Origin of the sequence: Butyrivibrio sp. XPD2006, from assembly GCF_000420865.1 — a bacterium.
Taxonomy (GTDB): Bacteria; Bacillota; Clostridia; order Lachnospirales; family Lachnospiraceae; genus Butyrivibrio.
In genome coordinates, this window is record NZ_ATVT01000014.1 from 57,672 (window position 1) to 110,968 (window position 53,297).

51 protein-coding genes (1 of these 51 only partly in view) are annotated in these 53,297 nt (G+C 41.7%); 28 read left to right on the forward strand and 23 right to left on the reverse strand.

The features are described 5' to 3' along the window. The 11 genes from G590_RS0114510 to G590_RS19770 all read right to left on the reverse strand — a co-directional run. A protein-coding gene (locus tag G590_RS0114510; RefSeq protein WP_022766381.1) for a glutamine synthetase family protein crosses the window boundary here: on the reverse strand, positions 1-132 show its 5' portion. It extends 1,044 nt beyond the left edge of the window; only the first 132 of its 1,176 coding nucleotides appear in the window; it begins with the start codon at positions 130-132; the stop codon falls past the left edge of the window. A gap of 9 nt (positions 133-141) precedes the next feature. Beyond that, on the reverse strand, positions 142-1,356 hold the full coding sequence (locus G590_RS0114515) for an LL-diaminopimelate aminotransferase (RefSeq protein WP_022766382.1): 1,215 nt from the start codon (positions 1,354-1,356) through the stop codon (positions 142-144). Between the two features lie 16 nt (positions 1,357-1,372). Further along, positions 1,373-2,863, reverse strand: a complete 1,491-nt coding sequence (locus tag G590_RS0114520; RefSeq protein WP_022766383.1) for a glutamate synthase subunit beta — start codon at positions 2,861-2,863, stop codon at positions 1,373-1,375. Between the two features lie 31 nt (positions 2,864-2,894). Continuing rightward, positions 2,895-7,394, reverse strand: a complete 4,500-nt coding sequence (gltB, locus tag G590_RS0114525; RefSeq protein ID WP_022766384.1) for a glutamate synthase large subunit — start codon at positions 7,392-7,394, stop codon at positions 2,895-2,897. A gap of 35 nt (positions 7,395-7,429) precedes the next feature. Beyond that, positions 7,430-9,538 carry a glutamine synthetase III family protein gene (locus G590_RS0114530; protein WP_022766385.1) on the reverse strand — a complete coding sequence of 703 codons (2,109 nt, stop codon included), beginning with the start codon at positions 9,536-9,538 and terminating at the stop codon, positions 7,430-7,432. Positions 9,539-9,558: 20 nt separating this feature from the next. Then, positions 9,559-11,142, reverse strand: coding sequence for an asparagine synthase B (gene asnB, locus G590_RS0114535; RefSeq protein WP_022766386.1), 1,584 nt, complete (start codon positions 11,140-11,142; stop codon positions 9,559-9,561). Positions 11,143-11,180: 38 nt separating this feature from the next. Then, complete coding sequence (locus tag G590_RS0114540; protein WP_022766387.1) at positions 11,181-12,950, reverse strand: ammonium transporter; 1,770 nt, start codon at positions 12,948-12,950, stop codon at positions 11,181-11,183. A gap of 161 nt (positions 12,951-13,111) precedes the next feature. Beyond that, entirely contained in the window at positions 13,112-13,681 is a 570-nt protein-coding gene (locus tag G590_RS0114545) for an anthranilate synthase component II (RefSeq protein WP_022766388.1), read from the reverse strand. Then, positions 13,678-15,147, reverse strand: a complete 1,470-nt coding sequence (gene trpE, locus G590_RS0114550) for an anthranilate synthase component I (protein ID WP_022766389.1) — start codon at positions 15,145-15,147, stop codon at positions 13,678-13,680. Before trpE ends, G590_RS0114545 begins: the two co-directional genes overlap by 4 nt. 129 nt (positions 15,148-15,276) lie before the next feature. Continuing rightward, complete coding sequence (locus G590_RS21695) at positions 15,277-15,927, reverse strand: hypothetical protein (protein ID WP_022766390.1); 651 nt, start codon at positions 15,925-15,927, stop codon at positions 15,277-15,279. An 86-nt stretch (positions 15,928-16,013) separates the two neighbouring features. Beyond that, positions 16,014-16,781: a PHP domain-containing protein gene (locus G590_RS19770; protein WP_022766391.1), complete on the reverse strand. Its 768-nt coding sequence runs from the start codon at positions 16,779-16,781 to the stop codon at positions 16,014-16,016. Between the two features lie 124 nt (positions 16,782-16,905). On the opposite strand from G590_RS19770, the gene G590_RS21410 reads away from it, so the two are divergent. Both G590_RS21410 and G590_RS0114570 read left to right on the forward strand, forming a co-directional pair. Beyond that, positions 16,906-17,076: a hypothetical protein gene (locus tag G590_RS21410; protein ID WP_022766392.1), complete on the forward strand. Its 171-nt coding sequence runs from the start codon at positions 16,906-16,908 to the stop codon at positions 17,074-17,076. Positions 17,077-17,270: 194 nt separating this feature from the next. Continuing rightward, entirely contained in the window at positions 17,271-17,888 is a 618-nt protein-coding gene (locus tag G590_RS0114570; protein ID WP_022766393.1) for a YgjV family protein, read from the forward strand. 7 nt (positions 17,889-17,895) lie between these two features. On the opposite strand, the gene G590_RS0114575 is transcribed toward G590_RS0114570, so the two are convergent. After that, positions 17,896-18,135 (reverse strand): hypothetical protein, encoded by a 240-nt coding sequence (locus G590_RS0114575; protein WP_022766394.1) that lies wholly within the window; start codon positions 18,133-18,135, stop codon positions 17,896-17,898. Between the two features lie 145 nt (positions 18,136-18,280). Between G590_RS0114575 and pta the strand changes: the two genes are divergently transcribed. Further along, positions 18,281-19,264: a phosphate acetyltransferase gene (pta, locus tag G590_RS0114580; protein ID WP_022766395.1), complete on the forward strand. Its 984-nt coding sequence runs from the start codon at positions 18,281-18,283 to the stop codon at positions 19,262-19,264. Between the two features lie 58 nt (positions 19,265-19,322). Here pta and G590_RS0114585 read toward each other — a convergent pair whose 3' ends face one another. After that, positions 19,323-20,732: a sensor domain-containing diguanylate cyclase gene (locus G590_RS0114585; RefSeq protein WP_022766396.1), complete on the reverse strand. Its 1,410-nt coding sequence runs from the start codon at positions 20,730-20,732 to the stop codon at positions 19,323-19,325. Between the two features lie 135 nt (positions 20,733-20,867). Here G590_RS0114585 and G590_RS0114590 point away from each other — a divergent pair, with 135 nt between their 5' ends. Next, the gene (locus tag G590_RS0114590) at positions 20,868-22,112 is read left to right on the forward strand and encodes an extracellular solute-binding protein (RefSeq protein WP_022766397.1); all 1,245 of its coding nucleotides are present in this window, start codon (positions 20,868-20,870) and stop codon (positions 22,110-22,112) included. Here the strand turns inward: G590_RS0114590 and G590_RS0114595 are convergent, their stop codons facing one another. From G590_RS0114595 to G590_RS0114615, 5 genes are all read right to left on the reverse strand, one after another. Beyond that, positions 22,113-22,937 (reverse strand): TrmH family RNA methyltransferase, encoded by an 825-nt coding sequence (locus G590_RS0114595; protein ID WP_022766398.1) that lies wholly within the window; start codon positions 22,935-22,937, stop codon positions 22,113-22,115. Between the two features lie 12 nt (positions 22,938-22,949). After that, positions 22,950-24,146 carry a nickel pincer cofactor biosynthesis protein LarC gene (gene larC / locus G590_RS0114600; protein ID WP_022766399.1) on the reverse strand — a complete coding sequence of 399 codons (1,197 nt, stop codon included), beginning with the start codon at positions 24,144-24,146 and terminating at the stop codon, positions 22,950-22,952. An 18-nt stretch (positions 24,147-24,164) separates the two neighbouring features. Beyond that, positions 24,165-24,512 (reverse strand): hydrogenase maturation nickel metallochaperone HypA/HybF, encoded by a 348-nt coding sequence (locus G590_RS0114605; protein ID WP_022766400.1) that lies wholly within the window; start codon positions 24,510-24,512, stop codon positions 24,165-24,167. Positions 24,513-24,900: 388 nt separating this feature from the next. Then, a complete protein-coding gene (locus G590_RS0114610; RefSeq protein ID WP_022766401.1) occupies positions 24,901-26,202 on the reverse strand; it encodes an ATP-binding protein in 1,302 nt (433 codons plus the stop codon). 48 nt (positions 26,203-26,250) lie between these two features. After that, entirely contained in the window at positions 26,251-27,420 is a 1,170-nt protein-coding gene (locus G590_RS0114615) for a replication initiation protein (protein ID WP_022766402.1), read from the reverse strand. 3,079 nt (positions 27,421-30,499) lie between these two features. Here G590_RS0114615 and G590_RS0114620 point away from each other — a divergent pair. Together G590_RS0114620 and G590_RS0114625 are read left to right on the forward strand one after the other, a co-directional pair. Beyond that, on the forward strand, positions 30,500-31,327 hold the full coding sequence (locus G590_RS0114620) for a ParA family protein (RefSeq protein WP_022766403.1): 828 nt from the start codon (positions 30,500-30,502) through the stop codon (positions 31,325-31,327). Then, positions 31,327-31,887 carry a hypothetical protein gene (locus tag G590_RS0114625; RefSeq protein WP_022766404.1) on the forward strand — a complete coding sequence of 187 codons (561 nt, stop codon included), beginning with the start codon at positions 31,327-31,329 and terminating at the stop codon, positions 31,885-31,887. Before G590_RS0114620 ends, G590_RS0114625 begins: the two co-directional genes overlap by 1 nt. Before the next feature lie 78 nt (positions 31,888-31,965). Here the strand turns inward: G590_RS0114625 and G590_RS0114630 are convergent, their stop codons facing one another. Both G590_RS0114630 and G590_RS0114635 read right to left on the reverse strand, forming a co-directional pair. Beyond that, a complete protein-coding gene (locus tag G590_RS0114630; RefSeq protein ID WP_022766405.1) occupies positions 31,966-32,250 on the reverse strand; it encodes an HU family DNA-binding protein in 285 nt (94 codons plus the stop codon). A gap of 175 nt (positions 32,251-32,425) precedes the next feature. Next, positions 32,426-33,784 (reverse strand): MATE family efflux transporter, encoded by a 1,359-nt coding sequence (locus tag G590_RS0114635; protein ID WP_022766406.1) that lies wholly within the window; start codon positions 33,782-33,784, stop codon positions 32,426-32,428. A 141-nt stretch (positions 33,785-33,925) separates the two neighbouring features. Here G590_RS0114635 and G590_RS0114640 point away from each other — a divergent pair, with 141 nt between their 5' ends. Together G590_RS0114640 and G590_RS0114645 are read left to right on the forward strand one after the other, a co-directional pair. Beyond that, positions 33,926-34,294 carry a response regulator gene (locus G590_RS0114640; protein WP_022766407.1) on the forward strand — a complete coding sequence of 123 codons (369 nt, stop codon included), beginning with the start codon at positions 33,926-33,928 and terminating at the stop codon, positions 34,292-34,294. 18 nt (positions 34,295-34,312) lie between these two features. Further along, complete coding sequence (locus G590_RS0114645) at positions 34,313-34,717, forward strand: acetolactate synthase (RefSeq protein ID WP_022766408.1); 405 nt, start codon at positions 34,313-34,315, stop codon at positions 34,715-34,717. A gap of 81 nt (positions 34,718-34,798) precedes the next feature. Here G590_RS0114645 and G590_RS0114650 read toward each other — a convergent pair whose 3' ends face one another. Then, entirely contained in the window at positions 34,799-35,581 is a 783-nt protein-coding gene (locus G590_RS0114650; protein WP_022766409.1) for a class B sortase, read from the reverse strand. Positions 35,582-35,708: 127 nt separating this feature from the next. Between G590_RS0114650 and G590_RS0114655 the strand changes: the two genes are divergently transcribed. The 4 genes from G590_RS0114655 to G590_RS0114670 are packed head-to-tail and all read left to right on the forward strand — an operon-like array spanning position 35,709 to position 39,297. Next, complete coding sequence (locus G590_RS0114655) at positions 35,709-36,218, forward strand: type 1 glutamine amidotransferase domain-containing protein (protein WP_022766410.1); 510 nt, start codon at positions 35,709-35,711, stop codon at positions 36,216-36,218. Positions 36,219-36,230: 12 nt separating this feature from the next. Continuing rightward, on the forward strand, positions 36,231-37,226 hold the full coding sequence (locus tag G590_RS0114660; RefSeq protein ID WP_022766411.1) for a helix-turn-helix transcriptional regulator: 996 nt from the start codon (positions 36,231-36,233) through the stop codon (positions 37,224-37,226). Between the two features lie 17 nt (positions 37,227-37,243). Further along, the gene (gene malQ / locus G590_RS0114665; RefSeq protein ID WP_255345064.1) at positions 37,244-38,749 is read left to right on the forward strand and encodes a 4-alpha-glucanotransferase; all 1,506 of its coding nucleotides are present in this window, start codon (positions 37,244-37,246) and stop codon (positions 38,747-38,749) included. Positions 38,750-38,775: 26 nt separating this feature from the next. Continuing rightward, positions 38,776-39,297, forward strand: a complete 522-nt coding sequence (locus G590_RS0114670) for a cysteine hydrolase family protein (protein WP_022766413.1) — start codon at positions 38,776-38,778, stop codon at positions 39,295-39,297. Here G590_RS0114670 and G590_RS21415 read toward each other — a convergent pair whose 3' ends face one another. Continuing rightward, entirely contained in the window at positions 39,298-39,471 is a 174-nt protein-coding gene (locus tag G590_RS21415) for a hypothetical protein (RefSeq protein ID WP_022766414.1), read from the reverse strand. 272 nt (positions 39,472-39,743) lie between these two features. Between G590_RS21415 and G590_RS0114680 the strand changes: the two genes are divergently transcribed. From G590_RS0114680 to dtd, 11 genes are all read left to right on the forward strand, one after another. Next, positions 39,744-40,133, forward strand: coding sequence for a DUF4342 domain-containing protein (locus G590_RS0114680; RefSeq protein ID WP_022766415.1), 390 nt, complete (start codon positions 39,744-39,746; stop codon positions 40,131-40,133). A gap of 218 nt (positions 40,134-40,351) precedes the next feature. Then, the gene (gene dinB / locus G590_RS19775) at positions 40,352-41,641 is read left to right on the forward strand and encodes a DNA polymerase IV (protein WP_022766416.1); all 1,290 of its coding nucleotides are present in this window, start codon (positions 40,352-40,354) and stop codon (positions 41,639-41,641) included. A 13-nt stretch (positions 41,642-41,654) separates the two neighbouring features. Then, entirely contained in the window at positions 41,655-41,918 is a 264-nt protein-coding gene (locus G590_RS0114690; RefSeq protein WP_022766417.1) for a hypothetical protein, read from the forward strand. 21 nt (positions 41,919-41,939) lie between these two features. After that, the gene (locus tag G590_RS0114695) at positions 41,940-42,275 is read left to right on the forward strand and encodes a hypothetical protein (RefSeq protein ID WP_026494185.1); all 336 of its coding nucleotides are present in this window, start codon (positions 41,940-41,942) and stop codon (positions 42,273-42,275) included. Between the two features lies 1 nt (position 42,276). Further along, positions 42,277-43,854: a Y-family DNA polymerase gene (locus G590_RS0114700; protein ID WP_022766419.1), complete on the forward strand. Its 1,578-nt coding sequence runs from the start codon at positions 42,277-42,279 to the stop codon at positions 43,852-43,854. Between the two features lie 10 nt (positions 43,855-43,864). Then, a complete protein-coding gene (locus G590_RS0114705; RefSeq protein WP_022766420.1) occupies positions 43,865-44,359 on the forward strand; it encodes a hypothetical protein in 495 nt (164 codons plus the stop codon). Between the two features lie 130 nt (positions 44,360-44,489). After that, a complete protein-coding gene (locus tag G590_RS0114710; protein ID WP_022766421.1) occupies positions 44,490-45,773 on the forward strand; it encodes an O-acetylhomoserine aminocarboxypropyltransferase/cysteine synthase family protein in 1,284 nt (427 codons plus the stop codon). Next, the gene (locus tag G590_RS0114715; RefSeq protein WP_022766422.1) at positions 45,774-46,553 is read left to right on the forward strand and encodes a YdcF family protein; all 780 of its coding nucleotides are present in this window, start codon (positions 45,774-45,776) and stop codon (positions 46,551-46,553) included. It abuts the gene before it with no gap. A gap of 67 nt (positions 46,554-46,620) precedes the next feature. Then, positions 46,621-46,800, forward strand: a complete 180-nt coding sequence (locus G590_RS0114720; protein ID WP_022766423.1) for a hypothetical protein — start codon at positions 46,621-46,623, stop codon at positions 46,798-46,800. Between the two features lie 112 nt (positions 46,801-46,912). Then, positions 46,913-47,149, forward strand: coding sequence for a hypothetical protein (locus tag G590_RS0114725; protein WP_022766424.1), 237 nt, complete (start codon positions 46,913-46,915; stop codon positions 47,147-47,149). 22 nt (positions 47,150-47,171) lie between these two features. Then, positions 47,172-47,606 carry a D-aminoacyl-tRNA deacylase gene (gene dtd / locus G590_RS0114730; RefSeq protein WP_022766425.1) on the forward strand — a complete coding sequence of 145 codons (435 nt, stop codon included), beginning with the start codon at positions 47,172-47,174 and terminating at the stop codon, positions 47,604-47,606. Between the two features lie 80 nt (positions 47,607-47,686). Here dtd and G590_RS0114735 read toward each other — a convergent pair whose 3' ends face one another. After that, positions 47,687-48,124 (reverse strand): hypothetical protein, encoded by a 438-nt coding sequence (locus tag G590_RS0114735; RefSeq protein ID WP_022766426.1) that lies wholly within the window; start codon positions 48,122-48,124, stop codon positions 47,687-47,689. A 137-nt stretch (positions 48,125-48,261) separates the two neighbouring features. Between G590_RS0114735 and G590_RS0114740 the strand changes: the two genes are divergently transcribed. The 5 genes from G590_RS0114740 to G590_RS0114760 all read left to right on the forward strand — a co-directional run bounded on the left by G590_RS0114740 (position 48,262) and on the right by G590_RS0114760 (position 52,947). Then, on the forward strand, positions 48,262-49,221 hold the full coding sequence (locus G590_RS0114740; protein ID WP_022766427.1) for a hypothetical protein: 960 nt from the start codon (positions 48,262-48,264) through the stop codon (positions 49,219-49,221). A gap of 13 nt (positions 49,222-49,234) precedes the next feature. Further along, positions 49,235-49,933 (forward strand): nicotinamide riboside transporter PnuC, encoded by a 699-nt coding sequence (gene pnuC / locus G590_RS0114745; protein ID WP_022766428.1) that lies wholly within the window; start codon positions 49,235-49,237, stop codon positions 49,931-49,933. After that, positions 49,923-50,945: an AAA family ATPase gene (locus G590_RS0114750; RefSeq protein ID WP_022766429.1), complete on the forward strand. Its 1,023-nt coding sequence runs from the start codon at positions 49,923-49,925 to the stop codon at positions 50,943-50,945. Before pnuC ends, G590_RS0114750 begins: the two co-directional genes overlap by 11 nt. Continuing rightward, positions 50,938-51,888, forward strand: a complete 951-nt coding sequence (locus G590_RS19780) for a CPBP family intramembrane glutamic endopeptidase (RefSeq protein ID WP_022766430.1) — start codon at positions 50,938-50,940, stop codon at positions 51,886-51,888. The genes G590_RS0114750 and G590_RS19780 overlap by 8 nt, the downstream gene beginning before the upstream one ends. Before the next feature lie 72 nt (positions 51,889-51,960). Next, positions 51,961-52,947: a DUF3048 domain-containing protein gene (locus G590_RS0114760; protein ID WP_022766431.1), complete on the forward strand. Its 987-nt coding sequence runs from the start codon at positions 51,961-51,963 to the stop codon at positions 52,945-52,947. The last annotated feature ends 350 nt before the right edge of the window (positions 52,948-53,297 follow it).

The following is a 53,297-nucleotide window of genomic DNA, read 5'->3' on the forward strand; positions in this document are numbered from 1 at the left end:
CGCCTTTTTGAGCTCTCCCGGCATAACCGAGATGTTTTTTTGCACACCAAAAGCATCGCAAAATGCAAGTCTGATAAACTTGGCATCTTCCTCCTCAACGTACTTAAGAACCGCTTCAACTGTGTACTGCATGAATCCTCCTTAAAGCTTCTTTATTCTCTCTATTGCCTCTAATGTATTTTCTCTGTTGCCAAAAGCTGTGAGCCTGAAATAATGCTCACCGTGAGGGCCAAAGCCCGATCCGGGAGTTCCGACTACATTTGCTTTGGTAAGGAGATGGTCAAAAAATTCCCAGCTGGTCATTCCGTCAGGCGTGTGAAGCCAGATATATGGTGCGTTTACGCCACCTGACACTTCATATCCGGCCCCTTTGAGGCCATCGTATATGTATCTTGCATTTTCCATATAATATGCAATCTGAGCTTTGATCTGTTTTCTTCCTTCTTCTGAATATACAGCCTCTCCGGCCTTCTGTACAATATACGGCGCTCCGTTGTACTTAGTTCCGTGCCTTCTGGCCCAGAGGCTCCATAAATTTACACCGCCTGCTTCAAGCTCTTTCGGAATAACTGTAAATCCAAGACGAAGGCCTGTGAATCCTGCTGTCTTGGAAAAAGACCTGAACTCTATAGCACAGGTTTTAGCCCCCTCACACTCATAGATACTGTGGGGAACGTCTTCTTCGGAAATATATGCCTCATAAGCTGCATCATAGAGAATAACAGCCTTATTCTTGTTTGCATAGTCAACCCAGGCCTGAAGCTGCTCCTTCTTGATCACTGCTCCCGTTGGGTTATTTGGGAAACACAGGTAAATAAGATCCGGTGTTTCTTTTGGGAATTCCGGGACAAAATCATTCTCAGCCGTGCATGGCATGTAGACAACATCCTTGTAGCTCTGTGCAATCTCATCGTAAATTCCGGTTCTGCCCGCCATGACATTGGAATCCACATAGACCGGATAAACCGGGTCACAGACGGCAACCTTATTATCAAGGCTGAAAATCTCCTGAATATTGGAACAATCACATTTTGCTCCGTCTGATACGAATATCTCATCCGGTGATATATCGCATCCTCTCTGCTTAAAATCCACCTCGGAAATTTTTTCACGAAGAAAGCTGTAACCAAGGTCTGGAGCGTATCCCTTAAAAGTCTCTGCGCTTCCCATCTCATCTACTGCGCTGTGAAGTGCATCTATTATTGCAGGTGCTATGGGCTGAGTAACATCTCCGATTCCAAGTCTGATGATCTTAGCCTCCGGGTTCTTCTCCTGGTACTCTCTTACCTTCTTGCCGATGGTGGAAAAAAGGTAATTTCCGGGCAACTTTAAGTAATTTTCATTTGCTTTAACCATTAATATTTCTCTCCAATCAAAGATTTGTATATCCCATGAGATACTGATCTATCTCTTTTGCACACTCTCTGCCCTCGGAAATAGCCCATACCACCAATGACTGGCCTCTGTGCATATCTCCTGCGGAAAAGACCTTGCTCTCTCCGATACGATAACTCTCTTTTCCGGTAACTACCGTGCCTCGCTGGCTCAGTTCCAGTCCGAAATCGTCTGCCACATAGTTCTCACAGCCGATAAATCCCGCAGCAATAAGAAGAAGGTCGCATTTAAGAGTCTTTTCCGTGCCCTTCACCTCACACAGTTTGCCGTCTTTGAACTTAACCTTTACGGTCTCTACCTGCTTGATATGGCCTCTTTTATCCGTCTTAACGCCCTTTATTGTCGTCTCAAATACTCTTGGATCCTCACCGTAGAGGTAAATTGCTTCTTCATGGCCGTAATCTGTCTTAAGGACCTTGGGCCACTCCGGCCAAGGATTGCTGTCAAGTCGCTCTACAGGCGGCTTAGGCATCATCTCAATCGCTGTAACGCTCTTTGCACCATGCCTTATGACCGTACCTATGCAGTCATTGCCGGTATCGCCCCCACCTACAATAATAACATTCCTGCCCTCTGCATCAATATATCCTTTTTGCGTTTTAAGAGCTGCCACGGATCTGTCATCTGCCTTCAAAAGAGCCTTTGTATTCATTGTAAGGAAATCAACGGCGTTGTAAACACCTTTTATCTTCTGCGGATCGGCGACTGCAAGGGGTCTCGCTTTCTTTGCTCCGCAGCACAGTACCACTGCATCAAATTCGTCCAAAATCTCTTTCGAGTGCATGTCCTCACCGATATTCACACCGGTATGGAATACTACACCTTCCTGCTCCATAAGAGTTTTCCTTCTGAGGACTACACTCTTATCAAGCTTCATGTTAGGAATACCATACATTAAAAGTCCGCCGATCTCGTCTTCCCTCTCAAATACTTCTACGCTGTGGCCTCTGTGATTGAGCTCATCGGCAACAGCAAGTCCCGAAGGTCCGCTGCCCACAACAGCAACCTTCTTACCGCTTCTGATCTGAGGAATAACCGGTGTTATGTATCCCTTTTCAAAGGCATTCTCAATCAGATAGAGTTCATTGTCATGAACAGTTACAGAATCTCCGTTCTGCCCACACATGCAGGCCTTTTCGCAAAGAGCCGGGCATACCCTTCCGGTAAATTCCGGAAAATTGCTGGTCTTATGAAGTCTTGCAAAAGCATGCTTGTCATGTCCTCTGTAAATCTCATCATTCCATTCGGGGATCAGGTTGTGAAGAGGACATCCCGTCACCATGCCACCAAGATTCATGGCAGACTGGCAAAATGGAACTCCGCAGTTCATACATCTTGATGCCTGCTTGCGTCTCTCTTCCGAATCCAGCGGAATGTGGAACTCCTCAAAATTCTCTATTCTGTCTTTTGGCGGAACATCCCTGTTATTTGTCCTGTTATATTCAAGAAATCCTGTTTCTTTTCCCATTTTAGTATCTCTCCATTCTTAATAACATGTGTTATGCCAATTCTTTGAAAGCCTCTAATACGGCTGTGTCGTGGTCAATTCCCTGTTCCTCAAACTTACTGATTGCCGACAGCATCTTGTGATAGTCATTAGGTACTATCTTCTTGAAATCAGGAATATATTTCTCAAAGTTTTCCAGGATCTCTTTTCCGAACTGTGAACCTGTTTCCTTTACATAGTCCTCAAGGATTCCCTGAAGCTCAGCGATGTCATACTTCTCGGTGAGTTCCGTAAGACTTGCCATATCCTTGTTCATTCGAAGATATAGAGTGTGCTCCCTGTCCAGAACATAGGCGATTCCGCCGCTCATACCCGCCGCGAAATTTTTGCCGGTCATTCCAAGAATGACTGCTCTGCCACCTGTCATATACTCAAGGCCATGATCTCCGCAGCCTTCTGATACGGCAAGCGCTCCGGAATTTCTTACGCAGAATCTCTCACCTGCAATTCCGCAGACATAGGCTTTTCCTGCTGTTGCGCCATAGAGGGCAACATTACCTATAATGATATTCTCGTGAGCTTTGTAAGTAGCCTCCTTGGGCGGTGCTACGATCACCTTGCCTCCCGATAATCCCTTACCAAATCCATCATTTGCATCACCGGACAAACGGAGAGTTACACCCTTCGGAAGAAATGCTCCAAATGACTGTCCGCCGCCACCTGTTGCCTCAACCACGATGGAATCGTCCGGAAGTGTATCCGTAAAGTCATTAGTAACCCTACTGCCAAGAAGTGTTCCAAAGCTTCTGTCCGTGCTGGACACATCAACTTTTACACACATCTTTGAAGCAGGTTTTTTCTTAAACTTCTCATAGGCCGGTAAAAGAGCTTTATGATCCAGTGTCTTTTCCAGTTCAAAATCATATGCATCCTTTGGATCAAAGTGATTCTTGTTGTTTTTTGCAAAGCTTGTGTCCAGGATCCTTGAAAGATCTGCAGCATCCTTGCAACGGGCATTTGGAATGGTCCTCATCTTGAGACAGTCGGTTCTTCCCACCATCTCTTCAACAGTCCTGAAACCAAGCTCACTCATGATCTCACGGAGCTGTCTTGCCACAAAGAGCATGAAATTCATGACATGCTCGGGCTTACCTTTAAATCTCTTTCTGAGCTCCTCGTTTTGAGTTGCGATTCCCACAGGACAAGTGTCTTTTGAACATACACGCATCATCATGCAGCCCATGCATACAAGTGGCGCTGTGGCAAATCCGAATTCCTCGGCTCCCAGAAGCGCCGCGATCGCAACATCGCGACCTGTCATAAGCTTTCCGTCGGTCTCAAGGACTACACGGCTCCTTAGACCGTTCTGCAAAAGTGACTGATGTGCCTCACTTACTCCAAGCTCCCAGGGAAGTCCTGCATGATGAACCGAAGATGAAGGCGCTGCACCTGTTCCTCCGTCATATCCGGAGATCAGGATTACCTGAGCTCCTGCCTTGGCTACACCTGAAGCAATGGTACCGACTCCCGCCTCAGAAACGAGCTTTACAGATATCCTTGCCCTGTCATTGGCGTTCTTCAGGTCATAGATGAGCTGTGCCAGATCTTCTATAGAGTAGATATCATGGTGCGGAGGTGGTGATATAAGTGCTACACCGGGGGTTGAAAAACGTGTGCTTGCAACCCACGGATAAACCTTTTTACCCGGAAGATGTCCGCCTTCGCCCGGCTTTGCGCCCTGTGCCATCTTGATCTGTATCTCTTTTGCACTCTGAAGATATCTGCTGGTGACACCGAATCTGCCCGAAGCAACCTGCTTAACTGCGCTGTTACGTTCTGTTCCGAATCTTGCAATATCCTCTCCGCCTTCACCTGTGTTACTCTTTCCGCCAAGCCTGTTCATAGCAGTAGCCAGAGTCTCATGAGCTTCCTTGGAAAGTGATCCGTAGGACATTGCTCCCGTCTGGAAGCGCTTTACGATCTCCTCTACAGGCTCTACTTCGCTTAAAGGCACCTTTTCACCGGCTGGTACAAAGGATAAAAGAGCTCTCAGGGTATGTGGTCTGTCATCGTCATCAACAAGCTCCGTATACTCCTTAAATCTCTCGTAATCCCCTTCTCTTACAGCTCTCTGAAGAGTAACAATTGTTTTTGGATTGTACATGTGGTCTTCCATCTCTTTTCCACTGCGAAGACCGTGGAAACCGAAGGAATCAAGGCTTGAGTCAGTAGAAAGACCAAGCGGATCAAAAGCCTTATTGTGGCGAAGCTCAACGTCCTCTCCGATCTCATTTATGCCGATGCCGCCAACTCTGCTGGTGGTTCCTGTGAAATACTTGTCCACAAACTCTTTGGACAGTCCGATAGCCTCAAAGATCTTAGCAGACTGATAAGACTGGAGGGTTGAGATACCCATCTTGGCTGCGATCTTAACAACTCCTCCGAGAAGAGCCTTGTTATAATCAGCAATTGCTGTGTGATAGTCTTTATCAAGAATTCCGATATCTATAAGCTCAGCGATACACTCGTGCGCAAGATACGGCTGGATCGCACGTGCGCCAAAGCCAAGAAGTGTAGCAATCTGATGTACATCCCTTGGCTCTCCCGACTCAAGGATAAGAGATACTGCCGTGCGCTGCTTGGTCCTTACCAGGTGCTGTTCAACACTGGATACAGCCAGAAGCGAAGGGATAGGCATGTGGTTTTCGTCAACTCCTCTGTCTGAGAGGACGATTATGTTCACTCCCTCTGCAGTAGCTCTGTCCACTGAGATATTCAGCTGGTCCAGAGCTCTCTCCATAGGTGTGTTCTTGTAATAAAGGAGGGATATCTTCTTTACATGAAAACCGGGCTGATCCAGAGCTTCAATCTTCATGAGATCAACGCCTGTAAGAATAGGATTATTGACCTCAAGAACACGGCAGTTATCACTCTTTTCTCCAAGAAGATTTCCGTCGGATCCGATATACACTGTGGTATCGGTAACTACCTTCTCACGCAGAGAATCGATGGGCGGATTAGTAACCTGGGCAAAGAGCTGCTTGAAATAGCAAAACAGCATCTGGTGATGTTTTGAAAGCATAGCAAGAGGGACGTCCGTACCCATGGAAACCGTGGGCTCTATGCCGTTTGTTGCCATCGGCATGATCTGCTGTTTGACGTCCTCGTAGGAATACCCGAATACCTTATAGAGCTTGTCTCTCATCTCCTGGGTATGGGTAGGAATCTTTTTATTTGGAACCGACAGTTTGTTGAGATGCAAAAGATATCTGTCAAGCCACTCGCCGTAAGGCTTTGCCAGTGAATATCTGTCCTTGCACTCCTTGTCGGAGATTATGCGTCCTTCTTTTGTGTTTACCAGGAGCATATGTCCCGGTGAAAGTCTTGATTTCTCAAGGATGTTCTCCTCAGGAATATCCAAAACGCCAACTTCAGATGAAAGAATGAGTCTTCCATCCTTAGTAACATAGTACCTTGATGGTCTTAAGCCATTGCGGTCCAAAGTTGCTCCAAAGAGCTCACCGTCTGTGAAAAGAACTGCAGCCGGTCCGTCCCATGGCTCCATCATTGTTGCATAGTAGTGGTAAAAGTCTTTTCTGTCCTGAGACATGAAGTCATTGTGCTTCCAAGGCTCAGGTATTGTGATCATCATAGCCAAAGGCAGATCCATGCCGTTCATGTACAGAAATTCCAGGGTATTATCCAGCATGGCTGAGTCTGAGCCCGATGATGCAATAACAGGATATACTTTGGAGAGTTCCTCCCCGAATACCTCTGAAGACATGGTCTCCTCACGGGCAAGCATCCTGTCACTGTTACCCTTTATGGTGTTGATCTCACCGTTGTGGGCAATCATGCGATAAGGATGCGCCCTTTGCCAGGAGGGTGTTGTATTTGTTGAAAATCTGCTGTGAACAAGGGCGATTGCGCTCTGATAATCCGGTGATAACAGGTCCTCATAGAAATTGCGGAGCTGTCCCACCAGAAACATTCCCTTGTAGACAATGGTTCTGGATGAAAATGAGCAAATATAAGTATCCTCAGAAGATTTCTCATACTCTCTCCTGAGGCAGTACAGCTTTCTGTCAAATTCTATTCCTTTTTTCACATCTGAAGGCCTTGCTATAAAGCATTGACTGATATGTGGCATACAATTCCTTGCAACCTCACCAAGGATTTCGGGATGTGTTTCCACATCCCTCCATCCGATTACCTTAAGGCCTTCTTTATCTGCGATGACTTCAAGCATGCGCTTTGCGAACATGCGCTTCATGGAATCCTGCGGCAGGAAAAACATTCCTATGCCGTAATCCCCTGCGCCGCCAATCTTAAACCCAAGCTTTTTAGCCTCTCCGGAAAAGAACTTATGGGATATCTGTACAAGGATTCCCACGCCGTCCCCGACTTTTCCGCTGGCGTCTTTTCCTGCTCGGTGCTCAAGCTTTTCAACTATGGATAGGGCATCGTCAAGCACCTTATTATCGGGCTTTCCGTCTATATTTATAACTGCTCCTATTCCGCATGCATCATGTTCGTTCATCCAGTTTTCCATTGCTTTTTTACCTCTATCGTAATCTATTATGTCTTTTATCTAAGTGAAAAGAGCATCTGGCCATATGTAGGGTAGCTAAGATATTCATCAGGTATTACTGCCTCAGCTTCATCCGCATATTTTCTAAGCTCATCCATATCTTTCAGGATTATCTCCTGATAGAAGCTTGCCTGTCCCAGGAGATCATCCATGCCTTCTGCTTTCTTGGTATCTGTATAGAGCTTCTTAAGTGCCCCGCTGATTCCTGCGGATGCATCGTCCAAAGTCTTAAGAAGTCCACATTCCAGGTCGCAGGTTGTGCCTTCAAGAACACTCTTTTTCTGGATCATCTCTTTTGTAAGATCTTTCTCATAGGCGATGATTCCTTCTGTAAGGTCTTTTCTCACCATCTCCTGCATTGTAAGAGACTCGATGTGGATTGACTTAGAGTAGTTCTCAAGCAGGATGTCATATCTCGAGTGAATCTCTTCCTTGGTGAAGATTCCGTGCTTTGTGAAGAGATCAATTGACTCATCTGAAATCCAGTAAGGCATTGCATCGGGAAGAGACTTAAGGTTCGGAAGACCTCTCTTCTCAGCCTCAGCTACCCATTCCTCTGTGTAGCCGTTTCCGTTGAAAAGAACTTTCTTATGAGTTGTAAGGACATCCCTCAGGACCTCCATTACCTTTTCTTTAAGCGCATCTGCCGGTGTTCCTTCAAGCTTTGCGTAGATCTTGGCGATCTCTTCAGCTACTGCGGTATTGAGAACAATGTTTGCATTTGCTACTGAAACAGCTGAGCCCGGCATACGGAACTCAAACTTGTTACCTGTAAATGCAAAAGGTGATGTTCTGTTTCTGTCTGTATTGTCCTTCGTAAAGTGCGGAAGAACAGTAGCACCCATGGCCATCTGAACTTTACCCTGGCTCTCATAAGCTGTACCTTCCTCAACGCTCTTTAATACTCCTGCAAGCTCATCGCCTACAAATATTGAGATAATAGCAGGCGGTGCCTCGTTGCCTCCGAGTCTGTGATCGTTTCCTGCAGATGCAACGGAGAGTCTGAGGATTGGTGCATACTCATCAACTGCTGCGATAACTGCCATGAGGAATACCAGGAAAGGAATGTTCTCGCCGGGCTTCTTACCGGGGTCAAGAAGGTTCATACCTGTATCTGTGCAAACAGACCAGTTGTTATGTTTTCCTGATCCGTTGATTCCCTCGAAGGGTTTCTCATGCAGGAGACATGCGTAGTTGTGCTTGTCAGCAACCTTCTTCATAACTTCCATAGTGAGCTGGTTGTGATCTACAGCAATGTTTGCTGTCTCAAATACGGGTGCCAGCTCGTGCTGTGAAGGAGCAACCTCATTGTGCTTGGTCTTTGCAGGAATTCCAAGTTTCCAGAGCTCTTCATCCAGATCATGCATGTAAGCTGAAACCTTTGGCTTGATAACACCGAAGTAGTGATCCTCCATTTCCTGACCTTTTGAAGCAGGTGCTCCGATCAGCGTCCTTCCTGTAAACAGAAGGTCTTTTCTCTTCTTGTAATACTCCTTGTCGATCAGGAAGTACTCCTGCTCTGAACCGATTGTTGTATTTACTCTCTTAACATCCTCATATCCGAGAAGATGAAGCATCTTCACAGCTTCGCCGGAAAGAGCCTCCATTGAGCGAAGGAGTGGAGTCTTTTTATCAAGAGCTTCTCCGCCGTATGAACAGAAGGCTGTCGGAATATAGAGTGAACCGTCCTTAATAAATGCCGGTGATGAAGGGTCCCAGGCTGTATAGCCTCTTGCCTCAAAGGTTGCACGAAGACCTCCTGAAGGGAAGCTTGATGCATCAGGCTCACCCTTTACAAGTTCTTTTCCTGAGAATTCCATGATCACTGAGCCATCATCTGTAGGTGAAATGAAACTGTCGTGCTTTTCTGCTGTAAGACCTGTCATAGGCTGGAACCAGTGTGTAAAGTGTGTTGCACCGTTCTCTACAGCCCATTCTTTCATAACAGCCGCTACCGTATTTGCCACATCCAGTTCAAGATGTGTTCCCTGCTCAATAGTCTTATGAACAGCCTTGTAAATATCCTTTGGAAGGCGCTGCTTCATAACACGATCATTGAAGACCAGACTACCAAATTCCTCTGTAAGTTTTCCCGCTTCTACCATTTTCTTTTCCTCCGTTTAATTTATTTGCCGCTGGCGCCGTAGTTTGACAGCACTCTTGCGGAAGGATCGTTGACATTACATCCTTTCCAGGATTTGTTTGGCATCCAGAAATCTACAACCATATGAGACTGGCCTTCGTAGTATTTCTCGAATATCTCTCTGTAAAGAAGAGATTCTTTTGTAAATGGTGTCGCATGCGTATAAGACTTTCTCCTGGTCTCATACTCTGCGTAAGTATATGTATTGTCTGCATATTCCATAAGATCATCTCTGAGTGAATGTCCGACAGCATCCGAGAATGCTGCTTTTTCTCTCATGAGGATCGATCTTGGAATGAATTCATCTTTTTCAAATGCTTTTCTCAAAAGAAATTTTCCGATTCCGTAGGTATTGAGCTTCTTTTCAGGATCTATGCTCATTACATAATCTACAAAATCCAGATCACCGAAGGGAACTCTTGCCTCCAATGAGTTGACGCTTATGCATCTGTCTGCTCTTAGTACGTCATACATGTGAAGCTCTCTTACGCGCTTTTTCGCTTCCTCCTGGAAAGCCTCAGCACTCGGAGCAAAGTCCGTGTACTTGTAACCAAAGAGCTCATCTGAAATTTCTCCTGTCAGGATTACCTTTATATCTGTATTCTCGTGGATCCACTTGCACAGAAGATACATTCCGATGGAAGCTCTGACTGTAGTTATGTCATAGGTTCCAAGTGCGTGGATTACCGGCTCTACAGCGTTTATGACATCCTCTTTTGTAATGATCACCTCGTGGTGATTGCTGTGGATATACTCCGCAACCTCTCTCGCATACTTGAGGTCTATGGCATCTATGTCCATCCCAATTGCAAAAGTCTCGATTGGTTTATCAGAGAGGCTTGCTGCAACTCCGCATACAAGGGAGGAATCAAGTCCTCCCGAAAGCAAAAACCCAACCGGTGCATCAGCGCTGAGCCTCTTTTTGATACCACGGATCAGCTTGTCATGGATATTTTCGGTGATGGTATGAAGATCATCTGTCCTTAGCTCTTTTACCTCCGTCATATCCCTGTAGCAGATAAATCTGCCATCCTCGTAGTAATGTCCCGGAGGGAAAGGCTTAATGCTCTTGCAGACATCTGTAAGGTTCTTGGGCTCTGATGCGAAAAGAATGTATCCATCATCGTCGTAGCCGTAGTAAAGAGGTCTGATTCCTATGGGATCTCTTGCTGCTATGAAGTCATTCTTTTTGCTGTCATATATTACACACGCAAACTCCGCATCCAGAAGGCTGAACATCTTAGTTCCCAGTCTTTCATATAGAGGAAGAAGTATCTCGCAATCACTGTCGCTCCCAAAGCTGTATCCCAGAGAGATCAGATAATTCTTAAGCTCTGTAAACCCGTATAATTCGCCGTTACATATAACTGCGTTTCCGTTTAGAGTAAAGGGCTGCATTCCGCTCTCTGTAAGGCCCATGATTGAAAGTCTGTTAAATCCCATATAGCCCTTTGGCGTCTGGAAGGTCCTTGTCATGTCCGGGCCTCTGGAAGTTGTCTTTTCCAGGATTTCCTCAAAGAAATCCTTTGATACATCTGCTCTTGCGTATGTCAGTATTGCGCACATACTTCAAATCCTCCTACGTGAATTTCATAAGATACTCTCTACTCGACGTCAGCGAGCGCTGCTGCGCCTTCTTCTCCGGTGCGGATCTTAACCACATTGTCGAGACTGTAAACGAAGATCTTTCCGTCTCCGATATGTCCTGTGTAAAGAGCTTTCTTAGCTGCTTCAATAACATCTGCTACCGGAATCTTACTTACTACTACTTCAAGCTTGATCTTTGGAAGCAATGTCGCATCCATCTCAACTCCACGGTACATCTCACCTGAGCCTTTCTGGACACCGCAACCCATAACCTGCGTAACAGTCATACCCGTTACACCCAGATCATTCATAACCTTACGAAGCTTGTCGTAACGAGAGAGCTTTGCGATAATAACAACCTTGTGGATACCGCTTTCTGTGTGAACTGGTGCTGAAACCACAGGAACTGCTGCATTCTTCTGGAAAGCAGATGCTTCTTCGTAATCGCTAGCACCAAGATCTGTGTTTTCATTGACTGACATCTGAAGTGTATTGGAAACATCCATGATGGCAAATCCTGAATAAGCTGATGCAAGACCATGCTCTGTTGAGTCAAGACCAAGGATTTCCTCTTCTTCTGAAACTCTAAGGCCAAGGACCTTTTTAATTACAAAGAATGTTATTGATATGGTGATCACTGTCCATGCTGCTACTGCAAAGAAACCTACAAGCTGAATTCCAAGGAGCTTAAATCCGCCTCCGTAGAAAAGACCTGTCATCTCATTGCCTGCTGCATCAGCAATTGAGTAACCGGGTGCTGAGTTTGTTGCAAAAAGGCCTACTGCAATAGTTCCCCAGATACCGTTGAGGCAGTGAACTGCTACTGCACCCACAGGATCATCAATATGAAGCTTGTAATCAAGGAGCCATACACCGAAGCAAACAAGAAGTCCTGCCACAATACCGATCACGATGGCACCGAAAGCATCAGTTACATCACAGGGAGCTGTGATAGCTACAAGACCTGCCAGTGAAGCATTCAGACACATTGAGACATCAGGCTTACCGTATTTGATCCATGTGAAAATCATGCATGTTACAGTTGCAAGCGCCGGAGCAATGGTTGTCGTAACAAAGATGCTTCCAAGCTGCTCGACTGAAGTTGCTGCCGCGCCGTTAAATCCGTACCAGCCAAGCCAGAGAATAAAGACACCAAGCGCTGCAGCTACAAGGTTGTGACCCGGGAATGCATTTACTTTAGTAACTTTTCCTGATTTATCTCTTTCAAACTTACCAATACGTGCTCCGAGGAATGCTGCACCAATAAGTGCTGAAATACCGCCAACCATGTGAATTGCTGTAGAACCTGCGAAATCATGGAAGCCGATCTGTGAAAGAAAACCGCCGCCCCAGATCCAGTGCGCTTCAATAGGATAAATAACTGCTGAGATAACTGCCGAGTACACACAATAGGATATGAATTTTGTTCTCTCAGCCATTGATCCTGAAACGATGGTTGCTGTTGTCGCACAGAACACAAGGTTAAATACGAAGTTAGACCAGTCAAAGTTTGCATAATTCGAAAAAATATCGAATCCGGGTTTTCCGATTATGCCTGCCAGATCTTCCCCAAGAAGCAGGCCAAAACCGATAAGAATAAATACTACAGTTCCAATACAGAAGTCCATCAGATTCTTCATTATGATGTTTCCTGTATTTTTTGCTCTGGTAAAGCCGGCCTCACACATTGCAAATCCGGCCTGCATCCAGAAAACCAAAGCTGCGCCTATCAAAAACCAAACGCCAAAAACACTACCGTTAATAGCATCTAAAATTTCACCGCTCATACGTTTCTCCTCCTGTTTGTGCCCTTAAGGCACAAAAAAAACGACGCAATGGCACACTACGTTTATGTTCGTAGTATGATGCGCCATTGCATCGTTTGCTTTTTTGTATTCGTGTATACACTTTACTTATTCATGGATTGTACTCGGATGTTTAAAGCCTGTCAACAACTTTTTAAAAAATTTTTCAACATAGCCTTACCATCAGGCGTCATGATGGATTCCGGATGGAACTGAACCCCGTAAATAGGGTATTCCCGGTGCTCTATTGCCATGACTTCACCGCCTTCAGTAACACCCGTTATTTTTAAGCAGTCAGGAATCGTGTCCTTTTCTGCCGCAAGAGAATGGTATCTTGCAACCGGTGCATTCTCAGGAATTCCCTTAAATAATGCACTGTCAGTATCAAATTTCACCACAGACTGTTTACCGTGCATAAGCTCTTTTGCATAGGTTACAGTTGCTCCAAAGGCCATACATATTGCCTGATGTCCGAGACATACGCCCAGTATCGGGATGTCTTTTCCCAAGGTTCTTGCTGCCTCCACGATAACACCTGCATCCTCGGGTCTTCCGGGCCCGGGTGAAAGGATGATCCTGTCGGGATTAAGAGCTCTGATCTCCGGGATTGTCATCTCATCATTTCTTATAACCCTGATATCCGGGTCAATCTCGCCTATGAGCTGGTAGAGATTATAGGAAAAGCTGTCGTAGTTATCTATAAGAAGTATCATCTCTCCACCTCCTGTGCCAGCTCAAGTGCGCGAAGTGACGCTCTCGCCTTATTGAGGCACTCCGTAAACTCTTTTTCGGGATCGGAATCAGCCACAATTCCTGCTCCGCTCCTTACAAAAACAGTGTCGTTTTTCTTATAAATAAGACGGATAGCGATGCACGTATCCATATTTCCGGAAAAATCGATGTATCCGATGGCTCCGCCGTAGATTCCGCGCTTATTGTTTTCTAGTTCACCAATCAGCTGACAAGCCCTGATCTTGGGCGCTCCGGAGAGTGTTCCGGCCGGAAGCACCGCATTTATCGCATCCAGCGCATCATTCTCTTCTCTGATCTCTCCCCTGACTGTCGAACCAATGTGCATGACGTGTGAATATCTCTCTATAGAATGGAGCTTCTCAACCTGTACTGTACCGAATTTACTGATCTTGCCAAGGTCGTTTCTTCCAAGATCCACAAGCATATTGTGCTCAGCCAGCTCTTTTTCATCTGCAAGAAGCTCTTTTTCCAGAGCTTCGTCCTCCTCTTTAGTAGCTCCCCTGGGCCTTGTTCCGGCCAGAGGGAATGTGTGAAGGACGCCCTTTTCAAGCTTAACAAGCGTCTCAGGAGAAGCACCGGCCACCTCAACGTCAGTACCCGAGAAATAGAACATGTACGGAGAAGGATTAATGGTTCGAAGCACTCTGTATGTATTTAAAAGACTTCCCTTAAACGGTGCCGATAATCTGTTTGAGAGCACAATCTGGAAAATGTCGCCCTCCTTAATGTGCTTTTTGCCACTCTCTACCATGGCGCAATACTCTTCTTTGTTAAAAAGAGGCGTGACTTCGCCCATAAGCTTTCCACTTTCATCGGTCTTCTCTGTATCGGAATATATCAGCTCTTTTAACTGAGTAAGCTCGTCTATAGCCTTGTTATAACCCGCCTCTATGTCAGCAGTTTCCGCATTTGCGATCAGCACAATCTTCTGCTTGACATTATCGAAAGCAATAACTTTATCAAACAGCATGAGATCCAGGTCTTTGAAAGCATCATTATCAACGCCTTTCCAAGCTGCACTGGGCTCACAGTATCCAAAGTAATCGAAGGCAAAATAACCCACCAGTCCTCCTGTGAACGGCGGAAGATCATCAAACATCGGGCTTCTGTAATTTGACAGTATCTCCCGAAGTACCTTCCATGGCTCAGTCGTCTTAACGGTCTTATTGCCAAAAGACATCTCACCGTCTTTTAATGTAATTGCAAGCTTGGGTTCATAGCCCACGAAAGTATATCTTCCCCAATATTCGTTGGCCTGTGCAGATTCCAGCATATAGCAATGTCTGGATACGGATTTTAGTTTCCTTACAAGTTCGATTGGCGTAATAAAGTCCGACAGGATCTCACATCCCACCGGTATAACGTCATATTTGCCGCTTTTCGCGATTTCTTTTGCCTTTTCCAGGCTGATAGTCACATTCACCATGATCCTCCCCAAAATCATCCCTGAACAATAGTTTTGCATAATTGCATAAATATTAGCGCATTTTGCGCTTTAACGCAATAAAAAAGGGCTGAACAAGCGCGTTCAGCCCATTGAATATTTATATAATTATTATTTAACTTTGTTGCCACCCCATTCTACAACTGTAAATCCGTCTCTGGAAGGTGTATCGAGAATCTGAGGCATTATCCTGATGTGATGATCTGATGGATACCATGCCATGAACACTCTGATCAGATTATCCGGCTCAGGTGTAACTGTAAGCCTGGCACCCTTGTTATAGGTCTTGCCCTGGAAACTTATCACATTATAAGGATTGCCTTCCATATCAGCGAGCCAGAACTTCAAAAACTCATCGATCTCTGACTCATTAAGACCCTGCTCTGCAAGCTTCTCACGAAGGAACCCTTCTGTCTCTTCGCCCTTTACGCAGTATCCGGTGTAGAAGTCATACTCAAATCTCGGAACACCCTCCCAGAAGAGGTAATCATACTCGTTTCCTTCGAAGGTTATCTTACCGTCTCTGTCAGCTGTGACATTCCATGTATTTTCTGCGTTGAACTCCGGGATAAGATCAGTTATATCTCCGTTGTAGTCAAGGCTTACTGATATTTCACTTCCGTCCTCCTGTGGATACAGGTAAATTACAGGCTTAAGATCCACTCCTTCAGGAGTATGATTCTGTGCTGTTCCGCCTGAGCACCCAACCACAGCCATTAATGCAATTGTCATTACTAATCCCACAATACTTTTCTTCCTCATAGGCTCATACCTCCTATACGATTATTATAAACCATTCGCAGTCAAATTGTGTACAAGTTAACAGAAATTTAACATTAGTTCACAAATTAGTGCCAAAATACTTCCAGCGTAGGCCCCTGTGAAGGAACAGTAAGCTCTTTTGCCTCGGAAACAGGCCTGAATTCTCCGCCTTTTCCATGAACATCTTTTAAATACACCGGAGTCCCCTCTCCGGACATAAATGCTTCGATATAATCATCTATCGAATTAATGGGAAAAGAGAACCTCATTCCGCCCATATTTTCCTGCGAAAAGTTATGGATATCAGAGCCACCGGCCATTCTAAAACCTCTTTTAGCCGCATACTCATAGCCAAGTGCATTCTGCCAATCGGGATTGGCAGCATTGTAAACCTCTACGCCATCACTAATATCAGGTGTTATGTTAATCTCGGACAGATATCCTCGCTCCCTGTATGGATGTGCCTGGATCATAATAGCTCCGGCTTCATGCACCATCCTGAACACCTCGTATCTGTCTCTTGTTTCAAATCCCGGATGATCCAGGAGCCAGGCCTTGTCCAGCCCATAAATCATGAATTCATCCCCATAGAAATTGTATTCTATCCCAAACAGAACCGTGAAATCACTTCCGGCAGCTGCTTTTGCATGCTCATAGCCACTGCAATACTGTTCAACCCGCTTCTCCCAAGAGATATCTATAGGTACACAGCTGTTACCCGTGAAATAATGGTCTGTTACAATGATCCCGCTGTATCCAAGCCCCTTCATATAAGAAAAATAGTTCTCCCCGGGGGTCGAAGAGCAGGCGCTTGCTTCAATTGTGTGTAGGTGTGTCTCGTAAATGTACTCCAATTGTGAAACCTCTTTCAGTTAATATTTTTTTTATAAAATCTTTAGACGGAGATTAGTTACTGTACATATTTTTAGCTTATGATGTTGAAAGTAATTTTTTTGAAGGAATCGGAGGGCAAACGGTATGGATACATTAAACTCTTTTGAAACTCACAACAAAATCGCTGAACCCAAGGTTGTTGACACTGTTAATTTTTTCGGCAAGTATGTCGATGCGTCATCCTTCAAGTCTAAGGTTATTACTGCATCAGCTCTTCTTGTGGTCGGTGTTACAGCTATAGTGCTCATTTTCTGAACTAATTTCGCCATTTAGCGTATTATATGTGTTATATAACTTATATGTCTGTATAAACGATGGGATTTCAATTGCTGCTGACCGCTTAACGGCCGATGATCACTGTAATCCCATCTATTTTATTGCCTTCTGTTTTTTGGCAAATATTTATGATATGCTTACTTATGTAAACTGATTTATTAAGGAGAAACTTTATGGATACAAAAATGATAATTGAAATGGTCGGATATGTTGGATCAGCGCTGGTGCTGGTATCCTTTTTCATGTCTTCCATTTTTAAACTCAGAGTAATAAACACTATCGGCAGTCTTATATTTACCGTGTATGCATTTATTATCCATTCCTACCCAACAGCAGTAATGAATATATGCCTGGTAGGAATCAACATATACTATCTTATCAAACTCAGTAATACGGGCAAAGAAACAAGGGAATACGATCTTGTGAAAGTTTCCCTGGATGATTCCATGCTTAAATATTCCATTGATAAGGCAAAAGAGGATATCCTGAAATGCTTCCCCGGATTATCTCTGGACTTCTCAGATGCAACTTCTTCCTACATGGTTTGTTATAACGGTGCTCCTGCAGGAATTTTCATCGGAAAAGAGACTGCTGATAACAATATGGATATTCTTTTGGACTATTCACTTCCTGAGTACAGAGACTTCTCAATCGGAAAGTTTCTGTTCTCGAAGCTTCCGGCAGAGGGAGTTTCAACTCTCACCTACAACGGTCCGGATGAACATCACAAAGACTACTTAAACAAATACGGATTTGTTAAAAAAGATAACAGCTATATAAAGACTTTCTGACCTGATATCAGTTCATGGCTCCGGGATCGGACATCATTTTGATAGTCTCGATATCATTGGCTGTAAGCTTAATATTTGATTCTATCTTCTTGCCATCAGGAGTTGTAACTGTAACGCCAAGAACAGTTCCTTCCTGAAGGGCATTGTCTTTAATTGCCATCAGGAACGGTACAAACTTGGGATGATCCTGCTGAAAAGTCTGTATTCTTTGCTGTATTTGCATAAACATCATTGGATTCATATTCATATTTTTGTCACCTCTGCTAAAATTTAGCATAAAAATTGAGCGAAATCAAATTTTTTTATTTTCCTTTAGTCTATAATGACATACGCATTGAAAATGTATGCGCTTACAAAAGAGATAAAACCGTTGTTTTAAGGAGGAAAAATAAATGTACGGATTTGGTGATATGATCCAAAAGCTCAAACAGGACCCAAAGACTATTGTATTCCCTGAGGGTTCAGATCCACGAATTCTTGAGGCCGCATCCAGACTTCTTGCCGGCAACTTCATTAAACCTATTCTTCTCGGAAATGTAGACGAGATCAATAAGTCTGCTGAAGACGCTGGTTACAACATCCGCGGCGCACAGATAATCGATCCTGAGAACTATGACAAGTTCGATGAGATGGTTGATGCTTTCTGCGAGCTCAGAAAGAGCAAGGGAATGACACCTGAGAAGGCAATCCCTATTCTTAAGCAGACCAACTACTTCGGAACAATGCTCGTTAAGATGGGACTTGGCGACTGTCTTCTCGGAGGAGCAACATACTCAACAGCTGATACTGTTCGTCCTGCTCTCCAGATTATCAAGACAAAGCCTGAGAACACAATCGTTTCATCATGCTTCATCCTTGTTCGTCCATCTGCTACAGGTGATAACGAGGTTATCGCTATGGCAGACTGCGGAATCAACATCAATCCTAATGAGGATGAACTTGTTGAGATCTGTGGCGAGACAGTTAACTGTGCAAGACGTTTCGGCGTAGATCCTAAGGTTGCTTTCCTTTCATTCTCAACAAAGGGATCAGCCAAGGACGACACAGTAACCAAGATGCAGAACGCTACCAAAAAGGCTCAAGAGAAATATCCTGATATTCCTATCGATGGAGAGCTCCAGTTCGATGCAGCTGTATCTCCTCGCGTAGCTAAGCAGAAGGCACCCGGCTCACCTGTTGCAGGACATGCCAACACCTTCATTTTCCCTGATATCAACGCAGGAAACCTTGGTTATAAAATTGCTCAGAGAATGGGTAACTTCGAAGCTTACGGTCCTATTCTTCTTGGACTCAACGCTCCGATCAACGATCTTTCACGTGGCTGCAATGCTATCGAAGTATATTCAATGGCAATTATTACAGCTGCACTTGCATAAGATCACATATTCTAGCATAAAAAGAGTAGTCACAAACGTGACTACTCTTTTCTTTTTCTTAAGTATTGTTAGCATGACGACGCTCGTGATTCTTGTAAAATTGAGCCTTGTCCTTATACATATCCTCATCTGCCGCCGTAATTACTTTATTTATTTCCTTTGAGCTTCTCGACCACTTGTATCCAATAGCAACGGATATTCCCTTAGATTTGGCCTTAAGCTTGTCTACGAGTTCTTTAAACTTATCCTCCTGTATGTCAGGAACTATAGCCACAAACTCGTCCCCTCCGATCCTGTAGCAATACTTTTTCTTGAAAACCATGCTGACTAACTCAGAAGTGTCTTTTATCAGTTTGTCTCCTGCCTGATGGCCCTTATCGTCATTAATTGATTTAAGCCCGTTGATATCAGTGTAGCATACTCCGACAGGAACCGACATTTCAGACAAAAGAAGAACTGTCTGGTTAAGAGAATATCTGTTACCGAGCTCAGTCAGAGCATCGTGCCCTCCAAGGAACATAAGCTCTTTTGTAAGGTCGTTGTTTCTGATCTGTCCGGCTATAAACGCCGAAACCGTCTCCATCATCTCTTCTACATTGACCTGAATCTCCAGCGAATGATTATCCACTACCAGAAATCCCATAAGCCCGTCTTTATCCTTTAGTGTTGTCACCATAAACCTGGAAATCTTACCTGCCAGAAACTCATTGTACAGATCGGGATTGGCATCTTGTATGACCGTCACATCCGGCATCTGCAAAACACTTCCTCCCTCAAGATCCCTGAGCCAGATTTTGACCATGTCAGCCTTTTCAAAGACTTTTTTGGACGGAAGCTCCGTTGAACATGATTTACTTACCCATTCAATGATCTCTTTTATCGAATTATTCCCATGCTCCGTCCTGACAACATAGACGCGATCGGCTTCCATAGTCTGACCAATTTTTCTGAGAACTCTTTTTATTCCCTTGTTAAAGTCAGGAGTAGAAATTGCCTTGGCACATTCAATTACCAGCTTATTGGTGTTTGTTTTAAAGGTCTGCGTCACCTCATTTTTCTTATCGGCGGTAACATCATGGATGATAAAGGCGCAAAAACCTTTCTGATAAACCGGAACAACCCAAAACTCAAACCATTTATTATAACGGCTGTTATATGTTCTGTTTATAGATGACTGTCTGAGAACAGCAGCCTGATAGCTGAATTTGATCCAGTCCTCATCCTGATTGGTGACAGTCTGATAGAAGGTATTGCCAACAAGTTCAGCCACCGGCCGGCCTACGAGTTGTGCGTACTTCTCATTCACATACAGGAATAACATATCCTTAACAGTCCCAAACGGATCTGTAAGAACTTTAAATATACAGCATGCATCCGGAAGATCTCTTAACATATAGAGAACATCATTAGCAGTAAATTCGGTATCCGTGGAATATCCAATTTTTCCTTCGCTGTTAACCTCAGACATATTGTCACCTCGTAAAATGAGTCAACTTATAAATTGCCAAATTTATTATACTACAAAAGTTAATTTTATTATTATCTATTTTTAATATATGATTTTTCGCAATATGATAATATTAAGTTGTTATGGAGGAATGTCATGCGCAGAAACAGAAACGTTTTATCAGTACTAATTTCATTATGCTTATGCCTTTCCCTTGTAGGATGTACATCTTCTAACAATTCACAGTCTGCATCCTCATCATCCAACGGAAAAACTATAACTATTGCAGCCCGCGACGGTTCTCACGCAGATGTTATCAACGCCGTAAAAGGAAAGTTTGAAAGTGAGTACGGTTGCAAAGTAGAGGTAATCCCCCTCAGCGCAGATGATATTCACACAAACGTAATTGATGATGCGAAAAATGCAGAAGGCAAATATGACATCATTATGATTGACGACCCGTTAATGCCTGAATATATAGAAAAAAAAGTACTTCTAAACCTTACACAGCTAGGATATTCTGATGACGAAGACTTTGTAGAAAAATCCAGGCTGTTGGGCAAAAACCCATATCCTCTCGGAGCCACTTATGCGCTTCCATTCTCCGGAAATGTTCAGCTTATCTTCTATAATCCCGACTTAATAGACAGCACCGATGCCCTGAATTCATGGATGGGAGTTCTTTCAACCTGTGAGAACGCAAAAGCTGCCGGGAAAAAGGGATATGCTATAAGAGGCCAGGCAGGAAATCCCATTGTATCCGATTTTCTTCCGATCCTATGGGCTTTTGGCGGAGATCTTTTTGATGAAAATAACAGAGTTATCCTGAATTCCAAAGAGAGTCGTGATGCACTGGATTTCTACTGTCAGCTGTATCAAACGGGAGATAATTATGATAAAGACGGCCTGGTAAAAGCCATTAACAATAATGAAGCTGCGATAGCACTTGGCTGGCCATCCTGGTTCATCACCGGAGATGGTGCATCCGCATCTATCGCTCAGATTCCCGGTAAGGTCTACGTCATCTCTGAGACCTATGCAACCGGAGAAATAGGCAACTGGTTGCTGGGCGTAACCACAAATTCCAAAAATCCGGACCTGGCGCTTGAACTTGCCATATATCTGACCAGCGCCGATGTGCAGAGAGAGGCTATTGATCACGGCGGAATACCGACAAGAAAAAGCGTGTTCAAGGATCCTTCAATAATTGCACAATATCCGTACTTCAAACAGATTTACAGCGGCACCAACAACTCCCGAGTAAGGCCCCGAACCACCAAGTGGTCTGAAATAGAGGTCGTGTTCGGAGAAGAACTTGTAAAATGCATTGAAGGAACTCAATCTGTTGACGATACGATCAGAAATTCTCATAAAGCAATCTCTGAACTTATGAATGAATAATCAAGACTTTCTGGCAGCAAGCTCCCAAAACGTCACGGCGCTTGCTGCTGCTACGTTCAGAGAGTCTACTCCGTGTGACATAGGAATTTTAACAACGTAATCGCTGGATTCGATTGTCCTTTTTCTAAGTCCTTCACCCTCAGTTCCCATGATTATCGCAAGTTTATCCTCACTTCCAAGGGTCTTATCATCTATACCAACAGAAGTGTCAACCAATGCCATAGCTGCTGATTTAAATCCCAGGCCATGAAGAATTCTTATTCCGTCTTCATACCACTCATCACCGATAAAAGTCCATGGTATCTGAAAAACAGTTCCCATACTTACTCTTATAGCCCTCCTGTAGAGTGGATCACTGCATCCACTCGTTAGTATCACACCGTCAATATTAAGCGCAGCTGCGGATCGAAATATCGCACCTACATTTGTTGGATTTTCTACATCTTCCAGAACCACAATTCTCCTGGCTCCCTTAAATAATTCTTCGGGAGATGAGAGTTCTTTTCTCCTCATGGCGCAAAGCGCCCCTCTGGTCAATTTAAATCCGGTTATCTCGGACAATATATCCTGTGTTGAAACATAGACCGGAATATCCCCAAGTCTGGGAAGGATCTCTTCCATCTCACCTTTAAGAAGATTGTCTTCTACAAGCGCTGATACAGGTTCATATCCGGCATCCAATGCCCTTACAATAACTTTAGGGCTTTCCGCGATGAAAAGCCCTAATTTTGGTTCATATATTCTTTTTAACTGATTTTCATTTAAGGAATTATATATTGTGACTTCTTCACAGTTTAAGTCCTTAAGTGTAATGATATTGCTCATTTTCCTCCGGTATTAAAACGATGATTCCAACTCATTTTTCAACTCTATTATAGACTTTCCCGTCCTCCTTGCAATACCGGCAAGATCGTCATACTCAAGTTTTTCACGCTTTATGCCGTGTCCGTATGATTTTTTTACTCTTATCTCGCCGTATGGAGTATCAATCTTCTTAATTTCTCTTAGCATGGTGTATCTGTTGTATGTCTGCTCACGAATGCCAAGGGTCGTCGTATACTTAAACATTGCCTTTAATAATTTTTCTTTATCATCTTCATTGCACAGGCATGTAAGCAGGAATCCGAGGCGATTCTTTTTCATATCAATTGATATTGTATAAACGTCCAGAGCGCCTTCTTCGAACAACATCTCTGTTGCAAAACCAAGCTCCTCACCGGTCATATCATCTATGTTGCATGACAGCTCAATTATCTTCTCTGCTTCTTCAGAGGAAACACCAATCATCGCCCTTACACAGTTTGCCTGTTCAAAATCCTTTTTACCCATACCATATCCGATTTTCTCAACAGTCATGACCGGCTGCGCGCCAAAATCAAAGGCAAAATACTTGACCAGAGCAGCTCCTGTAGGTGTACATAACTCTCCTACAAGCTTTTCGGGTGAATATGTAGGTATTCCTTCCAGCAAAAGAGCTGTTGCAGGCGCAGGAACAGGAAGTATCCCATGAGCACATTTCACCTGGCCATTTCCGACATTTATCGGAGATACAATGACCTTATCGGGATCCAGCTCATGAAGCAGGTAACAAACAGCTGTAATATCTGCTATAGCATCTTTTTCTCCGACTTCATGGAAGTGAATCTGAGAAACAGATTCTCCATGTACTTTACTTTCAGCCTGCGCAAGAAGCTGGTACACTTCTCTTATGTCACTCTTAATCTCTTTCGAAATATTAAGTCCTTCTATAATTTCTTCAATATCATCAATTGAATTGTGACTATGGTGCTCATGATCGTGGTAATGTTCATGGACATCTTCAGAAATCTCTTCTACACCATCTACAAGAACAGAGATGTGGTCACCCAATATTCCGCATTTTTTGACCTGATCAAGCTTGTAAACAACATTAGGTACATTTATGGCATTTAAAGCCTCTATAACGCTGTTTTTATCTTCAAACAGGCCAAGTAACGCCGATGCCATCATATCGCCCGCAATACCCATCTTACATTCCAGATACAGTGTTTTCATAGCATCTACCCTTTCTACTTAATCTTCAATCACCACGTTGTTCAATACTACGCCTTTTCCCTCGATAATATGTGCTTTCCTTCCGCCACAGGAAGGGCACAGATATCCGTTTTCTTTTGACGGAAAATACTCATTACCACATTCTTCACATAAAGCCTTTACCGGAACTTCAACGCATATAAGCTCTGCTCCCTCTATTATTGTTCCCTTTGCTGCTTCAGGGAAATACTTGTGCATATAATAAGGCATTACACCACTTGTTTTACCAATGTATACCTCAATGCTCTTTACCTTTTTTGCCTTGTTCTCCGTAGCTACATCCACTGCCATGGATACCATTCTGGCAATATAACTCATTTCATGCATTAAATGCTCTCCGACTCAATTTTCATATTTTATTATCATTTTATTACAATTTAATTGATTGTGCTTTATTTTTTGCCGATAATATTATAAGGAGGTGTGATATGGCTCACAATGTCGTTATAACTTGTGTTGGATGTGGTCGTTCCTTTACTGCTCGTAACAGCATGAATCCATTCTGCTGTAAAACCTGCAAAATACGATATTCATACCACTACACGTTTAAGTGTCGTGAGTGCCGCAACGCTTCCTGTGAAGTCAGAAATAATGCGTTAGCCGGTTGCGCTACTGATTGCCCGAATTTGAAGTGGGCTCCTTAAATCTATGAATATAGCAAATCCGCGGTTTTTGCCGCGGATTTTTATATGTTATATAACATTTATATGATATATTACTTGCCTTGCAAATGAGTTATAAACTGCTGGGCAGTTCTTCCGGAAACGCCTCCATGACTGAGTTCCCACCTGTCTGCCTCAAGTCTTAATTCGGCTTCATCCATCTCAATTCCGTTTCTCTCAGCCAAAACCTTAACAATATCATAAAATTCCTGCCTTGAAGGCTTATAATAGCCAATCGTCACACCGAACCTGTTGGCAAGTGACAGCTTCTCTTCCATGGTATCGGATCTGTGAATGTCTCCGTCCTGCTCAATATCTCTTCTGTCCTTCCATGTCTCTTTGATCAGATGACGCCTGTTAGAGGTTGCATAGATAAGTATATTGTCAGGTTTAGTCTCCACTCCGCCTTCAATAACAGCTTTCAGGAACTTATAGTCTGATTCATCCTCCTCAAAAGAAAGATCATCCATGTAGATAATGAATTTATAATTCCTATTCTTAATCTGAGCAATAAGCTGTGAAAGCATACGGAACTGATACTTGTAAATCTCTATCATTCTCAGTCCCTCGGAATAAAACTCGTTGACTATGGCCTTAATGCTGGTAGATTTACCGGTTCCGCTGTCGCCAAAAAGTAATACATTGTTAGCTTTTTTACCCTCTACAAAGGCTTTGGTGTTTGCAATAAGCTTCTCTTTTTGAAGCTCATATCCTACCAGGTCGTTTAGAACAACAGCATCCATATTGTTAATTGGATTAAACTCCACCTTGCCTTCGGGAAGTTCTCTGATTCTAAATGCCTTATTCAAGCCGAATTCACCGACTCCAATCCTCTTGTAGAATGAGGTTACGGTATCAAAAAACTCATCGTCGGATTCAGTTTTTTCAAGGCTTTCACTAAGCGCTTTTACCTTTTCACTGACGTTGCCGTTATACATAAGTTCCGGCTTATCTATAGCCTTGTAATTCGTGATGCAGCTGAAACAGTCAATTCCCAGTGACTTCTCCAAATCACTGAAATCAAAATCAAAAAGCTCCTTAAACGCATGAAAATCATTGATTGCAAAGTGGTTGACACTTCCATCCTTGCTTCCAACCTTCTCGCACGTAAGACTAAATGGGTTCTCATCCATGATCAAAAGATAAGTAAGATAATTATGCCAGAGATTCTTATCAAAAGCACAGGATGTACCAAGCTCCAGAAGGCGTTTGACCTGTCTGTAGCATCTCGTGATCAGATCTTCTTTGGAATAATTTCCACTGTGAAAATCCTTATACACATTTGAGAGCTGCATAAGGATAGAATCCACTGGAAGATCCCCATATATCAGCAATTTAGCGACTATCTGCTCCATTAACTCCTCCATAAATTACATATATGTTATATATCATAAATAACACCTTTAATTCTCAAGCAGCTTCTTTTCAAGTTCCTCAAAGTTATAGTCCGTGCGTTGAACAAAATTATTGTACGAAGTGCTTTTTGAAGCTTTAGGTCTGGACTCGGTATTATAATATCCCTTTTTAATGCAATCCTTGATAAAAGCAATCGGAACATCTATATCTGTACCGTAATTCTGCATATACTCGTATGCTTTCTTTATCTTGGAAATATCATAATCTGCAGACTCTGCTATTTCTCTTATCTCTCTGAGTTTGAAATCATCGTGCATCAGATCGATAAGTTCATCTAAAATCTCATCTCTGTTAGCCTGTACAATAGGCACTGATTTAGACGCTTCTAAATCCTTCTTAGTAACAAAAAACCTGATCCCGACAGCCTTACGACCATTTTTAATAGGCTCGTAATCAACTATAAGGCTTGTTTTACTGTTAAGCTCATCCTTCGCCTTTTGAAGAACATTTCTGTTAAATATCTTGAATTCTTTATATTTAGTCTGTCCGGTTTTCTCTGCCAGCTCGTCTATCCTGTCATAGTCAGGAAATTCCTTCTCAAGCTCGGCCTTCATCTCTTTGCTTCCACCGGAATTGATGATTCCAAGCTCCAATTTAAGCTCAGGCAATAGGTATTCGAAAACCATATCGCCATGTTTCTTAGTAACTGCTGACTGATAATCGTATGCCGACTTGAGCATCTCATATAACCTGAGAGAGTATACACTCTTAAGACTTAGAGTCTCTGCCAAACTAAGAACTGTGTAATCCTTCTGTAAATTTACGATTTTATCGGTAAGTGAGTTATTATATCTAAGAGTAAGTGTTCCGTTTTTGAAAGAAGCATCGGTAACAACCTGATGAGCTTCAATCTTGCCATTTTCCTTATCCTTCATAAGAAGGTTCCAGTCAAAAATGGTAGCGCCCTTGATCTGTCTGTCACAGAGAGCCTCTATATGTTCATAAAGTGAACCGGAACTGGATTTAAACATTTTTCTGAGATCAGTTCCATATATAGTCGCAACAACATTATTGGTCTCATCAACATGAATATGCTGCATTCCTATAGCAAATAACTTCTGGCTAAGAGCAGTTCCCTTACCCATCGCATTTATAAGTTCATTGGATTTTTTGTAGCTCTTATTAACTATGAGCTGCTCTCTCTTTTCTTTCTGCATTCTTAATCCGGTTCCTTTTTTGTTCACCTATTGATATAATAAGATGTTCCCATTTATTACACCTATTGGTTTTCTCGGTTAAAATAACATTCCCTTTTTATAAACCTTATCTTTATTATATTCCCTTTTTTGTCACTTACAAGCTTTTTCTCACAATATTTTGTATGTATTTCCTCAATTTACCACTATTAATTGTTGCCTAATGCAGTCAACATCTGAGATTCCCTATTTGTACACCTTTCGAATACGAACGTTCCCTTTTTGTCACCTTAGACTATAATAGTCAAATCAAATCGGTCAATAATATGCCCTTTTTAATCACCTTTAACTCCCTTTTACATTCCCTAATCTAGTTATTTATTTTAAAGCCGCATGTTTCCTGGAGATTTAATGATATATGATCATATTCTCATTCCCTTTTTAGTCACCTTTGCTTCCTTTTTTGATTACCTTTTCAGATTTGAACCTGAATTATGGTCCCTTTTCGGTGATCTAGATCTTATTTGTGAGTCTCGTATCACTTGTTTATTCAACCAGGTAAGATACATTCAAATTCTTATATAGGCCTTTTAAGCAATATTCAGGGCATATATTTTCATTCCCTTTTACATCACCTTTCCATTCCCTTTTTGGTCACCTATTACTCTCTTCCGCTCTGAAATGCCCTATTTATCAGCATTTTACAAGGTGTGATATTTGAAATACTTATATTCCCTTTTCGGTCACCTAATATCCCTTTTTATTATCTTTATGTCCCTTTTATGTTCCCCTATCGGGCAGTCCTTCATCCCTTTTATATTCACGGCTTATTCCCTTTTAGAACACCTTAGATCCCCTTTTTTATTACTACTCGTGCCCTTTTAGGTCACCCTGATAGGCTATAATTGGCATTATTACTGGCTTTTTGATGGATGCTAATTAATAACAATTGTATGTTTTATAAATAAAATAAATAAACACCGGTTTGTCTGTAGAAACATATCTGAGATTGAAAGTGTATATAAAGATCTTTTTGGAAAAACAATAGACTTCCTATTTCAAAATAAGAAATAAATTCTGATGGAAAAATTATTGATTATAGACTAGCCAGGAAAGAAATCAGAAAAGTGAATTAGAACAAGAAATGAGAACAGGAAATAAAAGAATAAAAAGAATAATTTAATTTAACCCAAGAATATAACAATTTATATCAAATATGAATATTTAAAATTATTTTTAATAACAGCAGAAATCAATTATATTATAAATATTATATTTAATTTAGATATAAAGTGATATTAGAGATGATTACTAAAAAAGTAACAACAGATATTAAAAATTTCTGAATGAATTAAGTAAAATTGTAGATGTATAAAAAGAAAATATTATGGAATATAGAAAATAACAAATTGACAGATTTTTAAATTGTATAAAATTGAAAGATGACTAATACAGTCATAATTAATAAATGCAATATCGATAATCTAAATTAGTATATCAATTAATTAAAATCAATATTAATTATATGCTTTAAACACCATAAATTCTAAATAGATAACGAATGATATATAATACAAAATATAGATTTATATTTATTGGACATGCAATTAAACTTGCAATTTGAATCCCCTATCATTCAGGTGTTTAATGCAAATCCTCAAAACCCTCTAAAATACACAACTTAAACGATATCTTTTGATTTGCAGATCGATTGCATCTTATTGATTTTCTAGTTAATAATTTCTTTATAATTTATTAATCAATATTTCAATCATTTCCCGAGTAGATATTCCAGTATGGAGCACCTAAAAAGCTAATACAATGCAATATGATTAATAACGCTCGTTTTATTGATATAAATTAATAAAACACTGGGATTTTTTGATGTTTTATTAAATAAATAAGTTGATAAGGAATACTTATGCTGATCCAGATCTTCTAAAGGGCCTGGAATAGATCAATCAGTAAAACTCTCACAAAAACACATATATATTAAATATAAAATATATGCTACATATGATAAATATAAAATAGCTGAAATATAACATATACTACATAAATATTATATCATACGCATATAAAAAATACAACAAATATAAAATCGATATCATAAATAAAATATATTTAATATAACAGATATTATAAACATATAAATAATAAAAGAAATATAACATATATAATACAATTTAAATATACATATTATAAAAGATATATAACATAAAGAATATAAATAAAAAGAATAAAACATGAAATATATTGATTAAATATAGAATATAAATGATACATAAAATATAAATAATATAAGATATATAACAAACATAACATACATATGATACATCAAATATTTATGCAATATAATAATTCAAGAACACAAATGTTATATTGACGAAAAAGATATATAACATGAATATACAATATATGATATATGATATATAACATTAATTTATTAAATCTAACACTATATATGATATATAACAAGATAATTTATTAAAGAAATGATGGGCTTATTGTCAGTTTTAAGCCTAAAGATCCGGAAAAGTAAAAAACCCAGTAAAATAGAGACTTTCAGAGCGTATAAATATATAACATATATAACAATATGGGCAAAAAGTGACTGGAATATTACAGAAAAACAGGATTATTACAATACGTATCAGAATGTATATTGGATAAATTCATCTCCTGGCCAGCAAGATGATAAATGAAAGATACAGGCACCAGTGAATATATGAATTAAATAAAATATATAACATATTTAATATGCAAAAATCAAATGAGAAAAATTATATATAATGAGTTAAAAATATAACATATATAACATACATAACCAGAGCAAATTTGTTGTTTATAATATAAAGAATATATATTAAATAAGATATATAACAAATAATATAAAAAAGATGATATATAACATAAATAAACTATATGACACAGAATTCAATCACAAAACGCATATAAGTTATATAACATATACATATAAAATATAATATATTCAACATATTACATATTGAAACTAAATACCTTACATTATATAATGTTATAGGACTAAGAATGTATAAAATTTATAACAGATATATGTTATATAAGTTTGGGAGGAATCATGCGAATTGTAGCTTTTAGTAATCAGAAAGGCGGAGTTGCGAAGACTACTTCGAGCTATGCCTTAGCAGTAGGACTTGCGAATAGGGGGTATAAAGTACTTGTTGTGGACGCAGATCCACAGGAAAATTTGTCTATGACAGCAGGTATTGACCTTAATGAAATTGATCCGGATCCTGAAGATATTGATGCACTTACACCTGAACAGCAGGAATATTTCTTCAAAAACGTTCCTGCTAAGCTTTTTGAAGTAATGAAGGGTGAAAAGGACATAAATCGTGCAATTATCCCTATTGGAGAGAATCTGGACCTCATAGTTGGAGGAATTGATCTTGCTTCAGCAGATATGACATTTGGAGCTCTGGGACGTGAAAGACTTATCAGGGATGCGTTCGGTAAGCTGAATAAAGACTATGATTTCTGCATTTTTGACTGTAGTCCTGCACTTGGCGTTGTTCTTATGAATATATTAACAGTAGCAGATGAGGTAATAATACCGCTGGAGCCCGGCGCTTATTCTCTTCAGGGATTATCCAGACTATATAAATTTATAGATCAGATTCATGATTTTACTAATGACAAGCTTAAAGTAGACGGAATTCTTGTTACTAAGGTCAGAAATACAGCCAATTCCAAGATTTGGATCAATGATATAGAGGAAAAGGCAGAATTACTCGGAACAAAGGTGTTTAAATCCAAGATTAGACTGAATGTATCCGTTGAGGAAGCACAGACAATGAAGATGGATATATTTGAATATTCAGGTGGTTCAGCAGCTGCAAGAGACTATGATGATTTCATTGATGAATTCTTGGAGGAGGATGAGTGATGGCAAGTAAAGCAAGTATGTTGAAACAGGGTGCCAATAAAACCGGTAAGGGATTATTTGCAGGAATGTCAAGACTTGATGCTAGAGAAGAAGCGGCTTCTGTTAATGTTGAAGTAACAAATGATATTGTAAAAGAAGAAAAAGTGACTGAAAAAGTCAATGCTCCTGAGAAAGAAGAAACCCCGGTTAAGGTTGTAGAAGTTCCAATTGCAGAACCTGAAGTAGAAGTCCCTGTAGTTCAGGAACCAAAGGCCCAAGCACCTGCTATTGAAGAAGAACAAGTTCAAGACGAAGTTATTAATAACAGAATTAATAAACCTGAAAAAGCAGAGAAAAATGACAATCAGACAAAAAGTGCCAGCAGATATGAGAAAGAGAAGTTCCTTCTTCTTGATATCAGAGGTTATAGAGATTATGTAGAACATATGGCAAAAGCTGCTAATATGTCTGCTACAAAATACATTAGAATGTTGATCCAGCAGGATATGGACAAAAATAACGATATTTACCTTGCTCACAAGGCTTTGGAAGAAAAGCTGAGAGGAAGGTCGGGAAATTAAGAAAAACGTCTAAAATCGCCTTTAAATGCATTAAAAAGCCCTCGGACAATTGTCCGAGGGCTAATATTTTCTCTTAAATTATTTCTTCTTGCCGTTAACAGCATCCTTAAGAGCCTTACCAGCTTTGAATTTAGGAACTGTAGCTGCAGGAATCTTAATAGCTGCGCCAGTCTGAGGATTCTTACCTGTTCTAGCAGCTCTCTTAGCTGTCTCGAATGTTCCAAATCCTACAAGCTGAACTTTACCTTTTTTCTTAAGCTCTTTTGATACAGCATCTGTGAAAGCCTTAACAGCCTTCTCTGAATCCTTCTTTGAAAGACCAGTCTCTTTTGCAATAGCATCAACAAGTTCTGTTTTATTCATGGTATAATACCTCCCTCAAAATGAGAATTTTTACTACAAAAAAGATTTTACACCTTGTTTTGGGCATTCTCAATAGATTAAACACGAAAAAATGCCAAAAATCATAGTGATTTTTAGTGCACAATTCTGAAAAAGCGCTAAACTATTGACTTTTTACAAAAAGAGTATTATAAATTCAGATTTTTTCTACTGTTTGGCGATACAGCTTTGTGAAATAGTAGGTTGAAAGGGCTAGTGAAGCAATCTCTGCAATGGGAAATGCGAGCCAAACCAGATTTATGTTGTTTGTTTTAGATAAAAGCCAGGCGGCAGGTATTAAAACAACCAGCTGTCTTCCGACAGATATGATCAAAGAGTAAATACTCTTCGAAAATGCCTGGAATATAGAACCCATGGTTATACATAGGCCGGCCACAGGGAATGACAGACATATAATACGAAGTGCAGGGATTCCGATTTGCAACATGTCCGGTTCAGCATTAAATATACCCAGAAGTGTTCCGGGAATCGTAAAGAATGTAATTGTACCAATCATCATGATAGAAAGAGCAAGTACCAAGGCAAACTTGAGTGCCTCTACAATTCGAGATTTGCTCTTTGCACCGTAGTTATAAGCCAATACAGGAATCAGACCGTTGTTGAGGCCAAATACCGGCATAAAGAAGAAGCTTTGCAATTTGAAATAAATGCCAAATACAGCGGTGGCCAAAGGAGAAAGAGTAATGAGAATCTTGTTTAAAAGATAAGTCATTACTGAGCCGATGGACATCATTAGTATTGACGGAACACCAACATAGTAGATGTCTTTTATAGTTTCAAGCTCCGGATGAAGGATCTTTTTCATGGAAAAGACAATTTCCTTGTTGAAGTTCAGATTGCAGAAAAGACCAATGGAGGCGCCGATAAACTGACCCAAAACCGTAGCGTATGCAGCTCCTGCGACACCGAGCTCGGGGAACGGGCCAATACCAAAGATCAGGAGCGGATCAAAAATAATATTGATGATAGCGCCTGTGGCCTGAGAAATCATACTGTAAATAGTTTTACCGGTGGACTGAAGCAGTCTTTCAAAAGTCATCTGAAAGAATATTCCTGCAGAAAACAAGCAGATAATCCTGAGATATTCAGTGCCGAATTCCATGATAAGTCCGCTGTTATACTGAGAAGCAATAAACGGACGTGCAAAAAACAAACCAATAATAAAGAACAATACAAAATTAAAAAATGTCAAAAAGAGTCCACAGTTAGCAGCAGAATCGGACTTGTCGAATTTCTTTTCGCCAAGTGAACGTGAAAGAAGAGCATTGATACCTACACCTGTTCCGGAGCCAAGGGCAATCATCAGGTTCTGCATGGGAAAAGCAAGAGTAACAGCTGTTATTGCTTCAGTGGCGTTATTTGGTATACGTGCAACGAAAGCACTGTCTACAACGTTATATAGTGCCTGCACAAGCATAGAGATCATCATGGGCAGAGACATGGATATGATCAGTTTTTTGACGGGCATTATGCCCATTTTGTTTTCCTTATTCATAAATTACTATTTCCTCGCATATTGTATTCCGAAAGAGAAGTATAACATGTATATATAATATAGACTAGCAAAAGAACATTGAATGGGATAATATAATAAAAAAGACCTTTTTAGTGACTGTATTATTGTGAAGGAGACTATATGCGTAAAAGAGTACTTATAGCTGATGATACTACACTGATGAGAGAAATGATTAGGGGTGCTTTGCCGGCTGAGGATTATCAGATTGTCGGAGAGGCTACTTCCGGAGATGCGGCCATAGAGCTTTACAAGGAAACCAAGCCCGATGTAATGCTTTTGGATATAAATATGCCCAAGATGAACGGCATAGATGCGCTTACTGAGATCATGAAGATAGATCCTAATGCCAAGGTTATCATGTGTTCGGACCAGAAGTATGAGTCTATGATCATGATGGCTCTTAAGAAGGGCGCAAAAGACTTTGTTATCAAGCCCTTTACATCGTATGATGTGCTTCTTGCTGTAAAGAAGCTCTTCGATGAGGAATAAAAAGAAAGAGAGACAGTTATGTTAGATCAGGTATCAATTTACGCAGAGAATAAGAAAGGATGTTTTCAGAGTATCACGGGACTTCTTAATTCAAATGGAATTAACATTCTCGGTTCCGTAACCAATGATTCTGCAGAATATGGAATTATCAGAATGGTGGTTTCTGATCCGACCAAGTGTCTGGAAGTCCTTAGAGGAGATGGCTATATTTGCAAAACAACGCCGGTTTTAGCCGTTGAATGTCCCGATGAAGTCGGAGCTCTTGATAAGATTTTAAAGACGCTGTATTCAAGCAATATTAACGTTAATTACATATATCTCTCTTTTAACAGAGAGTCAGGACTCCCAATAATGGTAATGCACACTGATGATATATATCAGGTTGAGAATATCCTTACAAACAAGGGATATAACTGCATTTGATCGTTGATTAAAGAATTTAAATAAGTCATAGATGTTATATAACATCTATGACTTTTCTTTTGCGTAAAAATTGATGGATATTTAGTTTATAGTCCAGCTTTCTACCTTGGCAGAATGTATTACAAGTCGCTTTCCGCTTCCTGATCTTCCGCTGCATGTAGAGAGCGTGAGTATAGAAGGAAAGTTATCAAGGCTTAAATCAGCGGGCTTTTCATAAAGGCTGTTGCTTGATATATACTTGATAAAATCGTTGTATTCCTGCTCTGATGTGACTACAGAATATGCGTCACTACCTACAGTTGTAACGTAATAGGCAAAGACTTTGTACTTGTATACGGCATTTTCGGTATATATATAGACATATGGATTGGAATTGATTATGTCTTTGCCGTCATCCTGGATCAGCTTCTTGAATTGTCCGAACATGGATCCGTTTCGCATATTATGTCCGAAAATGATATCATGCATTCCGGTGAAATCCTTGGTGCTGAGAACATCTGTAAAAAGACATCCGGAACTGTTGTACTTGCCTTCAAAGGTCTTTTTAATGTACTCATCAATTTCATTCTCATGGACAACGGGATAGTTCAGATCAAAGCATGGCATATAAAGCCAGCCGGTGAAGTCTTTGTTTATGCTTTTGAGCTGTGCGAAATCAACATGTAAAGGCGGATATGTGGCACCGGGAGGGAGCTCCGATGTTTCTGCTACAGAAACGGAGTTCTCCACGATTTCTTTATATTCGGTACCTGCTATATTGTACTCTTTATTCTCATTGTAAAGGCTGATTGACTCATATATTATAATTCCGATACATATCAGTATAACGATGAGTCTGAATGCTCTGTTTCGTATCAATTTCATGTTTGAAATCCTTTCGGAAATAATAATTAGTCTATTATCATTCTATTACCCAAATATCGCTAAATCAAGATAAATGCACTATAATTGTATTTGTGATGCTGTTTCTTTTTACATGGAGGATTTAAGCATGAAGAGAGTGATTCAACTGGTAAGTGATGATTTTGAGGACCTTGAACTTTGGTGTCCGGTGATGAGACTGAGAGAAGAGGGAGTAACGGTCGATCTTGTGGCGGAAAAACCCGGGATGTACCACGGAAAATACGGTGTTCCCTGCGAGGTTACAATGTCTTTTAACGATATAAACGACTCTGATTATGACGGAGTACTGGTACCGGGAGGATGGGCTCCGGACAAGCTCAGACGATTTCCTAAAGTCCTTGAAATAGTAAGAAATATGGATCGGGACGGAAAACTTATTGGACAGATATGTCATGCCGGATGGGTTCTGGCTTCTGCGGAGGTACTTAATGGACGAAAGGTTACAAGTACACCCGGTATAAAGGATGACCTTACACATGCCGGAGCGATCTGGCTTGACCAACCGGTTGTTATTGATGGAAACATAGTGTCCGCAAGGCGTCCGCCGGATATTCCTGAGTACATGAATGCGTTGGTCAAAGTGCTTAATAAAGCTTGAGGAGGAGTAAGCGTGCCAAGAAGTGCTAATCAAAAACTCAAATTGTATTATTTGTATCGCGTTTTGTTGGAAAAGACCGATGACACGCATACAATAACCATGCCGGAAATACAACAATATCTTGAGAGTTATGATATTGCAGCTGACAGAAAGAGCCTCTACGACGATATGGATGCTCTCAGAACGCTTGGATTCGATGTTATCGGTGAAAAGGACGGGAGAAACTTCTGCTATCATCTCGGAAGCAAGGAATTTGAAGTCGCTGAACTTAAGCTTTTGGTCGATGCAATACAATCTTCAAAGTTTATTACGGAGAAAAAGTCCAATGAGCTTATAAAGAAGCTTACGGGGCTTGTCAGTGACTACGAGGCACAGCAGTTGAAGCGCCAGGTTGTGGTGCAGGGCAGAATAAAGACAATGAACGAGAGTATTTACTACGTTGTCGATGACATACATAACGCCATAAGCAGCAATCGTAAGATCAGCTTCGACTATTATAAATGGAATCTGGACAAGAAAATGGTTCCAAGAAAAGACTCAAAATATGAAGTGAGTCCCTGGGCACTTACCTGGGATGACGAGAATTATTACCTTATCGCATTTGATTCTGAGGCTGACAAGATTAAGCATTACAGAGTCGATAAGATGAGAGGTATTGAGATTCTAGAAGAAAAACGCGAGGGAAGAGCTCACTTTGAGGAATTTGATATGGCAACCTATGCCAGGATCAATTTTGGAATGTTCGGCGGTAAAGAGGTCAAGGTAAAGCTCAGGTTTAAAAACGATCTTGTGGGAGTTTTGCTGGACAGATTCGGAAAAGACATAACGATACGCCGTACGGATGATGAAGAATGGGCAGAAGCTAACGTGGATGTGGCTCTTAGTGAACAGTTTTTGGGATGGGTCTTTTCTTTTGGAAACGCCATAAAGATTGTTGGCCCGGATGAGGTTGTAGAGCGCTTTACAAGGGATATAAAGGCAATAGAAAAGTTATATAATAACAACTGATATGCAAGGAGGGGAAGGTGTTGAACAGGGAAAGCGGAATATTGATGCCGGTTTTTTCTTTGGCATCCAGATTTGGAATTGGCTGTTTTTCTAAAGAAGCATTTGAATTTGTTGATTTTTTGGAAAAATCCGGGCAGGGGTATTGGCAGGTTCTTCCTCTGGGACCTACGGGTTTTGGTAATTCACCTTATCAGCCGCTTTCGGCATTCGCAGGTAATCCGTATTTTATTTCGCCTGAAAAACTTATAGAAGAAGGGCTTCTTGCCTGGGATGATGTGAATAACATTGATTTTGGCAGAAATCTTGAGGCTGTGGATTACGGCAAACTATACGAAAACAGATATGATCTATTGGAGAAGGCATACGAAAACTTCCTGGAAAAGGGTGATAAAAAGGAATTTGAGAAGTTTTCCAAGGAAAATGCATATTGGCTTGAGGATTATGCTCTGTATCTTGTCATAAAGAAATTACAGGGCGGAAAATCCTGGACTGAATGGGATAAGGAACTCAGAAGCAGAGATAAAAAAGCAATTGAAGAAATAAAGAAAAACAACAAAAAGGAAATGGAATTCATCTGTTTCCAGCAGTATAAATTTGATGAACAGTGGCAGGAGCTTCTTGTCTATGCCCACAAGCACAAGGTAAAGATCATAGGGGACCTTCCCTTCTATGTTGCCATGGACAGCGCGGACAGCTGGTCGCATCCTGAAGTCTTTGAGATGGATAAGGACTTCGAACCTAAGTCGGTGGCAGGATGTCCGCCGGATGCGTTTTCTCCTACCGGACAGCTGTGGGGAAACCCTGTCTATGACTGGTCTGCGCTCAAAAAGGATGGTTATTCCTGGTGGATAAAGAGAATAGAGCGCAATTATCAGTGGTTTGATGTGATCCGTATAGATCATTTCCACGGCTTTTCCGAGTATTATGAGATTCCTTTTGGAGATGAGACAGCACAGAATGGCAAAATGAAAAAAGGCCCCGGTATGGATCTGTTTAATGCCCTTAAAAAGAGTTTTGGAAAGCTGGACATGATCGCAGAGGATCTTGGGACGACTACAGAAGAGAATGTTAAACTCCTTCAGGATTCCGGACTTCCGGGCATGAAGGTTTTGCAGTATGGTTTTACCAGCTGGGACAGCTGTTATGTGAATCACAGACACGAGAAGAACTCTGTTGTTTATACCGGAACACATGACAATACACCGACTTTTGCATGGGTTCAGGAGATTAAGGAGGGCGAAAGGTCTTTTACCAGAAGATATATCAACTCCATGAATACAGACTATGGTGCATTTGTGTGGGATATTATCAGAGAGGCATATCGCTCCGTGGCAGATTTGTGTATAATTCCTATACAGGATTATCTGTGTAAGGGGAAAGAGGCCAGGATCAATACTCCGGGAACGGCAGAGGGAAACTGGCAATGGCGCCTTACACCGAACTATCTCTCAGATGATCTGGCAAGGAGTATTCATCTTCTTAGCGAGACCTACAGCCGCTTGCCCAGGGAATCTGAGAAATAAATAATATTTTGGGAGAGAGAAAAGATATGAGAAAAATACTGATTGTCATCGACATGCAGAAGGACTTTGTCGACGGAGCTCTCGGAACACCCGAAGCTGTTTCGATTGTTCCCAATGTGGTAGAAAAAATCAAGCGTTATGATATAAAGGACGTATTTGCCACAAGAGATACACATCAGCCCAACTACATGGAGACTCAGGAGGGCAAGAATCTTCCTGTTGTTCACTGTGTTGAGGGTACTGAAGGATGGGAAATAAATAAAGCCGTTGCAGCCGTACTTGAGGGGGCAAAAATAATAAATAAGCCCACATTCGGCTCAACAGTTCTTGTTGATGAAATATTAAAGCTCTCAAAGGAAGAAGAGCTTCAAATTGAGATGGTCGGATTGTGCACAGATATTTGTGTTGTTTCAAACGCACTTATGCTCAAAGCATTTATGCCTGAGGTAGAGATCAGCGTGGATTCTTCATGCTGTGCAGGCGTAACCGTAGAGAAGCATGAAGCTGCGCTTGAGACCATGAGGTCATGCCAGATCAAAGTTATCTGATCAGCTTAGCAGCAGAATCAGAAACGTAATAAATGATACGGCAAATACCGAAGTGGTAGCTGCAGTGATGATTCTCTGCGTAAGAGCTTCTCTGTCCACGTATTTTCCGCCTATGTTTATAGTATCCACTACTTTTTCTCTATGTGACTTGGAATATAGGTTTGAATTGCCCATAGGTTTAGTCTCCATCTGATTTGACAACAACCATTATAGCTATAATACCCTATAATTCTGTATTTAAAGTAATCCGACGCTAAAGAAAGTATAAAAAGAGTCTATCTTTTTTGTGGATTAATGTTATGGGACCTGCATAAGGGGAGAAATAGATGGTTGTAATTCACGGAAAGCAGTATTTTTATGGGTACGATTCCCGGATATAATCATATCATCAGCAAAAACATAGCTGATTTCTTGATAGATCACAAAGATTAGAGGAGGGATTAAACATGGAAATCACATTAGAAGCTATTGAGAAAGTAATGGAGGAAACAGGTGTTGAATACAAGGCTGCAAAAGAGGCCCTTACAAAGTCGAACGGAAATGTTGAAGAAGCTATCAAGCTGATCCGTCCCGATACAATAGACATTGGCGAAGAGGCTAAGGCAGCTGTAGAAAAGCTCAAAAAGAAAGTGGAAGAGGGCAATGTGGACAGGATTCAGATCCGCAAGGATGATCAGGTTGTACTCAGTGTTCCGGTAAATGTCGGAATCATCGGAGGAATCCTTGGACTGGCTGCAGCACCCTGGGCGCTTATCGCCGGATCGGTAGCTGCTTTCGGACTTGGATGCAAGCTCGAGGTAGTAAAAAAGGACGGAACTACCGACGAAGTAAAGTAAATAAAAACTGAATACTAAATATGACGGGGGCATTACTCATCGCAGATGGGTAGTGGCCCTTTTTTTTATGCCTGCCATCGGAAGTGTGGGCAAATAAGTCCAATAAAGCTCCCACCACAACATCTAGCGGTTGATTTTTCGAACAAACATTCGTACAATATAAGCACAAACAAGAACAAACGTTCGCAACATATGTTTGCGGGTGCCGAGGAGTGCTTATGGATGATGACAGGATAATACTTCATTCAGATTGTAACTGCTTCTACGCTGCTGTAGAGATGCTTCATAATCCGGGACTTCGCGATATACCGATGGCTGTGGGTGGAGACCCTGAGGCGCGACACGGAATAGTGCTTACTGCCAATTACATAGCCAAGAGGCGGGGAGTTAAGGTTGGAATGGCCCTCTGGCAGGCCCGAAAGGTATGTGGAGATCTCACTATCGTATCGCCAAACTATGACGAATATATCAGATTTTCCCGCAAGGCCAGGAAGATATACATGGATTATACAGATCTGGTGGAGCCTTATGGACTGGATGAATCATGGATCGATATAACGCACTCCAGGGACATGCTCAGAACTGATAATGGGATGTCTATCGCGCAGGATATATCCGACCGGGTTAAAAAGGAACTGGGAATCACTGTTTCCATAGGCGTTTCGTGGAACAAGGTCTATGCGAAATTTGGATCTGATTATAAAAAGCCTGATGCCATCACCCAAATTTCCCGGGAGAATTATAAGGATATTCTGTGGAATGCACCGGTATCGGATCTTTTGTATGTGGGCAGACACACTGATGAGAAACTCAGGAAGTACGGGATAATCACCATCGGAGACCTTGCAAAGGCAGACCCGGAGAGCTTGCACAACATATTCGGCAAGATAGGATACGTGCTTTCTGCTTTTGCCAGAGGTGAAGATCAGACGCCGGTAGCAGCTGTAGGAGAGTACTCGCCCATAAAGAGTGTCGGAAACAGCACAACTACACCAAGAGATCTGGTGACTGATGAAGATGTCAGGATGGTCATTTATCTGCTCTCGGAAAGTGTGGCAGCAAGGCTTAGAGAGAATCATTTTATCGGTGATGTGATAGGTATCAGTATAAGAGATAACGGTCTCTTTAGCTTTACGAGGCAGCACAGGGTTGGCGTTCCTACCAATATTTCAGAGGAAATCGCAGGTTATGCATGGCAACTGTTTAAGGCCAATTATGACTGGGGACATCCGATCCGCAGTGTCGGAGTAAGGGTGGCAGGGCTGGTTCCCGATACCATGCCTTATCAGACGGATCTTTTTATGAGTGAGATGCTCAGAGAGAAGTATTTAAGAGCGGATCTTGCGGTGACAGATATACGCAGGCGATTTGGATACAATGCCATATTAAGAGGCCTGATGTACTACGACAAGGAACTGTCCGGACTCGATGCAAAGGCTGATGACCACATGATACATCCTGTGGCATATTTCCAGAATGGTAACAAGGTTCTTGGGGAGAATGAATGATAGGAGGCCTGATATGGCAATTCGAATAGGGCATAAGGTTTACGTAGATACAGTGGTGGAGTTTTCGGATGAAGGAGAGATACGCCCTCTTTCAATAGAGTGGGAAGATGGCAAGAAATATCAGATCACAAGAGTTAAGGATTGTGTCCCCGGAGCCAGCAGAAGAGCCGGAGGTGCGGGGCTTGTATATACATGTATTGTAGACGGAAAAGAGATACATTTATATTTTGAGGATTGTCCATCCGGAGCAAAGTGGTTTCTTGAATCCAAAGCCTGATGGAGAAAGTGAGGTTTGACTATGATTTACGCAGTGGATTTTGACGGAACATTAAGTATGGGCGAATGGCCTGAAGTTGGGCCGGCCAACAACGGACTTATAGATTACCTTATAACAAGGCAGAGAGAGGGCGACAAGCTTATACTGTGGACATGCAGAGCAGGAGAGCCCCTGGACAGGGCTGTGGAATTTTGCAGAGATCATGGACTCAATTTTGATGCGGTCAATGATAACCTTCCGGAGACAATAGAGAAATATGGTTCAAACTCGCGCAAGATTACTTGTGATGTGTACTTGGATGACAGGGCGTGTCGCGTTGACGGTGCAGTATCAGAGGTTTTGGGATATACTTTATAACATGGATAAACAATATATAGCCATAGATCTGAAGTCGTTTTACGCCTCTGTGGAGGCGGTAGACAGAGAATGCGATCCGCTTATGACAAATCTGGTGGTTGCAGATCCTACCAGAACGGAAAAGACAATCTGTCTGGCGGTTTCACCATCTTTAAAAGCATATGGAATATCCGGCAGAGCAAGATTGTTCGAAGTGGTGCAGAAGGTCAAAGAGATCAATATAAAGCGCCTTAACAATGCAATCAGGCTCGGTGTGGCGGTCAGGGATGATTCGGGAAAGTTTTGCTTTTCCGGATCATCTTGTGATGCAAGGGAGCTCGAAAGGGACCCTTCTCTGGAATTGGCATATATCACAGCACCGCCCAGAATGGCCAAGTATGAAGAAGTCAGTACGAAAGTTTATTCTACTTACATGAATTATGTGAGTCCCGATGATATTCATGTTTATTCCATAGATGAGTGTTTTATCGATGTCTCGGCTTATTTGCATACCTATTCTTTGACAGCCCATGAACTGGCCAAGACTATGATAAGTGACGTGTTTAAGAATACCGGTATTACAGCCACGGCAGGGATTGGAACCAACATGTATCTGGCCAAGGTTGCAATGGATATAGTTGCCAAGCATGCCCAGGCAGATGAACAGGGCGTGCGTATAGCTGAGCTCAATGAGATGAGTTACAGAGAACTTTTGTGGTGTCACAGACCAATAACGGATTTTTGGAGGGTAGGGCGAGGTATTGCAAGGCGCATTGAGAGCATGCAGTGCTATACAATGGGAGATGTGGCAAGGCTTAGTGTTCAGGATGAAGATCGTCTTTACAAAGAGTTTGGTATAAATGCTGAGCTTTTGATAGATCATGCCTGGGGATGGGAACCTACTGATATTGCGACTATCAAGTCATACAAGCCGGAGAATAACTCGATTTCATCAGGGCAGGTTCTGATGGAGCCATATGATGCGGAAAAGGGCAAGCTAATAGTAAAAGAGATGACGGAACTTCTGGTGCTTGACCTTGTCAGGAAGAACCTGGTGACCAGACAGGTGGTTCTGACGGTCAGCTATGACAGGGAGAGCCTTAAAGTCCTGCATCAAGGCAGAACGCCTCAGGATACGGTATATGCAGTTGCCAAAACCGGTAAGAGGTATACAGGGACGGTTACGGCTGATTATTACGGAAGAATGGCACCCAAGCATGCACATGGAACCGGTAATTTAGAGCGATATACCAGTTCCACAAGGAAGATAATGGAAGTCATGACACAGCTCTATGACAGGATTGTTGACCCGGATCTTCTTATCAGGAGAGTAAACGTTGTTGCGGCAGGTGTGATCAGTGAGGCTGATATTCCGCCGGAAGAGCCGGAGCAGATGGATCTTTTTACCGATTACACCAAGAGAGATATGGAACGGGCAGATGAGAAAAAGGCAGATGAGAAGGAAAAGAGAATGCAGAAAGCGACTCTTTTGCTTCAGGAGAAATTTGGCAAGAATGCAGTGCTTAAGGGAATGAATCTTAACGAGGGTGCCACAACCATACAGAGAAATGGTCAAATTGGCGGCCACAAGGCCGAATAAGAGGTTTTTTATGACAAAAGGTATAACAGGGCATGAACCTGATCCAAGAGCAATTTACGCGGATATAATTGACAAACAGCATTGGCAGTCGCCAACACGACCGCACATGAGTTTATATGACAGGGCGGCGCAATTTGCACCTTTTGCAGCTCTTACGGGCTATGATGACATGGTGGGGGAAGAGGCCAGACTGGTTGACAATAAGATAGAGTTGGATAATTCCGAGCTTGAGATCTTAAATGGTAAGCTTGGGATTATAGCAGATGCGATAGCTGAAGGCAGAGCACCTGAGGTGTCTATTACTTACTTTGTGCCCGATCTGCTTAAGGACGGAGGTAGTTACAAAACAATAACAGAAGTTATCAAAAAGATAGACAATGTCAGACAACAGCTCGTTTTGGAACGCAAAACAGGTGTGGCACAGATGAACATGACTATAGATATAAAGGATATTCTTGAGATTCATGGCGAAGAGGCAGACAGGGCTTTTGATAAGGAATTCTGATGTCTTTGCATCGTGATTGAGAGGGGATTACGGCTTACTTATCGCAGGATAAAAGTTTTAGTTAATTGACGGTTCATGCCTCCGGGCTCTATCATCAGTTCAAGAAAACACGAACGGAGGACTTAATGGTATGAGCAATTACAAATTTGAGACACTGCAGTTACACGTAGGACAGGAACAGCCGGATCCCGCAACTGATGCAAGAGCGGTTCCGATTTATCAGACGACTTCATATGTTTTCAGGAATTCTCAGCACGCAGCAGACAGATTTGGACTTGCAGATGCCGGAAACATATACGGACGACTGACAAACAGTACTCAGGATGTTCTGGAGAAGAGAATAGCAGCTCTTGAGGGCGGAAGTGCAGCACTTGCGGTAGCTTCCGGTGCAGCAGCTATCACTTATACAATTGAAGCTCTGGCAGCTAACGGGGGACATATTGTTGCACAGAAGACCATCTATGGTGGCAGCTACAACCTTCTTGCACATACTCTTCCACAGTACGGAGTAACAACAACATTCGTTGATGCTCACAATCTTGCAGAGGTTGAGGGAGCTATCAAGGAAAATACCAGAGCTATCTATCTTGAAACCTTGGGAAATCCCAACAGCGATATCCCTGACATTGATGCAATCGTAGAGATCGCACATAAGCACGGACTTCCACTGGTTATAGATAATACCTTCGGAACACCATATCTTATCAGACCTATTGAGCACGGCGCTGACATAGTAGTTCATTCGGCTACCAAATTCATAGGTGGACACGGAACTACTCTTGGCGGTATTATCGTTGAGTCAGGTAAATTTAATTGGAAGGAGAGCGGCAACTATCCTCAGATCGCATCACCAAACCCGAGTTATCACGGAGTATCTTTCTACGATGCAGTAGGACCGGCAGCTTTTGTTACATATATCAGAGCTATCCTTCTCAGAGATACAGGCGCAACAATCTCACCGTTTAATGCATTCCTGCTCCTTCAGGGTGTTGAGACATTATCACTCCGTCTCGACAGACATGCGGAGAACACCAGGAAAGTGGTTGAGTTCCTTGCAAATCATCCACAGGTAGATAAGGTTAACCATCCTTCACTTCCTGATCATCCGGACCATGCACTGTACGAGAAGTACTTCCCTAACGGCGGAGCATCGATCTTTACCTTTGAGATCAAGGGTGGCAAGGAAGCAGCCTGGAAGTTCATTGATAACCTTGAGATATTCTCACTTTTGGCTAACGTTGCCGATGTTAAGAGTCTTGTTATCCATCCTGCAACTACTACTCATTCACAGCTCAACGATGAGGAGCTTGCAGATCAGGGCATTACACAGAGCACAATCAGACTCTCAATCGGTACTGAGCATATAGATGATATCATTGCAGATCTTGAGAAAGGCTTTGCAGCAGCAAAATAAATGAAGTTTTTTAAACCAAGGATAAGAATACTATGGCTGGGGCTGACAGTAATCTGTTTACTGTACTCAGCCATGGTATATATGGTTGGGAGCGGAACATTTTCTTTTACCATATGGCTGGCGGGAGGTGCATTTTTTGCACTGTGTTTTTACCTGGCAGGTAAGGGAAGATGGGAAAGAGTTCCCAAAGGTCTAAAATGCGGCGCAGTAGCTGTGATTACAGCGGTTGTAGCCGTGTTTTTGGTGTGCTTTATAGCTATTTTTTCGCATTTCTTTGATGAAGGAGAAGCGGGATTGGATTATATAATTGTTCTGGGTGCCCAGATGAGAGCAAGCGGGCCCAGTGTTGTGTACAGATACAGGCTTGAGAAGGCCGGAAGTTATCTGACAGAGAACGGAGACACTGTATGTATCACAACAGGAGCTCAGGGATTCAATGAATCTATAAGTGAAGGCGCAGGAGGAAAAGAGTATCTTATAGCCAAAGGGATAAAGGCTGACAGGATAATTGCAGAGGAACAGTCACTTGATACAGATGATAATATATCCAATGCTCTCGTGATAATAAATGAACGCGAAGGCTCAACAGATGGTCTGCGCATAGGAATCGTAACAAACGGATTTCATGTTTTCAGGGGAGTCCATATAGCACAAAAGTTGACAACTGCTGAAGTTTACGGTATTGCAGCCTATATGGAGCCGCAGTATGTGCCTAATAATGTGGTAAGAGAGTGTTTTGGTATACTAAGAGATCTGAAAAATGGGCTATTGGAATTGTGAGTATAGGCCAGTTTGAGGTATAATCAGGATAAAGATAATATTCTCACACAATCCCGAGAGGTGCCTCATGCGTTCAGAAGAAGATGTCAGAAAAAAACTGTTGGATGAGATAGATACATATCTTACATGCCCTAAGTTTTCTGTGGAAGAGCATGCCCATAATATAACCATGCTGGCCTGGGTCATAGATCTGACAGATCAGGAACTCAGCAATATGATCAGAGAGGCAGAAAATGCCTTTACGTAAGTTATTATTGGAATTATTTATGATTCTTTTAGTTTGTGTGATATTTCTGTGATAAACCGGATGCTAGTATTTTCTCATAATAAATCACGTCAGGATATTAAGGAGAATAGTTATGAGAAAGAGTTTTATTGGCACCGCAACAACATTTTTTGGAATAATGTTAGTAATATTCCTTATTTTCCACTTTGCATTTATTCACATCTTTGCAGCTGCACCCGATACAGGCGCTGCTAACCCTCAGATGATGAATATAGCTTGCCATGAGTGTGGAGAAGTAATTACAGTAGATATAAGTCAGCCTGAAGCAACTTGTTCACATTGTGGTGAGATCAATCATTTCTCAGGCTGAAAATTTCAGTCAGGGGGAGAATATGAGAGCAGTAATCACAAGAGTTCTGTCTGCGTCAGTAACGATTGACGGGCAAAAGAAATCGGAGATCGATAAAGGGTTTCTGGTTCTTTTGGGGGTCAAAACAACCGATACTCAGGAACAGGCCAAGAAGATTGCAGACAAGATATGCGGACTTAGGATATTTGAGGATGAAAATGGAAAGATGAACATTTCTCCGAAGGATGCCGGTGCAGAACTGCTCATAGTCAGTCAGTTTACACTTTATGCAGATTGCAGTTCCAGAAGACCCGGATTTACAGATGCAGCAAGACCTGATATTTCAGAACCGCTATATGAGATGGTAGTTTCTGAATGCAGAAGCCGTGGATTTAATGTACAAACCGGTGAATTCGGAGCAGATATGAAGGTGGAATCGATAAACGATGGACCTGTAACTATAGTACTTGATATATGACGAGAATATAAAACCTCTCACTGCAGTTGTTCGGTGGGAGGTTTTATTATGGATCATATTCTGTTGTTTTGGTCTTACAATCAGCCGCCGATCTGTGAGAGTCTGCTACAGATTGTCTGAATTCCTTCTTTTTGACCGGTGACCTTAGAGCCGAGCATTATCTTGGTCATGGCTATCTTAATTTTCTCGCCGCTGCAAGTAAGTGTCGCAGAAGGTCTGATGCCTCCGGCATTTACCTTGGTTTTTTCAATCTTCTCAAGTGGAATCTTGATTGCACCTTCCATTTTGCTGACATTTATGCTGTTAATAAGGGCCATATTCAGGCTCTTTTCAGTGATGCCAATGTAGCAGTAGGTGTTAGCGAGTGCGCCGGCAGCGCCTCCACCGATTGCTGAAAACAAAAGTAAAGTCTTGGCTGAAGGAAGTATTGTGCCAATAGCTGTGCCCTGATAGCTTTCGCCTTCATCAAGTATTGAGTTCAGCATTTCCATTTTATCGTTGTCATTTGTAAGATTCATTTCTTTTACTCCTTTGCAGATAAGTCCTTGATATTATATACACAAACCCGGATTCGTAAAAGTTGCAAATTGCACTTTATTTTTTTATCATGGTTAATGTCTAAAAATTAAGTCGGAATGAAGAGGAGAAAAGTGTTATGAAAAAAAGGTTTGCAGTAGCTGCTGTCGGCTCGGTGCTGATGACAGCTATTCTTGCAGGATGCGCAGGAAATGCATCCGAGTCGAATAATGAGGGATCTATGTTTGAGCAGGTTTCCGGAACTTCAGAGCAGTCTTCAGAAAATCAGGATAACGGTAAAAGCGAAGAGCAAAAGCCTCAGGAAGATACAGCATCATCAGGATATGACGGATTCAAGGCCGGAACCGCCAAGGCTAAATACACAGGTGCAGGAGACAGAACAGCCTATCTGGAAACATCTCTTTGCCTTGAAAAAGGCAAGTCTTACACAATGGACGAGATCATAAGCGCTCTTGAAGGAGCTACTGATTATAAAAAGTCTTCAGAGCCTACTTATACAATGATCGATTGCGGAAGTGACGGAGTCCAGGAGCTTCTTGTACAGACATCATTTGACCCTGAATTTACTCTTTACATGATAATCAAGGATATCAATGGAGAGCTTACTATCTGCTTTGATCAGGATGGATGGTCCAGAAATGATGTGCAGGTTGAGACTGACGGAACTGTTATGTCAAGTGGTTCAGGCGGAGCCAATGTTCATGTCTGGGATCAGGCCTTTGTTGATGCAAACGGAGAGTATCATTTTTACTACGGATGTGAAGAGACATTAACGCTATACGATAGCTATTATCTGTATAACAAGGCTGATTATAAGGAAATGTCTGTAGATGGTCTGGATGTAGACCATATCGGAATCAGAGATTATTATTTTGAGCCAAACTACGAAGACAGAACTCATTACTACGAGTATTTCATGTTGGACGACAACTACAATGATGTAACTACCGATGCGGATTATGATGACTCAAATCCGGTGAAGGCAAGATTTAAAGAGTATGGTGTTGATACATATTCAGCAGCACAGATTAAAGACATGTTAGATTCAAGAGCTGCTGAGATAGGATATAAAAAGTAAGGAAACAGTTTAGATGAGTGGATTAAAAAAGTTTTTGAAGAGCGAGTTTACAGGTTGGAAGCCCTTTGATGTAATATGGCTTGTGCTCGCCACAGCAGTTATTCTCGGCCTTTCCTTATACTGGAAGGACACATGGATCAGCCTTGGGGCAGCTGTAACCGGTGTAATTTGCGTTATACTTACCGGTAAGGGAAAGAGATCATCGTTCATTTTTGGTGTCGTTAATACAGTCCTGTATGCGATAGTAGCTATGGAAGCCAGGTATTACGGAGAGGTAATGCTTAACCTCATTTATTACCTTCCGCTGAATTTTGTAGGTTTTGTTGCCTGGAAGAAACACATGAACGATGAGAGCGGAGAAGTGATAAAAGAGAGGCTTAACCTTAAGCAGAGCGCGGTAATTTATGCAATCACAGCAATAGCAATTGTTATTTATGGCTACATACTCAAGCGCCTTGGCGGAAATCTTCCATATATCGACAGTATGAGCACAGTTATTTCTGTAGTGGCACAGATACTTTGCTTAAAGCGTCTGATGGAACAGTGGGTTTTATGGATAGTAGTCGACGTTGTTACAGTCATCATGTGGGCCATAAACTTCATTAATGGTGGAGAATCTATAGCGACTCTTGCCATGTGGAGTATATATCTCATAAATGCATTTATCATGTTTTTCCATTGGTATCGGGAGGCCAGGAATTATGCAGTATAACGTTGGAATGTATGGAGGCAGCTTTAATCCGCTTCATATGGGGCATGTGGACTGTATCATACAGGCGGCCAATATGTGTCGTGAATTGTATATCGTACTCAGTACCGGAGGCAACAGGGATGAGATTGATATGAGAGTTCGCTACAGGTGGATATATCAGCTTACGGCACATATAGGTAATGTTAAGATCATAGTTCTTGAAGATGACGCTCCGTCCAAGGAAGACTATACGGAAGAGTACTGGGACAGAGATGCACAAAAGGTAAAAGACCAGATAGGTAAGCCGATAGACATCGTATTTTGCGGAAGTGATTACGATGAAAACAGTTTTTGGAATAAATGCTACCCTGACAGTGAGATATATTTTTTCCAAAGAAACGGAATCAGCTCTACTGAAATCAGGAAAAATCCGTATAAGCACTGGGACTGGCTTCCAAACGTTGTAAGACCGTATTATGTAAAAAAGGTTTTGCTCATGGGCGGTGAAAGTACCGGGAAATCAACGCTTACCATTAATCTGGCCAACAGGTTTAACACCAATTATATCGATGAAGCCGGACGTGATATATCCGAGCGCAGCGGAACAGATATGATGATGCTTTCGGAGGATTTTACCGAGATACTGCTTCAGCATAAGCTTAATGAGATAAAAGCAATAAGCAGCAGTAATAAGATCCTGTTTGAGGATACAGATACACTTGTAACCCAGTTTTTCATGGGATTTTTAAATGACCCTGAGATTGCCAAAAACAAGGCACTTTCGGATGCTATTGATGCCATTAATGAGTATGATCTGATATTGTTTCTGGAGCCTGATGTGGAATTTGTTCAGGATGGAGACAGGAGCGAAGTCATCCGTGACAACAGGGAAAAGTACAGCAATGAGATAAAGAAACTTATCAGAGACCATGGGAAACAGTTTGTGACAATTAGCGGATCATATCAGGAGAGGTATGAAAAAGCCGTTTCGGCAGTAGAGGAGCTTATGAAAAAGGAGGATATGAATGACTAACGAGAACTCAGCACAAAAGCCATCGATTTTCAAGAGAATACACAATGACGGATTTACATGGCATGACAGTATTTTTGTAATTACCCTTTTATTCTTTTTTTTGATGTTTGTTACTTCAGCTGTATCTTCAACAGTATTGGTATTGGTGCAGCTCAGTATACCCAAGGTTCAGACAGATGGATTCTGGTCACTGTTTTTAATGTATGCAGCTACCATATTTTCCTGGCTGATATTTGCGTTGTATTGCAGCGTTATAAAGTATAACAGACCTATCATGAAGGCAATTACACCACAAGCCAAGGGAAACACGCTTAAGATGCTTCTTATTGGTTTTCTGGTAGGATTTGGAGAGAATGCGCTGGGTGTTTTGATGGCTGCTCTTGTTGGAGACATTCATCTTGTATATGACGGATTCCAGATTATCAAGCTCATTGCCATGTTTGTGGCTGTTTTCATTCAGTCATCCTCAGAAGAATTTCTGTGCAGGGCATTTTTATATCAACGACTGAGAAAAGGGTACAGATCTCCATGGGTAGCAATTATTGGCAACGCACTTATATTTATGGCACTGCATTTGCTTAATCCCGGAGTATCGATTATCCCTATCATTCATCTGGTAGTAATAGCTGTATTTTACTCATGCTTTGTATATTACTTTGACAGCATATGGCTTCCGATGATGGCGCACGCAGCGTGGAATTTCACTCAGAACATTATATTTGGTCTTCCCAACAGTGGAATCGTCAGCTCTTTCTCCATCGCTAAATTGGAGGCAGCAACCGGTCGTATTACATTCATCTATGATCCGGTATTTGGAGTTGAAGGATCAGCGTTTTTGCTGATTGCATCAATAGTAGCAACAGTTGTGGTTATTGTAATCGGGGAAAAGAGAGGTGCCAGATCCCTCAATGTATGGAAAACCGAGACAGAAACAGATAATTAACCGTATATTTGGCTATAAATGTATGTTATAATGAATATCACTCACTCTGATACAAAAAAGGAGGATTCTCTGATGCGTTTAAAAACAGTTTTTGCGATGGTGTTGAGCGTGGTAATGACATTTATGTTGCCAACAACTGTCTATGCAGCAACCAATGAACTGACGGGACTTGAGGTAAGTGATGAGATCGCAGGCCAAAGACCTGTGGCTATCATGGTAGATAACGAAAAGAAGGCACTCCAGCACTACGGAACTGCTGAAGCTGACGTTGTCTATGAGATGATGAACAGCACGGCGAACGGACGCGTCACAAGACTGATGTGCCTTTATAAGGACTGGACAAACCTTCAGCAGACAGGAAGCATCCGCAGTACAAGAACAACAAATGTTATGATTGCGGGCGAGTATAATGCTGTTCTGATTCATGACGGAGGGCCGTTCTATATAAAAACTTATCTGGCACAGCCTTATGCAGCGCATCTTAGCGGTGGTTTTTCAAGGATTAAGAATGGCAAGCCTACTGAGTTTACAGAGTATGTATTTGGACAGGAGATGCTTGGAAGATTTGCGAAGGCAGGACTTCCTACAACATACACTGCAAGTATGGAAAGAGGAACTCACTTTGTATTTAACGGTGCTGATACTGATCTTGCAAGCGAGCTTGTGGCTAACAACGTAGAACTTGGAAACGTGTTCCCGCACAATAAGAGCAGACTTGCTTTTAATGCGGAAACAAGGACTTACGATTACTATGAGTACGGATCTCTTCATACAGACGCAGAAGATGGCCAGGCGCTTACTTTCAAGAATGTAATCTTGCAGAATGTGTCTTTTAACCAGCTGGATAGTCATGGTTATCTTACATACAACGTAGTGGGATCCGGAAGCGGCTATTATGTTACTAACGGAAAAGCAATTCCGATCACTTGGTCAAAGGGCAGTGAGGCCGGTATGACTCATTTTTATGACGCTGCAGGGCAGGAGATTGCCATTAACAGAGGAAAGACCTATATAGGCCTTGTACCCGCTGATACATGGGGAAGTGTAGTGCTCAACTGATCAGGAATGTTCATAAGGTATTATAAAAGGGAAGGCTCAGATGCCCAATGTCATTAAGTTAGTATGACAATACAAAAATGGCAACAGACTGAGGATGAAGTATTTTACTCTTCATCCTCAGTTTCTTCTTTTTAGGGCATCGCAAATAGACGGATTTTTTCCGCCAAAATAAAATTATGCAGCTTATTGTTTTTATGCTACTCTGTATAGGAAACTATGATATATCTTGCCAGTTAGTTTTCTTTCCCGATGTCTATCTGGCCTTATAGGAACTAGATTTTTTGATATAATGGTTTCCAAATCAGGTGATGATGCCTTTCCTCGATAGAACAATCTACACATATGCACTG

Excerpts from the sequence above, each read along its gene's own strand:
- gltB (WP_022766384.1), bottom strand. The coding sequence starts at position 7,394 with ATGGAAAACTGGATGAACGAACATGATGCATGCGGAATAGGAGCAGTT.
- G590_RS21410 (WP_022766392.1), top strand. The coding sequence starts at position 16,906 with ATGGATACATTAAACTCTTTTGAAACTCACAACAAAATCGCTGAACCC.
- G590_RS0114595 (WP_022766398.1), bottom strand. The coding sequence starts at position 22,937 with ATGAGCAATATCATTACACTTAAGGACTTAAACTGTGAAGAAGTCACA.
- G590_RS0114690 (WP_022766417.1), top strand. The coding sequence starts at position 41,655 with ATGGCAATTCGAATAGGGCATAAGGTTTACGTAGATACAGTGGTGGAG.
- G590_RS0114645 (WP_022766408.1), top strand. The coding sequence starts at position 34,313 with ATGTTAGATCAGGTATCAATTTACGCAGAGAATAAGAAAGGATGTTTT.
- G590_RS0114655 (WP_022766410.1), top strand. The coding sequence starts at position 35,709 with ATGAAGAGAGTGATTCAACTGGTAAGTGATGATTTTGAGGACCTTGAA.
- G590_RS0114605 (WP_022766400.1), bottom strand. The coding sequence starts at position 24,512 with ATGCATGAAATGAGTTATATTGCCAGAATGGTATCCATGGCAGTGGAT.
- G590_RS0114620 (WP_022766403.1), top strand. The coding sequence starts at position 30,500 with ATGCGAATTGTAGCTTTTAGTAATCAGAAAGGCGGAGTTGCGAAGACT.
- G590_RS0114530 (WP_022766385.1), bottom strand. The coding sequence starts at position 9,538 with ATGGTAGAAGCGGGAAAACTTACAGAGGAATTTGGTAGTCTGGTCTTC.
- G590_RS0114735 (WP_022766426.1), bottom strand. The coding sequence starts at position 48,124 with ATGAATCTTACAAATGACAACGATAAAATGGAAATGCTGAACTCAATA.
- larC (WP_022766399.1), bottom strand. The coding sequence starts at position 24,146 with ATGAAAACACTGTATCTGGAATGTAAGATGGGTATTGCGGGCGATATG.
- G590_RS0114515 (WP_022766382.1), bottom strand. The coding sequence starts at position 1,356 with ATGGTTAAAGCAAATGAAAATTACTTAAAGTTGCCCGGAAATTACCTT.
- G590_RS0114740 (WP_022766427.1), top strand. The coding sequence starts at position 48,262 with ATGAAAAAAAGGTTTGCAGTAGCTGCTGTCGGCTCGGTGCTGATGACA.
- dinB (WP_022766416.1), top strand. The coding sequence starts at position 40,352 with ATGGATGATGACAGGATAATACTTCATTCAGATTGTAACTGCTTCTAC.
- G590_RS0114625 (WP_022766404.1), top strand. The coding sequence starts at position 31,327 with ATGGCAAGTAAAGCAAGTATGTTGAAACAGGGTGCCAATAAAACCGGT.
- G590_RS0114585 (WP_022766396.1), bottom strand. The coding sequence starts at position 20,732 with ATGTCTGAGGTTAACAGCGAAGGAAAAATTGGATATTCCACGGATACC.
- G590_RS0114630 (WP_022766405.1), bottom strand. The coding sequence starts at position 32,250 with ATGAATAAAACAGAACTTGTTGATGCTATTGCAAAAGAGACTGGTCTT.
- G590_RS0114680 (WP_022766415.1), top strand. The coding sequence starts at position 39,744 with ATGGAAATCACATTAGAAGCTATTGAGAAAGTAATGGAGGAAACAGGT.
- G590_RS21695 (WP_022766390.1), bottom strand. The coding sequence starts at position 15,927 with ATGAGGAAGAAAAGTATTGTGGGATTAGTAATGACAATTGCATTAATG.
- G590_RS0114540 (WP_022766387.1), bottom strand. The coding sequence starts at position 12,950 with ATGAGCGGTGAAATTTTAGATGCTATTAACGGTAGTGTTTTTGGCGTT.
- G590_RS0114720 (WP_022766423.1), top strand. The coding sequence starts at position 46,621 with ATGCGTTCAGAAGAAGATGTCAGAAAAAAACTGTTGGATGAGATAGAT.
- G590_RS0114760 (WP_022766431.1), top strand. The coding sequence starts at position 51,961 with ATGCGTTTAAAAACAGTTTTTGCGATGGTGTTGAGCGTGGTAATGACA.
- pnuC (WP_022766428.1), top strand. The coding sequence starts at position 49,235 with ATGAGTGGATTAAAAAAGTTTTTGAAGAGCGAGTTTACAGGTTGGAAG.
- asnB (WP_022766386.1), bottom strand. The coding sequence starts at position 11,142 with ATGTGCGCAATACTGACATACGCAAGAGCAGATGTATCAAAGGATTTC.
- G590_RS0114750 (WP_022766429.1), top strand. The coding sequence starts at position 49,923 with ATGCAGTATAACGTTGGAATGTATGGAGGCAGCTTTAATCCGCTTCAT.
- G590_RS19780 (WP_022766430.1), top strand. The coding sequence starts at position 50,938 with ATGACTAACGAGAACTCAGCACAAAAGCCATCGATTTTCAAGAGAATA.
- G590_RS0114725 (WP_022766424.1), top strand. The coding sequence starts at position 46,913 with ATGAGAAAGAGTTTTATTGGCACCGCAACAACATTTTTTGGAATAATG.
- G590_RS0114705 (WP_022766420.1), top strand. The coding sequence starts at position 43,865 with ATGACAAAAGGTATAACAGGGCATGAACCTGATCCAAGAGCAATTTAC.
- G590_RS0114700 (WP_022766419.1), top strand. The coding sequence starts at position 42,277 with ATGGATAAACAATATATAGCCATAGATCTGAAGTCGTTTTACGCCTCT.
- G590_RS0114545 (WP_022766388.1), bottom strand. The coding sequence starts at position 13,681 with ATGATACTTCTTATAGATAACTACGACAGCTTTTCCTATAATCTCTAC.
- G590_RS0114650 (WP_022766409.1), bottom strand. The coding sequence starts at position 35,581 with ATGAAATTGATACGAAACAGAGCATTCAGACTCATCGTTATACTGATA.
- dtd (WP_022766425.1), top strand. The coding sequence starts at position 47,172 with ATGAGAGCAGTAATCACAAGAGTTCTGTCTGCGTCAGTAACGATTGAC.
- G590_RS0114695 (WP_026494185.1), top strand. The coding sequence starts at position 41,940 with ATGATTTACGCAGTGGATTTTGACGGAACATTAAGTATGGGCGAATGG.
- G590_RS0114590 (WP_022766397.1), top strand. The coding sequence starts at position 20,868 with ATGCGCAGAAACAGAAACGTTTTATCAGTACTAATTTCATTATGCTTA.
- G590_RS0114570 (WP_022766393.1), top strand. The coding sequence starts at position 17,271 with ATGGATACAAAAATGATAATTGAAATGGTCGGATATGTTGGATCAGCG.
- G590_RS0114635 (WP_022766406.1), bottom strand. The coding sequence starts at position 33,784 with ATGAATAAGGAAAACAAAATGGGCATAATGCCCGTCAAAAAACTGATC.
- G590_RS0114715 (WP_022766422.1), top strand. The coding sequence starts at position 45,774 with ATGAAGTTTTTTAAACCAAGGATAAGAATACTATGGCTGGGGCTGACA.
- G590_RS0114640 (WP_022766407.1), top strand. The coding sequence starts at position 33,926 with ATGCGTAAAAGAGTACTTATAGCTGATGATACTACACTGATGAGAGAA.
- G590_RS0114575 (WP_022766394.1), bottom strand. The coding sequence starts at position 18,135 with ATGAATATGAATCCAATGATGTTTATGCAAATACAGCAAAGAATACAG.
- G590_RS0114670 (WP_022766413.1), top strand. The coding sequence starts at position 38,776 with ATGAGAAAAATACTGATTGTCATCGACATGCAGAAGGACTTTGTCGAC.
- G590_RS0114520 (WP_022766383.1), bottom strand. The coding sequence starts at position 2,863 with ATGGGAAAAGAAACAGGATTTCTTGAATATAACAGGACAAATAACAGG.
- G590_RS0114610 (WP_022766401.1), bottom strand. The coding sequence starts at position 26,202 with ATGGAGCAGATAGTCGCTAAATTGCTGATATATGGGGATCTTCCAGTG.
- G590_RS0114615 (WP_022766402.1), bottom strand. The coding sequence starts at position 27,420 with ATGCAGAAAGAAAAGAGAGAGCAGCTCATAGTTAATAAGAGCTACAAA.
- pta (WP_022766395.1), top strand. The coding sequence starts at position 18,281 with ATGTACGGATTTGGTGATATGATCCAAAAGCTCAAACAGGACCCAAAG.
- G590_RS21415 (WP_022766414.1), bottom strand. The coding sequence starts at position 39,471 with ATGGGCAATTCAAACCTATATTCCAAGTCACATAGAGAAAAAGTAGTG.
- trpE (WP_022766389.1), bottom strand. The coding sequence starts at position 15,147 with ATGGTGAATGTGACTATCAGCCTGGAAAAGGCAAAAGAAATCGCGAAA.
- G590_RS0114710 (WP_022766421.1), top strand. The coding sequence starts at position 44,490 with ATGAGCAATTACAAATTTGAGACACTGCAGTTACACGTAGGACAGGAA.